The organism is Psychrobacillus lasiicapitis, from assembly GCF_006861795.1.
GTDB classification, from domain to species: domain Bacteria; phylum Bacillota; class Bacilli; order Bacillales_A; family Planococcaceae; genus Psychrobacillus; species Psychrobacillus lasiicapitis.
The window spans coordinates 1-57,671 of the sequence record NZ_VDGH01000013.1 but is presented as its reverse complement, the minus strand read 5'-3'; the positions used below and the strand labels follow the sequence as shown (position 1 = coordinate 57,671).

56 protein-coding genes and 5 pseudogenes (1 of these 61 running past the window's edge) are annotated in these 57,671 nt (G+C 35.5%); 19 read left to right on the top strand and 42 right to left on the bottom strand.

Annotated elements, in window-relative coordinates; all coding sequences use genetic code 11:
- The 3 genes in view from FG382_RS23305 to FG382_RS19310 are tightly spaced (at most 26 nt apart) and all read right to left on the bottom strand, a layout consistent with a single transcriptional unit that may run on beyond the window.
- Nucleotides 1-118 carry the 5' portion of a ferredoxin gene (locus FG382_RS23305; protein WP_142540513.1) on the bottom strand. 98 nt of this gene lie to the left of the window's left edge, so 118 of the gene's 216 nt are visible here — the first part of the coding sequence; the start codon lies at nt 116-118; its stop codon lies off the left edge, out of view.
- 22 nt (nt 119-140) lie between these two features.
- Nucleotides 141-1,160, bottom strand: a complete 1,020-nt coding sequence (locus tag FG382_RS19315; RefSeq protein ID WP_142540512.1) for an NAD(P)/FAD-dependent oxidoreductase — start codon at nt 1,158-1,160, stop codon at nt 141-143.
- Nucleotides 1,161-1,186: 26 nt separating this feature from the next.
- On the bottom strand, nt 1,187-2,491 hold the full coding sequence (locus tag FG382_RS19310) for a phenylacetate--CoA ligase family protein (protein WP_142540610.1): 1,305 nt from the start codon (nt 2,489-2,491) through the stop codon (nt 1,187-1,189).
- Nucleotides 2,492-2,900: 409 nt separating this feature from the next.
- On the opposite strand from FG382_RS19310, the gene FG382_RS19305 reads away from it, so the two are divergent.
- Complete coding sequence (locus FG382_RS19305; protein WP_142540511.1) at nt 2,901-3,218, top strand: DMT family transporter; 318 nt, start codon at nt 2,901-2,903, stop codon at nt 3,216-3,218.
- Between the two features lie 473 nt (nt 3,219-3,691).
- Here FG382_RS19305 and FG382_RS19300 read toward each other — a convergent pair whose 3' ends face one another.
- Nucleotides 3,692-4,186 (bottom strand): DinB family protein, encoded by a 495-nt coding sequence (locus FG382_RS19300; protein WP_142540510.1) that lies wholly within the window; start codon nt 4,184-4,186, stop codon nt 3,692-3,694.
- 275 nt (nt 4,187-4,461) lie between these two features.
- Nucleotides 4,462-4,808 (bottom strand): annotated as a pseudogene (locus tag FG382_RS19295) (cyanase); the annotation flags it as partial.
- Between FG382_RS19295 and FG382_RS19290 the strand changes: the two are divergent.
- Nucleotides 4,753-5,165: pseudogene (locus FG382_RS19290) on the top strand (Lrp/AsnC family transcriptional regulator). The pseudogenes FG382_RS19295 and FG382_RS19290 sit on opposite strands and share 56 nt — an antisense overlap.
- Before the next feature lie 345 nt (nt 5,166-5,510).
- Here the strand turns inward: FG382_RS19290 and FG382_RS19285 are convergent.
- Together FG382_RS19285 and FG382_RS19280 are read right to left on the bottom strand one after the other, a co-directional pair.
- Nucleotides 5,511-6,143, bottom strand: coding sequence for an alpha/beta fold hydrolase (locus tag FG382_RS19285; protein WP_229677344.1), 633 nt, complete (start codon nt 6,141-6,143; stop codon nt 5,511-5,513).
- Nucleotides 6,144-6,454: 311 nt separating this feature from the next.
- Nucleotides 6,455-6,985 (bottom strand): GNAT family N-acetyltransferase, encoded by a 531-nt coding sequence (locus tag FG382_RS19280; protein ID WP_373287595.1) that lies wholly within the window; start codon nt 6,983-6,985, stop codon nt 6,455-6,457.
- Nucleotides 6,986-7,644: 659 nt separating this feature from the next.
- Here FG382_RS19280 and FG382_RS19275 point away from each other — a divergent pair.
- Nucleotides 7,645-8,034 carry a spore coat protein gene (locus FG382_RS19275; protein WP_142540508.1) on the top strand — a complete coding sequence of 130 codons (390 nt, stop codon included), beginning with the start codon at nt 7,645-7,647 and terminating at the stop codon, nt 8,032-8,034.
- Between the two features lie 676 nt (nt 8,035-8,710).
- On the opposite strand, the gene FG382_RS22790 is transcribed toward FG382_RS19275, so the two are convergent.
- Both FG382_RS22790 and FG382_RS19270 read right to left on the bottom strand, forming a co-directional pair.
- Nucleotides 8,711-8,866: a hypothetical protein gene (locus FG382_RS22790; RefSeq protein ID WP_170206585.1), complete on the bottom strand. Its 156-nt coding sequence runs from the start codon at nt 8,864-8,866 to the stop codon at nt 8,711-8,713.
- 42 nt (nt 8,867-8,908) lie between these two features.
- A complete protein-coding gene (locus FG382_RS19270; RefSeq protein WP_142540507.1) occupies nt 8,909-9,094 on the bottom strand; it encodes a hypothetical protein in 186 nt (61 codons plus the stop codon).
- 539 nt (nt 9,095-9,633) lie between these two features.
- Here FG382_RS19270 and FG382_RS19265 point away from each other — a divergent pair.
- Both FG382_RS19265 and FG382_RS19260 read left to right on the top strand, forming a co-directional pair.
- Nucleotides 9,634-9,918, top strand: a complete 285-nt coding sequence (locus tag FG382_RS19265) for a hypothetical protein (RefSeq protein ID WP_142540506.1) — start codon at nt 9,634-9,636, stop codon at nt 9,916-9,918.
- A gap of 93 nt (nt 9,919-10,011) precedes the next feature.
- Nucleotides 10,012-10,386, top strand: a complete 375-nt coding sequence (locus FG382_RS19260; protein ID WP_142540505.1) for a hypothetical protein — start codon at nt 10,012-10,014, stop codon at nt 10,384-10,386.
- A 976-nt stretch (nt 10,387-11,362) separates the two neighbouring features.
- On the opposite strand, the gene FG382_RS19250 is transcribed toward FG382_RS19260, so the two are convergent.
- The 3 genes and pseudogenes from FG382_RS19250 to FG382_RS23300 all read right to left on the bottom strand — a co-directional run bounded on the left by FG382_RS19250 (nt 11,363) and on the right by FG382_RS23300 (nt 13,455).
- Nucleotides 11,363-11,977, bottom strand: coding sequence for a CPBP family intramembrane glutamic endopeptidase (locus tag FG382_RS19250; RefSeq protein WP_142540504.1), 615 nt, complete (start codon nt 11,975-11,977; stop codon nt 11,363-11,365).
- Nucleotides 11,978-12,550: 573 nt separating this feature from the next.
- Nucleotides 12,551-13,044, bottom strand: a pseudogene (locus FG382_RS23565) (cysteine hydrolase family protein).
- 210 nt (nt 13,045-13,254) lie between these two features.
- On the bottom strand, nt 13,255-13,455 hold the full coding sequence (locus tag FG382_RS23300) for a hypothetical protein (RefSeq protein ID WP_244950550.1): 201 nt from the start codon (nt 13,453-13,455) through the stop codon (nt 13,255-13,257).
- Nucleotides 13,456-14,067: 612 nt separating this feature from the next.
- Between FG382_RS23300 and FG382_RS19235 the strand changes: the two genes are divergently transcribed.
- The 4 genes and pseudogenes from FG382_RS19235 (at nt 14,068) to FG382_RS19220 (ending at nt 18,183) form a co-directional block, all read left to right on the top strand.
- A complete protein-coding gene (locus FG382_RS19235) occupies nt 14,068-14,466 on the top strand; it encodes a multidrug DMT transporter permease (RefSeq protein WP_142540503.1) in 399 nt (132 codons plus the stop codon).
- 567 nt (nt 14,467-15,033) lie between these two features.
- A pseudogene (locus FG382_RS19230) lies at nt 15,034-15,496 on the top strand (STAS/SEC14 domain-containing protein).
- Between the two features lie 876 nt (nt 15,497-16,372).
- Complete coding sequence (locus FG382_RS19225) at nt 16,373-16,840, top strand: MerR family transcriptional regulator (protein ID WP_342354607.1); 468 nt, start codon at nt 16,373-16,375, stop codon at nt 16,838-16,840.
- A gap of 35 nt (nt 16,841-16,875) precedes the next feature.
- Complete coding sequence (locus tag FG382_RS19220; RefSeq protein WP_142540500.1) at nt 16,876-18,183, top strand: hemolysin family protein; 1,308 nt, start codon at nt 16,876-16,878, stop codon at nt 18,181-18,183.
- A gap of 272 nt (nt 18,184-18,455) precedes the next feature.
- Here the strand turns inward: FG382_RS19220 and FG382_RS19215 are convergent, their stop codons facing one another.
- The 7 genes from FG382_RS19215 to FG382_RS19185 form a co-directional block, all read right to left on the bottom strand.
- Complete coding sequence (locus FG382_RS19215) at nt 18,456-19,331, bottom strand: GNAT family N-acetyltransferase (RefSeq protein ID WP_142540499.1); 876 nt, start codon at nt 19,329-19,331, stop codon at nt 18,456-18,458.
- 384 nt (nt 19,332-19,715) lie between these two features.
- The gene (locus FG382_RS19210; protein WP_142540498.1) at nt 19,716-21,050 is read right to left on the bottom strand and encodes an FtsW/RodA/SpoVE family cell cycle protein; all 1,335 of its coding nucleotides are present in this window, start codon (nt 21,048-21,050) and stop codon (nt 19,716-19,718) included.
- Nucleotides 21,047-21,466 (bottom strand): PadR family transcriptional regulator, encoded by a 420-nt coding sequence (locus FG382_RS19205; protein WP_142540497.1) that lies wholly within the window; start codon nt 21,464-21,466, stop codon nt 21,047-21,049. Before FG382_RS19205 ends, FG382_RS19210 begins: the two co-directional genes overlap by 4 nt.
- Before the next feature lie 3 nt (nt 21,467-21,469).
- Nucleotides 21,470-22,021, bottom strand: a complete 552-nt coding sequence (locus FG382_RS19200; RefSeq protein ID WP_142540496.1) for a sigma-70 family RNA polymerase sigma factor — start codon at nt 22,019-22,021, stop codon at nt 21,470-21,472.
- Between the two features lie 504 nt (nt 22,022-22,525).
- Entirely contained in the window at nt 22,526-23,104 is a 579-nt protein-coding gene (plsY, locus tag FG382_RS19195; protein ID WP_142540495.1) for a glycerol-3-phosphate 1-O-acyltransferase PlsY, read from the bottom strand.
- A 107-nt stretch (nt 23,105-23,211) separates the two neighbouring features.
- A complete protein-coding gene (locus FG382_RS19190) occupies nt 23,212-23,832 on the bottom strand; it encodes a class I SAM-dependent methyltransferase (protein ID WP_142540494.1) in 621 nt (206 codons plus the stop codon).
- Nucleotides 23,833-24,128: 296 nt separating this feature from the next.
- A complete protein-coding gene (locus FG382_RS19185; RefSeq protein ID WP_142540493.1) occupies nt 24,129-24,623 on the bottom strand; it encodes a GNAT family N-acetyltransferase in 495 nt (164 codons plus the stop codon).
- Nucleotides 24,624-25,019: 396 nt separating this feature from the next.
- Here FG382_RS19185 and FG382_RS19180 point away from each other — a divergent pair, with 396 nt between their 5' ends.
- On the top strand, nt 25,020-26,243 hold the full coding sequence (locus FG382_RS19180; RefSeq protein ID WP_142540492.1) for an IS110 family RNA-guided transposase: 1,224 nt from the start codon (nt 25,020-25,022) through the stop codon (nt 26,241-26,243).
- Between the two features lie 349 nt (nt 26,244-26,592).
- Here the strand turns inward: FG382_RS19180 and FG382_RS19175 are convergent, their stop codons facing one another.
- From FG382_RS19175 to FG382_RS19165, 3 genes are all read right to left on the bottom strand, one after another.
- The gene (locus FG382_RS19175; protein ID WP_142540491.1) at nt 26,593-27,417 is read right to left on the bottom strand and encodes an alpha/beta fold hydrolase; all 825 of its coding nucleotides are present in this window, start codon (nt 27,415-27,417) and stop codon (nt 26,593-26,595) included.
- Between the two features lie 202 nt (nt 27,418-27,619).
- Nucleotides 27,620-27,952, bottom strand: coding sequence for a putative quinol monooxygenase (locus tag FG382_RS19170; protein ID WP_142540490.1), 333 nt, complete (start codon nt 27,950-27,952; stop codon nt 27,620-27,622).
- 99 nt (nt 27,953-28,051) lie between these two features.
- Complete coding sequence (locus tag FG382_RS19165) at nt 28,052-28,798, bottom strand: SDR family NAD(P)-dependent oxidoreductase (protein WP_036198350.1); 747 nt, start codon at nt 28,796-28,798, stop codon at nt 28,052-28,054.
- 162 nt (nt 28,799-28,960) lie between these two features.
- Here FG382_RS19165 and FG382_RS19160 point away from each other — a divergent pair, with 162 nt between their 5' ends.
- Nucleotides 28,961-29,317: a winged helix-turn-helix transcriptional regulator gene (locus FG382_RS19160; RefSeq protein WP_142540489.1), complete on the top strand. Its 357-nt coding sequence runs from the start codon at nt 28,961-28,963 to the stop codon at nt 29,315-29,317.
- A 409-nt stretch (nt 29,318-29,726) separates the two neighbouring features.
- Here the strand turns inward: FG382_RS19160 and FG382_RS19155 are convergent, their stop codons facing one another.
- The 6 genes and pseudogenes from FG382_RS19155 to FG382_RS19130 all read right to left on the bottom strand — a co-directional run bounded on the left by FG382_RS19155 (nt 29,727) and on the right by FG382_RS19130 (nt 34,167).
- A complete protein-coding gene (locus FG382_RS19155; RefSeq protein ID WP_142540488.1) occupies nt 29,727-30,413 on the bottom strand; it encodes a YfjL-like protein in 687 nt (228 codons plus the stop codon).
- Nucleotides 30,414-30,415: 2 nt separating this feature from the next.
- Nucleotides 30,416-30,964, bottom strand: coding sequence for a zf-HC2 domain-containing protein (locus tag FG382_RS19150; protein ID WP_142540487.1), 549 nt, complete (start codon nt 30,962-30,964; stop codon nt 30,416-30,418).
- Entirely contained in the window at nt 30,961-31,455 is a 495-nt protein-coding gene (locus tag FG382_RS19145) for an RNA polymerase sigma factor (protein WP_142540486.1), read from the bottom strand. Before FG382_RS19145 ends, FG382_RS19150 begins: the two co-directional genes overlap by 4 nt.
- Nucleotides 31,456-31,764: 309 nt before the next feature.
- Nucleotides 31,765-32,334, bottom strand: a complete 570-nt coding sequence (locus FG382_RS19140; RefSeq protein ID WP_142540485.1) for a GNAT family N-acetyltransferase — start codon at nt 32,332-32,334, stop codon at nt 31,765-31,767.
- A 100-nt stretch (nt 32,335-32,434) separates the two neighbouring features.
- Nucleotides 32,435-33,177, bottom strand: a pseudogene (locus FG382_RS19135) (alpha/beta hydrolase family protein); the annotation flags it as partial.
- Between the two features lie 135 nt (nt 33,178-33,312).
- The gene (locus FG382_RS19130) at nt 33,313-34,167 is read right to left on the bottom strand and encodes an alpha/beta fold hydrolase (RefSeq protein WP_142540484.1); all 855 of its coding nucleotides are present in this window, start codon (nt 34,165-34,167) and stop codon (nt 33,313-33,315) included.
- A gap of 187 nt (nt 34,168-34,354) precedes the next feature.
- Here FG382_RS19130 and FG382_RS19125 point away from each other — a divergent pair, with 187 nt between their 5' ends.
- A complete protein-coding gene (locus FG382_RS19125) occupies nt 34,355-34,804 on the top strand; it encodes a MarR family winged helix-turn-helix transcriptional regulator (protein WP_142540483.1) in 450 nt (149 codons plus the stop codon).
- Between the two features lie 449 nt (nt 34,805-35,253).
- Here the strand turns inward: FG382_RS19125 and csaA are convergent, their stop codons facing one another.
- Entirely contained in the window at nt 35,254-35,583 is a 330-nt protein-coding gene (gene csaA / locus FG382_RS19120; protein ID WP_142540482.1) for a chaperone CsaA, read from the bottom strand.
- 432 nt (nt 35,584-36,015) lie between these two features.
- Here csaA and FG382_RS19115 point away from each other — a divergent pair, with 432 nt between their 5' ends.
- Nucleotides 36,016-36,591, top strand: coding sequence for an ArsR/SmtB family transcription factor (locus FG382_RS19115; protein WP_142540481.1), 576 nt, complete (start codon nt 36,016-36,018; stop codon nt 36,589-36,591).
- Nucleotides 36,588-37,814: an MFS transporter gene (locus FG382_RS19110; protein WP_142540480.1), complete on the top strand. Its 1,227-nt coding sequence runs from the start codon at nt 36,588-36,590 to the stop codon at nt 37,812-37,814. Before FG382_RS19115 ends, FG382_RS19110 begins: the two co-directional genes overlap by 4 nt.
- Nucleotides 37,815-38,852: 1,038 nt before the next feature.
- On the opposite strand, the gene FG382_RS19105 is transcribed toward FG382_RS19110, so the two are convergent.
- From FG382_RS19105 to FG382_RS19065, 10 genes are all read right to left on the bottom strand, one after another.
- Complete coding sequence (locus tag FG382_RS19105; RefSeq protein WP_142540479.1) at nt 38,853-39,191, bottom strand: hypothetical protein; 339 nt, start codon at nt 39,189-39,191, stop codon at nt 38,853-38,855.
- Nucleotides 39,192-39,400: 209 nt separating this feature from the next.
- A complete protein-coding gene (locus FG382_RS23060) occupies nt 39,401-39,634 on the bottom strand; it encodes a hypothetical protein (RefSeq protein ID WP_211356428.1) in 234 nt (77 codons plus the stop codon).
- Nucleotides 39,606-39,815: a hypothetical protein gene (locus tag FG382_RS19100; RefSeq protein ID WP_142540478.1), complete on the bottom strand. Its 210-nt coding sequence runs from the start codon at nt 39,813-39,815 to the stop codon at nt 39,606-39,608. Before FG382_RS19100 ends, FG382_RS23060 begins: the two co-directional genes overlap by 29 nt.
- 642 nt (nt 39,816-40,457) lie before the next feature.
- The gene (locus FG382_RS23055) at nt 40,458-41,759 is read right to left on the bottom strand and encodes a hypothetical protein (RefSeq protein WP_188713370.1); all 1,302 of its coding nucleotides are present in this window, start codon (nt 41,757-41,759) and stop codon (nt 40,458-40,460) included.
- The gene (locus FG382_RS19090) at nt 41,752-43,395 is read right to left on the bottom strand and encodes a sensor histidine kinase (RefSeq protein ID WP_229677476.1); all 1,644 of its coding nucleotides are present in this window, start codon (nt 43,393-43,395) and stop codon (nt 41,752-41,754) included. Before FG382_RS19090 ends, FG382_RS23055 begins: the two co-directional genes overlap by 8 nt.
- A 110-nt stretch (nt 43,396-43,505) precedes the next feature.
- Nucleotides 43,506-44,186 carry a response regulator transcription factor gene (locus tag FG382_RS19085; RefSeq protein ID WP_142540476.1) on the bottom strand — a complete coding sequence of 227 codons (681 nt, stop codon included), beginning with the start codon at nt 44,184-44,186 and terminating at the stop codon, nt 43,506-43,508.
- A 390-nt stretch (nt 44,187-44,576) separates the two neighbouring features.
- Nucleotides 44,577-45,080, bottom strand: a complete 504-nt coding sequence (locus tag FG382_RS19080) for an HAD hydrolase-like protein (RefSeq protein ID WP_244950549.1) — start codon at nt 45,078-45,080, stop codon at nt 44,577-44,579.
- Nucleotides 45,081-45,445: 365 nt separating this feature from the next.
- Nucleotides 45,446-45,817: a hypothetical protein gene (locus tag FG382_RS19075; protein ID WP_142540475.1), complete on the bottom strand. Its 372-nt coding sequence runs from the start codon at nt 45,815-45,817 to the stop codon at nt 45,446-45,448.
- A gap of 368 nt (nt 45,818-46,185) precedes the next feature.
- Complete coding sequence (locus FG382_RS19070; protein WP_142540474.1) at nt 46,186-46,917, bottom strand: SDR family oxidoreductase; 732 nt, start codon at nt 46,915-46,917, stop codon at nt 46,186-46,188.
- Complete coding sequence (locus tag FG382_RS19065; protein ID WP_142540473.1) at nt 46,917-47,192, bottom strand: Atu4866 domain-containing protein; 276 nt, start codon at nt 47,190-47,192, stop codon at nt 46,917-46,919. Before FG382_RS19065 ends, FG382_RS19070 begins: the two co-directional genes overlap by 1 nt.
- Nucleotides 47,193-47,457: 265 nt before the next feature.
- On the opposite strand from FG382_RS19065, the gene FG382_RS19060 reads away from it, so the two are divergent.
- Nucleotides 47,458-48,342, top strand: a complete 885-nt coding sequence (locus tag FG382_RS19060) for an AraC family transcriptional regulator (protein WP_142540472.1) — start codon at nt 47,458-47,460, stop codon at nt 48,340-48,342.
- A 1,489-nt stretch (nt 48,343-49,831) separates the two neighbouring features.
- Here the strand turns inward: FG382_RS19060 and nagZ are convergent.
- The 3 genes from nagZ to FG382_RS19045 form a co-directional block, all read right to left on the bottom strand.
- A complete protein-coding gene (nagZ, locus tag FG382_RS19055) occupies nt 49,832-51,643 on the bottom strand; it encodes a beta-N-acetylhexosaminidase (protein ID WP_142540471.1) in 1,812 nt (603 codons plus the stop codon).
- A gap of 227 nt (nt 51,644-51,870) precedes the next feature.
- Entirely contained in the window at nt 51,871-53,619 is a 1,749-nt protein-coding gene (locus FG382_RS19050; RefSeq protein WP_142540470.1) for a M56 family metallopeptidase, read from the bottom strand.
- A 17-nt stretch (nt 53,620-53,636) separates the two neighbouring features.
- The gene (locus FG382_RS19045; RefSeq protein WP_142540469.1) at nt 53,637-54,017 is read right to left on the bottom strand and encodes a BlaI/MecI/CopY family transcriptional regulator; all 381 of its coding nucleotides are present in this window, start codon (nt 54,015-54,017) and stop codon (nt 53,637-53,639) included.
- Nucleotides 54,018-54,302: 285 nt separating this feature from the next.
- Here FG382_RS19045 and FG382_RS19040 point away from each other — a divergent pair, with 285 nt between their 5' ends.
- The 4 genes from FG382_RS19040 to FG382_RS19030 all read left to right on the top strand — a co-directional run bounded on the left by FG382_RS19040 (nt 54,303) and on the right by FG382_RS19030 (nt 57,041).
- On the top strand, nt 54,303-54,557 hold the full coding sequence (locus FG382_RS19040; RefSeq protein ID WP_229677475.1) for a MarR family winged helix-turn-helix transcriptional regulator: 255 nt from the start codon (nt 54,303-54,305) through the stop codon (nt 54,555-54,557).
- Between the two features lie 83 nt (nt 54,558-54,640).
- Nucleotides 54,641-54,763, top strand: a complete 123-nt coding sequence (locus FG382_RS23395) for a hypothetical protein (RefSeq protein ID WP_280525896.1) — start codon at nt 54,641-54,643, stop codon at nt 54,761-54,763.
- Between the two features lie 479 nt (nt 54,764-55,242).
- The gene (locus tag FG382_RS19035; protein WP_142540468.1) at nt 55,243-55,818 is read left to right on the top strand and encodes an ArsR/SmtB family transcription factor; all 576 of its coding nucleotides are present in this window, start codon (nt 55,243-55,245) and stop codon (nt 55,816-55,818) included.
- Nucleotides 55,815-57,041: an MFS transporter gene (locus FG382_RS19030; protein ID WP_142540467.1), complete on the top strand. Its 1,227-nt coding sequence runs from the start codon at nt 55,815-55,817 to the stop codon at nt 57,039-57,041. Before FG382_RS19035 ends, FG382_RS19030 begins: the two co-directional genes overlap by 4 nt.
- Nucleotides 57,042-57,671 lie beyond the last annotated feature (630 nt).

The window sequence follows — 57,671 nt, the reverse complement described above, 5'->3', positions numbered from 1 at the left end:
CTACACATTCTATAAAAATCGCTACCAGCACATCATAATTGAAGAGGTCTGGTGCACTGGCTCCATAAGATCCACATGCAATACATGTTTCTTGATCAACAATTGTATACATTGGCATATTCTCTTCATTCTTATGTTTATCAGACTTTTTCAGCCTGTCTCTTGGGTTTATCCATAACACTTGTGCTGTGAAGAGGCTGAACTTTAGACGTTGGATCGATAAACACTTTTGCATTGCTAATTGCAGTCGGTGCTTCACCAAATCCACTTGCAATTAACTTCACTTTTCCCTCATATGTGCAAATATCACCAGTTGCATAAATTCCCGGAATATTTGTTTCCATTTTTGAATTTACGACAATGCTGTTTTTTTCCAAATTAAACCCCCAATTTTTAATAGGACCAAGAGATGAGACGAAACCATAATTGACAATGACATCATCAACATCGATTATCTTTGTTTCATTGCCTTTCACATCTATTAACTCGACTTGTTTAATTCGTTTTTCTCCTATAAATGCAGATGGAACAAATGGAGTTAATACATCTACAGTTGAATTCTTCAACATCTCCACAGAATGTTCATGTGCTCGGAACTTCTCACGACGATGAGCCAATGTAACCTTTTCTGCTATTGGTTCTAACATAAGAGCCCAGTCTACTGCAGAATCACCACCACCAAACAACTGCACTTTTTTCCCCTCAAATTTTTGCAAATCATGAATAAAATAATGGAGATTAGTCTCTTCAAATTTTGAAGAGTTTTCAAGATCCATTTTTTTCGGACGGAAAGCACCGTTTCCTGCAGTAATAATGATTGTTTTAGTAAAATGTATCCCTTTGTTAGTCGATAGTTTAAAAGAATTGTCGGGCTGTCTTTCTATCTCTTCCACTGCTTCATTCAAACAAACTGTTTGCTCAAATTGCTCCATTTGCTTCTTTAATCTATCGATGAGATCTTGCGCGGTTATTTTAGGGAAACCCGCAACATCGTAAATATACTTTTCAGGATATAAAGCAGATAATTGTCCACCTAGCTGCGGAAGACTTTCAATTATTTTACAAGACATATTTCGAAGACCAGCATAAAATGCAGTGAATAAGCCTACTGGTCCTCCCCCAATTATGGTTACATCAATAATTTCCTCGTTGTGAGACAAACATACTTCCTCCTTCTTAGTATGAATTACACACCTATTACATTTTTATCTCGAGAATCTATAACTCGAATCGCTTTTCCTTCAGATCTTGGTATCGTTTTAGGACTATTAAAAACAATATCCATAGACACTAAACAGCTCGATTTCAATGAACTTTGAATTTCTAATTTTAGTTGAGTTACTTGAGAATCGCTTAAATCTCCATTGATTTTTTCATAGAGATTATTATCTATTTCTACATGTAGTTCGGCGATGTCCATCGCGTCTTTTCTAATTAAATGAATTTGATAATGAGGTACAAGATTTTCCACTTGTAAAAGAACCCGTTCTACTTCCGTTGGAAAGACATTCACTCCACGTATTATCAACATATCATCAGTACGACCTTTCACCCTCGACATTCTCGTCAAAGTCCTGCCGCATGTACACTTCTCGCGTGTTATGGACGAAATGTCACCAGTGCGATATCGAATGATTGGAAGCGCTCTCTTCGTTAAACTTGTAAAAACTAACTCTCCTTCTTCCCCTTCAGCAACTGGTTCAAGTGTTTTAGGATTAATTACCTCGATGTAAAAATGATCTTCTTGTACATGTAGACCATTTTGAGCTTCATAACATTCAACGGAGACACCTGGTCCAATAATCTCGCTCAATCCGTAAATATCAACTGCTTTCAAATGGAAAGTTTGCTCTAGCCTTTTTCTCATTTCTTCCGACCATGGCTCCGCTCCGAAAATTCCATATTCCATCGATGATTGCCTCGGATCTATACCCTTCTCTTTCATTTTCTCCGCTATGTTCAACATGTATGAAGGCGTCCCGCAAATGCCTCTAGGTTTAAAATCTTCTATTAATGTAATCTGTCTTTCCGTGTTTCCGCCTGACATTGGCACAACGGTTGCTCCGAGAACTTCCGCACCATAATGGAGCCCTATTCCCCCTGTAAATAAACCATAGCCATATGCGTTATGGAAAATATCTTCCTTTTTACCACCTGCCGCCACAATAGAACGTGCTACAACTTCAGCCCACATTTCTATATCCTCTGCTGTGTATCCAACAATTGTTGGTTTCCCACTCGTTCCGGATGATCCATGAATCCGAACAACCTCTTCTTGTGATACTGCAAATAATCCAAAAGGATAATGATCTCGCAAATTTTTTTTTATTGTAAATGGCAGCTTCGTTAAATCTTCTAAACTTTTAATATCTTCCGACTTAATCCCAAGCTCCTCAAATTTCTTTCGATAAAATGGAACATTCTCATAAACGTTCTTAACTGTACTACGGAGTCGATCTAGCTGTAGGCTTTCCATTTCTTTACGCTGCATCGTTTCAATTAATGGATTATACAAATATCATTCCCCCTAGTTTTCTTTCTTTATGGAATGGAGTTATCAATATCTGTTTAATATAACAAATAAAAAACGGATATGTTATATACAGTAATATGATATTAGATTAATAGTTCGAACCGTATAAGTCAACACAAAATTCAGAATTTTTCAATATCGTATTACAAAAAAGCGAACTCTCGACTGTGGTTGAGACAACGTCTAGTGGAGGGGGAATGGCAGAAATACAATCGAGGAAAAAGAAAGGAACAGTTCAATGTCATAGGAAGAATCAAGAAAACGCTAATCCTAAGTGAAAAGGACAGCGTTTAAAATCGTTTGTATAAAATTATGTAAGTGAATAAATTGATATTGTTACAAAAAGTTATTCCTCTTTAAAAAACAAATTGTCCATTCCTCTATTTCTTCTGCCGTCCTATTGCTTTCAACCAGTATATTTGTATTAAATAATACCGCCTATGCCCTTTGGTCTGGAATAGGTAACGTTGCTACAACCATTATTTCCGTACTAATTTGGAAAGAGAAAATCAATGTTGCCAGTATTACAGGAATCGCATTAATTCTTAAAGATGTTGTAATCTTGAATCTATTTGGTCCAGAACATGGCGAAGCAAGTAAGAATGAAAAAGTAAGTGAATCCACAATCGTTGCAAGTAAATTTGTTCCGATGTTTCCTCATACTCTTCTATTACCGAAATCATAATTCACTTTCCGAAAGAACTCCCTTTTGAAGTTCTAAAACCGCATCTGCATCATTTAAATTTTCCTTTTCTTAGGAATACTTCGGTATTTCTATTCGTCATTTTTAATCCTTTTAACCTTTGCATATCTTGATAGCAATTCTACAAATTAAAGCAAACTACTTCTTCAACTAAACTGCCCAGTTAGTTGAAGTGTAATATTTCACAGTGGATTTTCTGTGACCTACTTAGTGTTTTGGATAAATAAATAGACCATCGAAATGATGATCTGTTTTACTAAAGCACCTCATTAGTTCAAGAAGAGACTTTAGTTTTGGTAGCAAGTCTCATATTCATCTTCCAATAACAAACTTTTACAAGCCAAACCATTATTGTGATAAATCTCTTTACCGATTTTTATTTTGATGCTTTTATTTGAATCTAGATAAATCATTTAGAATGTATAATGTATCTTCATCCATCCTCCAATTTTTATTTATTCATCTTTTCCTACATCTTTTTTCCAGCTATTTTGCAGCTTTCGGATATATATTATCTGACCAATGTGATATGCGTTATGAGTTGACACGTTTCCGAGAACTTCCCACCATTTCACATTTCCAGAAAAACCGTTAACTTCACTCTCAACTTTTTCTTCATATAATAACTCTTGCCAAAGTAAAAGCACCTCTAATAGTTGTTCTTTTAAGTCAGCAAATGTATGATTTTCAGGAATTATAAAGCTGTTATTATTATTTCCAATAGAAGGGACAGCATCCACGTGAGATTTTTGATACCTTGTTTGCCATGTTTTATTCCAATATAGTAGATGCTGCACAATCTCAGCTATGCTATTACTTTCCTTGTTTGGCTTCCAAAATGCTTGTTCCTCAGACAATCTTTTTACTGAATCTGAAAATGTTATGTACCAACTGGGATCATTCGCATTTGCCAACAACTGATCCGATAAAACATCTTTTGCATGAACCATAACCAACACTCCTAATATAAATATACTATTTCTCTAAACAATGACTTCTTATTGTATTCTACCTAATATATTGATTCTCCTGTTCTTATTGAAGTAACCTGCACCATTATTTGAAAAAGGACTCTTTGTGTCCTCTAAGCAATCACTCATAGTGGGAGTTCATATTATTCTCCCTTCTTGAAAAAAATCTCATAGAAAAAATCCATCCAGTTAGATTAAAGGATGGATTCTTTGGTTTTAAATTATATATGATTAGGTTATTATAATTTAATTAATTACCATGTATGGAATGGTAAGAATTTCCCATTAAGTGTAATAACGATTCGAGGGTCGCCACACTTAGAATCTTCTTGTGTGTCCACGCCTAGGTTGAAGTTAATTGCACTCATGACAACTTCGCCAGCTTTTTCTAGGATTATTTCTCGAATAGTTGGTGCGTATTGTAACATCATTTCATATAATCGATATAAGATTGGGTCTGTAGGAGGCATTTGCATTACTTGACCTCGAAGTGGAACTTCTGTTAATGCTTGAACTACTTCTCATCTAACTCTAATAGTTTACCGATTTTTTCTGCTTCTGGACGTGTCATTGTAGCCTGTCCTAATAACGCTGTTAGAATACAATGGAAAGAACTTGGTCAAAAAATCCACATGACGGGGCAAGCTGTAGGAAATCGAATTCGAAGGTTAGAAGATTTAGGGATTATTGAACAATACACAATTACAATAAACCGAATCAAATTAGGACAACTAGTGACTGCATTTGTTACTGTGTTCGAAAAACAGCTAATCATCAAGAGTTTAAAAATTTCTTTCAAGAAGAAGGAGCTATTTCTGAAGTACATCGTATAAGTGGTGAAGGATGTTATTTATTAAAAACACATTTTGCTTCCAATGAAGAATTGGATAACTTACTAGAACGACTTTTAAAATATGGGAATTATCGTGTTAACCTATCAATAGGGCAGATAAAATAACGATTCTTTTCTTTTGAGATTATAGTAACAATATTTGCTAATTCCTATTTGTGTAGATATAATCTAAAGTCGTTTAATTTCCATCATAAATAGTCAGAGCCTAACTACAATTTGTATGTAGTTAGGCTCTTTAATGTTGTTTAAATTGCTATTCAACTAACCAGCGGCGTTAGTTTAAGTGTAACATTTCACAATGCATATCTGAGATCAACACCATTCCAGTTTTATCTTCATTGTCTTAACTTAGACCTTAATTTCTTATTCAACTAACCTGTGCATTTCGTTCAATAAGAAAAAATGCTATACTCCTTGTTGAAGTAAAGCACCCGTTAGTTTAATAAAAAACTATTTTTTCTCAACTTTTTTTATAAAAACATCTAATATCTTTGTATATACTTCTGGCTGTTCAGAATGTACTAGATGCGAGGCAAAGGGAATGATAGACACGTGAACATCCTCCTTTAATAACGGGTACAAGATAGTCCCATTGGTTTCACCTTTATTTCCTTCACCAACCATATACAAAACAGGTGAATTAATACCATCCAGATCCTTTGTCATGTGAAATGGATACCAATGTTCATCTTTCCCCATATATATGAACTGTCTCCAATCGGACCCATGTAAGTTGTCAAAGTAATTTACAACATCTCCATTTTGTAATAATTGTGCTTGAAATACTACATCTTCATTATGCATTTTAATCCAGTTTTCTGGCATTTTAGATAAAACTCCAGAAATGGTTAAACTTTTGACTTTTTGAGGGAATTTCTTCGCAAAGCATAATCCAACTAAACCACCTAATGAACACCCTACTAGATGAGCAGATTTTACATCTAATTTATTTAGAGTTTCTTCTATATCCATTGCAGAATCCTCTAAGAAATTCGAAAAGTTATTTTCAATTGACTTACCATGTCCTCTTAAATCGGGAAGAATACTTAAAGTTATCTTTAAAATATTCTCTCTGATATTCAAAGTCAGTTAAACCAGTTTGTAAGCCCGTATGAAGAAATACAATTGGTTCCCCGTCCCCAAAAACTTCAGTATGTAAAAGCAAAACCATCCCTAATTTTCTACGTTATAGTTGTTTAATAATTCCTTTATATGCAAACTTCGCAAGCTTTTTAAAAATACCTTCTTCTTCAATTAAACTGCCCCGTTAGTAAAAAAGGCTCTACTCTTTATTGAAGTAAAGCACCCTTTAGCTTAAGTGCATTTCTTCACAAACAAAAATACCATACTATTTAGGAGCATTACACTTGATAAAGAAGTTGAAAAAAAAAGGGTTAAACTAGTTTATACATAAGTATATCATCTACATATAAGTCATCCCTGAACTTAACTTCTTTAATTTTACGTCCTTCTTCAATAAATCCCATACTTTTGTACAATCCGATAGCTCGTTGATTTGTTGATAAAACACCCAAACTTACTTTCTCTATTAAAGGGTTTTGTTCCGCCCAGTTTAAAAGTTCTTTAATTAGCAGTTTACCAATACCTTGATTACGGTAATCGTTTTTGACCATTGCCGTAAAAGAACCTGTGTGAGAAACTCTTTTAGCCCTATTTGAGCGAAAAACAATCAAGCCAACAATCTTTCCTTTACTTTCTGCCACAATTAGTTTTTCTCTCTCATTCTCTAATATTTTCTCAATCCAGTTTCTTATTTGCTCCGATGTTTCCTCATACTCTTCTATTACCGAAATCATAAATTCACTTTCCGAAAGAACTTCCTTTTGAAGTTCTAAAACCGCATCTGCATCATTTATATTTCCTTTTCTTAGGGATACTTCGGTATTTCTATTTGTCATTTCTATGCCTCCTTACATTTGCCTATCTTGATAATAATTCTACAATTTAAAGCAAACTCCTTCTTACAAAACTGCTTCGTTAGTTTAAGTGTAACATTTTCACAATGCATATCTTAGATCTACTTAATGTTGTGGCCATAAAAATAGACCATCGAAATGATGGCCATATTTTGCTAAAGCACCCGTTAGTTTAAGTACATTCCTTCACAATCTTTATAGTAATCGTAACATAAATTTCCAATATAAAATCTAGCTTTTTTACTAAACCACACTTTATTCAAGTTCAACTCGATCGAAAACAACCGATTTTCATTCGTTTTTGCGTTAATTCAAATTTAGTGTAATCACTCCTGTACCTTTTTTTACATCCATTCATCATACACCTGTTCCATCATAATAAAGTTGTTTAAAAAGGGTGAACCCTAAATTATAAGGGCTATATAGTCCAATTTTAAACAACTTTATTAATATCTATTTTGAGGATTATCTTCTTACGATCGAAACTAAACAACTTCCATGTATTCAACGTTTGCTTCTTTAGCAGTCATGCTGTAACAACTACTATGAATGTTTATTTTAATTCTTCTTCACTCTACCTTCCTTATTGTCCAAGCAATTGTATTCGATACGAATAACTTATATATAAGAAAGGAGGTGAAAATAAAATGGCATCATTTGAAATTGGGGCGAGAGGTATTTTCAATTTTCGAAACGAACGCTTTTTCCTATTAGTTGAAGATGAAATTACAATTCCAGAAAAAGGTGTGGAGATTGATCCAGTTAATATCTATGAGATTGACCAACAAACTTTCAATTTTATGAGAGATGAAGGAGATACACCTGTAGTTGTGCCACGTTTTAATCTTCCTACTGTACCACCTGGATTTGAATTAGAACGAAAATGTATTTTTACAGTCGATAATTCATACTTTGTAATCTATGAATTAGAAAATGGCACTGATAACTTTGTTCTTTTAAGAATCAGTGCAGCTTTATTTAACTCATTGAGAAATTCTGGTGTTCGTGAATGTATTCCTCAAAATTTCATTAACTAAATGTTATCGCCCTTTTTAATGTAAGGGTACAAAAAACAAGCGAACAATTTTATTGGGAGCTTGTTTTTTATTTTGAAGGTATTTATTCATGTTTAACACTTCAAAATTAAACGACTTTATTATTTCTTAACATAATATAGTTATTTGGGTTGTTTCCCCAGGTTTCAGACTTTTATCGTTCCTATTTCTTTAAAATCCATCTGATTGACGCATTATGAAAATATAAGATCAGCTAGACTTTGATTACTCAAATTATTTACCTCAACAGTAACTCCATTATCATATTTTTATACTCTTCTGGTGATACATCTAAAAAGACTAATAAATATATAGGTAATATTATGAACAAAATTGCAAGTAATAACCCAAAAGCAATAAAGGAATAGGAGATATATTAGTTTTCTTCATTATTTTACGCTACTCTCTTTATAGGGACTATATCAAAAAATCAAAATCAAACAACTAAAGTTAGTACTTTGCCTTCTTCAACTAAACTGCTGCGTTATTTTAAGTGCAACCTTTCACAATGCATTTCGGAGATCTAATTGATGTTTTAGATAAATAGCCCTCAAATGATGGTCTCGTTTTGCTAAAGCACCCGTTAGTTGAATAAGCACCTACTCATTTATTACATTTTATGAACGAAATGTGTTCATAGTTTACTTCATCGTTTACTTTATATTTTTTTATTTTTTCTAAGTAAAAATGTAATTATTATACCTACAATAAGAATCATAATAGCCACTTTTTCGCCAACTATATTTTGTCCGTACAGGAGAACTGGACTAGCCATTAAAAGTAAACCAATAAATCTAAAAATACTATTGATCATCTATTTTTCACTCCCATTTTCATCATCAACTAACATACGAGTTTAAGATGGCTTTTGTTTTCCAAAATCAGCAATTATTTTTAAAACAAAAATCCCACAAAAAAGCACTATTATTCCTAATATTTTAACCATTACGTTTTTATTAGGTTCATTCAAAATGGTGGTACTTAAAAACAATAAACCAACAAAAATTATTAGAAAACCAAGTAAAGTACTTATTAATTTCATTTTACAACTCCCATGAGATAACGAATTAGTTGAATATCCTTGTAATTTAATAATTCATTATTAGTTTTAAAATTCCTCTTATTCAACTAAACTGCATCTTTAGTTGAAGTGTAACATTTCACAACGCATATCTGAGATCAATTTAATGTTTTGAACATAAAAAATTGACCATCAAAATGATGGCCATATTTTGCTAAAGCACCCTTTAGTTAAAGAAGAATTTTCCAATTTATTTTCATCTAACGGGTCCTAAATACTTTATCAACTATTTCTATCTACATAGACTATAAGAGGTAATTTGGTTCTTATATCTATGTCTATCAGTCATACTCATATAACAGTATTACACTCTCCTTCTGAGCGGCACTCCCAAGTGCTTATCTTTTTGACTTAACATCAAATTGATTACATGAGTTTTTAAAAATAGAAAACAGAGATAGTAATAAGTGTTATAAACCAATCAAATTTTAGTTTCTAGTTATATGTCTATTTATTTATTTTCTTGTGAATAAACTAATAATAGAAGAGAGGTGATAAAAATGAGTAGTGTATGGAGAAAAAATAGATGTTGTTCAAATAGAAATAACCACTCAAAATCTCATTGTCGTTCTAATTCTAATAATGACATAGACAACGATAAAAAATTACGAAATAACAATGATACAGATGTAGACACTGACTTAAGAAATGAAGATAAGAATATAAACGTAGCAAAAGTTATTAATAGTGGAAATGCTAAAATATGGGTAGATATTAATGTAAATTCTGATTCCCGTTCAAAAGTTAGAGCAGAATCCGATGGTGATTATGACCAACAAAGCTAGGCGTAGACTAAAATCTTTGGATTGGTGGGATAGTAGACTTAATAGCTATCCCACTATCCCACTCATTGTTAAGAAGAGAGGAGTAACAAATTAATGGACTACTATCCAAGGAAAATATTATCTAGATCAAAATTATCTAAAACTAATTCCTTCATTTCTGATAGAGATACAAACAAATCTTCAATTGGTCAAAGTGGTAATTCTGACGTTGATGTAAATGTAAATGTGAATATTGACACAACATCAATAGCTTATGCATACTTATGTTCAATGCTAGCTACTAAAAAGATGACAAATGACGAGTTTGAAACTGCAATTCGAAAAATGGAAGAATTAACTAATCGAAATTCAAAAAGATTAGAAAAAAATAATGAATATAATGTAAAAATATTAGATGAATTTAAGCAATACAAGCAAAAGAAGCAAAACAAGCAAAATATTAGATATAATAATAACTGGGGAATTTAACTTTAGATTCCCCTATACATAATTATAACCTTTAACTAAGACCATTTGGAGAAAAATCATTCTTAATAAATCTCCATATAAGCCTTCCTCTTCAACTAACCTGCACCTTAAGTTCAATAAGTGAAGAAGAAATGGAAGAACACAATTATGAATATTTACAACTAATTCTATTTAGCACACACTCAAAAGAATAATTACTTGTGAGATTATTTTGGATTTCTAATATGATTTCTCCGCCGTTTCATAACAATCAGTGATGAGTAAATTTATTTCTTTAGTATTGAAATAACTATACGTAATCGTTAGAAAAGCGACTCCAAACAAAGCCATAACTAATATCAAAATACTTATTTTTCAATGCAGTAATACGTTTGGCACTTATATTAGTTTTAATTTTCAATAAATTGTCCATATAAAATTAACAATGATTCATTTCTGCTTATTGAACTAAACTGCTGCGTTAATTTAATAAGAAAAAAGGCTTTACTCCTTCTTGTTAGTACAAAAAAATATCAGATTTATTTTGATGATGTATAGATTGGTGATATTTGTTTTTCCCACGCAGATGGTCCCTCATTAGGTTCAATAAACTTCCGGCAATACTCTCCACTTTGCTTATATTATATAATGATATTAGTATTTGGTGAGATTAACTCATACCTAACTTGTTCTTCCTGCGTTTCAATAACTCTTCGGATTTTAAAGACTTTGAAATAAACCACTAACCTAAAAGAATGCATATTACTAATAAAATAATAGAAAAAGACATCAAATGTTTATTCATATACTGCCCCTTTAATTTAGGTGTAACATTTCACAATGGATTACTGAGTACTACTTGATGTTTCGGATAAAAAATAGACCATCGAAATGATAGTCTTTTTCTAACTAAAGCAACCGTTAGCTTAATAAGAAACTGTCTAACTTCTCTTTATAAAATGAAATCAAAATAGGTTTATACTTTATCTCAAAGTCACTATCCCAACAAAAATGATATTAAAATAATGCTAAATAAATTAGCAATAAAATGCGAAGTAGCACTTATCCACGCATTGTTTGTTTTATAAAATATCACTCCATATAAAACACTATTTATAAAGATAAAAAAAATATCATAAGCGACTACAATAAGACTCCCCTCCACAATGTGACCAAATGCAAATATTATGGATGTAACAATTAAGGTAGGTATTATTGGCAGTGCATTACTCAATTGCTTTTGAAAAAAAGCCCTCCACGCAATTTCTTCACCCAATGCTAAAATAGCAAGTTGAAGAAAGAGAAACATTATTTTATCTAACGAAACAACAAACTCTGTTCTTCCATAAAGATGTTCTATGTATTCGGGCAAAATTAATTTTGCCAACACAATACAAACAACATTCAAAATCAGTGGTAAAACAATCCAAAAATAAATTGTTTTGTTTTTCAGACTCGTTCCAATTGCTTTTGCATTTAGTCCATTATCAGCAGAGATATTTTTTTCCAATTTACTATTAATAAAAAAAAATGCAATACCAATAATAATAGTTATCCCAGCAATATTAAATCCTAAAAGATTTGTAAATGAAATAGCAGTCATACCTATCATTGCTAATAAACATACTTTTTTTATATTAGTCAGCTTTAACTCTCCTGTCCTATAAAATAATCTCTATATCGTAGAAAATTTTTTAACTCCCCCCTTTAGTTGAATAAAATATATAGAAACTACTTTTATATACTCTTTCAGAATTCAGGTTTGTATCTAATATCTAATTCTATATGGTTTCAGAAATATCCTTCTTAAACTAAACTGCCCCGTTAGCCATCCATGTAGCGCAAAATCAGCGCTACACCACAGAGAATGAAAATGTGAAAACCTGGGTATAGGATACTACGGCTGGGAGAGGAAGGTCGATGAACTATGGTGCCATAGAGCCCATCCNGCCTCCTAGTACAATCCATAATTTAATTCTCATTTAGGCGCTGCACTTTTTTAAAAAATTATTGAGCTGCGTCCGATTTCGTATTGCCTTTTTCTATAAATCGAAGATTTTAATTTTCATGGGAGTTCAACAAGAAAAAGGCTTACTCCTTCGAAAAGTAAAGCACCCGTTAGTTTAAGTACAACCCTTCACAATCAATTGAATTTAATCTCATTACTCGGATAAACATCTGCAAACTAATTTAAGGCACTATTATTATGATTTATAATTTGTTGTGCGGTTAATCCATGAGAATCACAGATACTGTGTGTATCTTCAACTAAAGTCACCTTATATCCCATACTAAATGCCCTTCTACATGTTGTATCTACACTAAGTTCCTTTTGAATCCCAGTAATGTATATATGTTCAATCCCCTATTTCTTCAATTCTTCATCAAAAGATGTATTAAAAAATGAATCTGGAGTTGCTTTTTGAATTACTATATCTTCATTTTCGCGAGCAATACAGAATGAATTTCCCACCCCTCTGTTCCCGATTCTAATGCTCTTCCAGCAGGTTCATTATGCTGGATATAAAAAACTGGTGTCTTCGTTAATCGAGCTTCTTTTAATAAATCATTTACTTTTTTTAATAATCTATCACCATTAAAGACAACATTTCCTTCTTGAAACGTTCCATTTTGAACATCAATAATAAGTAACGCTTTTTTGTTATATTCATCCCCCAAATGCAGAATATATGTTCTGTATATATTGTAAATATTCGAATATTCTTATTGAACTAAATTGCCCCTTTAGTTCAATAAGGAATTCAATAAAAAAGGTGCATTATCCTTCTGGATCAAAGCACTGTTCAATTTATTATTACTTTCCAAGATTTTTAGGATTATCAACATATAAGCCTAACACATATCCACAATTCGAGCAGTAATATGAGGTCATTGGTGATGATTGACTTCTGGATTGTTGTAGGGAAATATATGAACTACTGCATTCCCTGACCGAATAACCCCCTTTTCGATTTGACTATAATTACATTTTGGACACTCTTTTTCTTCCATTTTCATATCTCTCCAATCTAAAAATGTGCAACCAAAGTATTGAGTAGTTGTATTACTATAATATTTACGAATTACCAATAATTTAGTTTCCTTTTCTTTTTCTACTAAACTACCCCTTTAGTTCAATAAGCAAAAAGGCTTTACTCTTCTTGAAGTAAAGCACCCGCTAGTTGAAGAACAAATATTGTAGTTGGATAGTAATATATCTGATTTTGGGTTATTACTTATTGATTTTATAGGCTTAATAATTGGCCTAAAACATGAGAAAAATAAGTCATTCTTGCTGCCGAAATGCTCTAAATTAGGGAACATCAAAATTTGTTGAAGATAGCTCTTGCTTAAAGGTAATAAGTGGAGTTTCGTCGAATATAATAAATAACCTATCCAGATGTTACATAAAGGTTAATGTAACAATTGTTGTGTTTGGTTGTGAAATACTCTTATGGATAAAAGAAAGAACTGGAAATGAATATTAGATGTCACACCCCCCTCGTCCAAAAGTCTAAAACTTTCATCGATCTCCTAAAGGGAGGAAATTTTATGTTTCTAGGATGCCGTTTAACGAAAGCCTGTTAAATTTCTTAGGACTGTACTCGTGGTTTATTGCGGTTTGAAGCTAACATATGCCTTGTCTAGAATTCTCTGGTTGCTGTTTATAAAATTCCAAGATTAGATGAAAAGAGGGAAAAAATGAAAACTAAATGGCTTTTGAGTAGTAGTGCCGTGATGATGGGTTTGTTGGGGTTGGCAGGAACCTTTATTCCCGAAGAAATTTCAAAGATATTAGGGATTGACCCTTCACCTGTTATTCTGATTCTTCTGCAAATCATCGGAGGACTATATTTAGGGTTCGCGATGTTGAACTGGTTTACACGTTCTGCCCTGTTCGGCGGCATCTATAACAAACCTGTCGTATTGGGAAATCTAATACATTGCATCGTTGTCTTTTTTGCCCTATTCCGGCAGTTAGCGGAGCAGTTTCATTTCATATTCGTTATTTTAACAGTAGTTTATCTTGGGTTTGCCGTCTGGTTTACATTGGTTCTGCGCTCGAATCCTTTAAGCAATCAATCAAAAATGTCTGTCTAACGCATAGTAAACGGGAATTTATATTGGGGTCTCTCTTTTTAAGTTCACTATGCTGAATTAGTCTTTTGAGCAACCCTAAGTATATTAAAACGACAAAAATTCCTACTTCTATATTGAAAGAATTAATTTTTCTTTTATTCCATTAGGAGAATTTAAGTTAAAGATTGCACGGTATCTAACGGTATAATTTTTTAAAAATGATAAATCTTTTTAAGCTTTTCCCTTTGTTTTAAAGAGATGGGATCGAGGTTATCCAGAAATCATTTATTATCATAAAAAAATTTTTTCGCTATCTGTAAAGTTAAATACTCTACCTGAAGGTATAGTTATTTTCTTTCACTTAATTGTTCACATGTTCGTTAGCCTAGGTTGTACTTTTTACAAAAAAAGAAACAACAAAGATAAAATTTACTGTTGTTTTTTTGCTTTGTTTGTACATATACTTCTTGATTTTAGCTCTTGGTTTGCCTATTATGATTTCAAAATAGGACAACAATTATTTAAGTTATTGTCTTACATACATATCAATCTTTCGGTTAGGCTCTTTTCGTAAATAATGTTGCTTTATTGCGTGAAAATTTCATTCTAAATTGATTTTATAAATTTATAAATTTTATTAAGCATAATTGTAACGAAGGGAGATGATTCCAAGTTGAGTATAGAGAATATCAGCACAACAGTTTCAGGAGATTTAATTGTTACCCGTCTGATTGGTAAGATTAAAATAGATGATGTTAACGAATGGTTTAATGGCTTTGAGCAGGTTTGTCAGCAATTCATTTCCGAAGGTAGGCACTATAAATTGTTGGTGGATAGAAAAGGGTACACCCCAGATCACTTTACAGTTCAAAAAGCATGGAAAGATAAGTTTTTCAATAAAACCATTTTGAATCATAGTATGGCAATTGCGTTTCTCCTTGAGGAAGGAGAGATAATTAATTATTTACAGCAGTATAATACAAAGAAATCCGTAAATTTTTTCGATAATTATGAACAAGCATTAATTTGGTTGAATGAAAATCCAATATAAAGCCTTTATTGAACCAGTTGCTCTAAATCGACTGGTTTTTTATGTCGCAATGTTGCTGTTGTCCTAAAATTCACTCGCTTGCAAGCTTCCAACACCTTTGTTTTTCTCCGCAGTTTCTTGTCCAATTTCTTGTGCAATACTAAGAAAAAGGAATCAAGTACTTGAAATCGGCATTAATTGAAGTAGCTAGCTCTGTAAAAAAATCCAAAACCTATTTGGGAGCCCAGGCATACTGCATCAAGAAAGGTTTAAAACCGTGCAGGGCTATCAATCGCACATGCCATTTTAAGAATCACCTATTACCTCCTAACACGCAAGAAATGTATGTGAATTTTTTTATAAAAATTAGCCGAGTCTGATTTCGTATTGTCTTTTATTCTAAATTAAAGATTTTAATTTTCATGGGAGCTTAAGAAGCACCTTCTCTTTTAATACACATTATGTGTCGGTACCAGTAGCCATTCACGCAGCACCGAGAATGAAAATGGATAGAGGAATTGAGCTTTCAAATATTTTATTAAAAATCATCAGAGAAGGTGAAAAACTGTACTTTAGTTATGAGGCATTCAAAATAGGACCACTAGAAAGGATCCTTTTTCATTGGATAATATAAAAGAATGAATTATTCTATTATTGATTCACTGTAATGATATAAATATGTTTTCAATGTTTAAACTAAGCCTCTTGATTCCTTTATAATTTCTAATAGTAAGCATCTTTAATTTCAATTTAATTCCCTACCATTCTATTATTCTCTAAACGGGTACCTTTTTCGACACATTAAGTCTTAATCCTTTATTTATATCCTTCCGATTAAAGCAGCACCTTCGATTTATTACGGAATCAATACAGAAACATATGATATTTATATAAGTAATAGTTGCTTATAAATTTATTAACCTATATACTAAAAACCATAACGTTACGGTTAGGAGCGATTTAGTTGGGAAAGAGAAATTAAAAATTGGTGAGTTAGCTGAAATAACCGGCATTACAAAACGTACAATTGACTATTATACAAATCTTGGATTACTAAAAGCCGAACGTTCTACTTCAAATTATCGTTACTATCCTCAGGAAGCTATTGTCCGATTGCAAAAAATTGAAGAGAAAAAAGAACAAGGCATGTCTTTAGAAAAAATTAAACACGAGTTAGAAAAAGAAAATGTAGAAGAGATTGATATCCAAGAAATTCGATTACACATGCAATATTTGGAAAAAGAAGTATCTACCTTGCTTGAACAAATTAATAACAAAGAGGAAACTACCCAGCATACTATAAAGCAAAATATTTCTTCAGATAGTGTTGCCTTAATGCAATCATTACTATTACTCATCACTTAGGAGGTGAAGTCTTACTAATATAGTAAGACAACTTATTGACCGCATTGAACTTAACCATATTCGTCATTTTATTAGCATTAACAGCTTTCTTCGTAGCAACAGAATTTGCGATTGTAAAAGTACGACAATCAAGAATTGACCAAATTGTCGCGGAAGGTCGAAAGGGATCACTTGCCGCAAAACATGTAACCACACATTTAGATGAATATTTATCGGCTTGTCAGTTAGGGATTACGGTAACAGCTCTAGGTATCGGTATGGTAGGTGAATCAACATTCGAGTTTATTTTACATCCTTTATTTGAAACCATTGGTATTAGTACAGATTATATTCACTACTTTACAATTGGCGGAGCATTTGCAATTGCAACTTTTCTTCACGTAGTTGTCGGAGAATTGGCTCCTAAAACGGTGGCGATTCAAAAGGCCGAAGCAGTGACACTCGTATTTGCAAAGCCTATTATGATATTCTACAAAATTTTGTATCCATTTATTTGGTTCCTAAATGGATCCGCACGGGTATTAGTTGGTCTATTTGGTATGAAACCAGCTTCGGAACATGAGTTATCGCATACTGAGGAAGAGCTTCGTCTCTTGCTAGCAGACAGTTATAGAAGTGGCGAAATAAATCAGAACGAACTAAAATATGTTAACAATGTCTTTGAATTCGATGATCGTATAGCTCGTGAAATAATGGTGCCACGTACTAAAATCATTGGATTTGAAATAAAAGCCACTTTCAATGATGTTTTAACAACTATTTCAGAAGAACGTTATACACGTTATCCTGTTTATAAAGAGGATCGTGACAATATAGTTGGTTTTATAAATATTAAAGACTTTTTAACGCTAGGTATTAACAATCGAATTACTGCAGAATCCTTTGATATTGAAAAGTTTATGAATCCTGTAATTAACTCAATTGAGTCAACTCCGATTAATGAGTTATTATTGAAGATGCAAAAAGAACGCACACACATAGCTATTCTTTTAGATGAGTATGGTGGTACCTCAGGACTTGTCACAGTAGAGGATATTTTAGAAGAAATTGTTGGAGAAATTCGTGACGAATACGATTATGATGAGATCGCAGACATTCGTAAATTAAAGGAAGACCATTATCTTATCCATACAAATGTATTGCTTAACGATGTAGCAAAATTGTTAAGGATTGACCTAGAGAATTCTGATGTAGATACAATTGGCGGCTGGTATTACTCGCAAGATATTGAATTAGCAGTAGATAACTATATTGAAAAAGATGGCTATCTATTTTCGATTTATGAAAAAGAAGATAATCAATTAAGTTTTATTGAAGTGAAAAAAACTACTACTTTTGCATGAATTGATGTAAAGTAAACCTCCTAGGAGCCTTAAGTTAGGCTTTTTACAGTGAAATAATTATCATTTTAGTATTTTTCTTCACTATTCTCACCGGTGCAACACCATTCATTTGGGCGGTGTTGAAATTGGGATAAAAATAAACCTCGTATGTTGAACAAAGATTGTTCAACATATGAGGTTTTACCTGTTTGTTGCTATTATTAAAGACTAATTATTTCGGAAGTCGAAAATTCAACTAAAGCACCTCGTTAGTTGAAGAACAAAAGCGAAGTTTATATAGTATTTTTAAGACGATGGAATGATTTTGTTTGAGCGAATTTTTCAAAACCAATAGACTTGTAAAGCTCAAATGCTTCTGGGGAAGTACAAACAACAACTGCCGTTTTTGCCCCCTTTTCACTCAACGCATTAAGAGCAAGCTTACAGACTGAACTAGCTAACCCCATTCTCCTAAATCTCGCATCCGTTCCAACAGGTTCCAGTAACCCCACCTTGTTAACTTCATCAAACCAAATTAAACAAGATGCTACGAACTCACCGTTTGGGGATTCTATTATCCAATCAAGAGAAGAATCATAAGGATAGGTATTCATAACGTTCAAGTAACTTTCTTCTGTGACTCTGGATTTATGAAATGCAGCCTTATGTACTGCCACACGATTTGTTAAATCCTCAAAACCTTTGATATGTCGGCCTTTAAACTTATCTGGCAATTTAACAGGGAATGAACAACTATCCAATGAAATTTTTGTGAGGACTTCTGGATTTTCTGCTAATGGGTTGAATAAAAAATCTTCTAAGGCTGAAATAAGATGCGACTCCGTTTCTAGGATATTCACTTTTTGCTCATTGGTTTTAGTTATTTTATCAAACCAGTCAATGACATCCTTGGCCACCTCAGGAAAGTCAGGATTAACTTGACATATTAACTCACCAGGTTTTTGAATCCATCCCCAAGCAACAGGATTCCCATCCATTTCCCAAATTGCAGTATCCCAATCATCCTCGCGTCCAGCGTGTCGGTAGCGTTGCCAAGCTAGATCGCCTATATGGTAATTAGGTTCCAGTGACCATATAGCTTGTGTGAGTTTCTGCATCCGTTTTAAATCATTTGAATCTTTATAAGTTCGAATTACGGGTATACTCATTTAATTAATCTCCTCGATTCTTCCAGGTATTTTGTAACTTTCCTTTTTGATATTCTTCCCACCTCCCCTGAAAAAGATTATGTTTAATCATCATGAGCTAACCGCTATAACTGTCCCTAAAAAATTAAACTCTCCCTTTTATCAACAAACATTCAATTATCACCCTTCCTTATATTGAATCCTCCTATTCATATTCAATAATGATTTAATTATTCCTTCTTCAAGCAAACTGCCGCTTTAGTTAAATTAGAAATAGGATTTACTCCTTCTTGAAGTAAAGCACCCGCTAGTTGAATAATAAACTTCTCTTTTATTGCATATTCTGTATTTTTTAGCAGTTAAATATAATAAATCACTGATATTAAAACTATTAGATTTTTGACTTTAAATGTTTATATTATCTGCTATCGTGGGTTCTAAAATATCCTTTCTTCGATAAACACTTAAAATGAACCCTAAAACAGCAGCGTAAATGAGGATTGCACTTCCTCCATAACTAATAAACGGCAGGGAAACTTCCATGATGGGCACGATTCCAAAGACCATCAATATATTCCAAGTAGTAGGAACGGCAAATAATACAGCACCACCGATTACGATTAATCTCCCATAAAGATCTTTTGTTTTAAATGCATTTTTTGAGATTCTTAAAATAAAAATCAGCAGAACCAAACAAATACCGATTCCGAATGTCCAACCAAGAGAATAGACGAGGAAGGGGAAAGCAAAATCTGTATGTGATTCTGGCAACAATTGAGATTTCAAATCATTATTAAGTCCGTTACCGAACCATCCCGCTTCTGCAAGGACATTCCTAACGACCATATACATATATCCTGCTCCATTTGGATCGGCATTTGAGTTTATAAAAGTAGATAATCTAGTAAGAAAATAACTTTGGTGTGAGGTCGTAGTAATAATCATAATGATGAAGATGATACCAGCCACTAGATTTGATACGATTAGGTTGATAGCTAATTTCTTATGAACACGTGCCAATGTAAACATTCCTAGTAAACAGAAAAAGTAAATGACCCCAACCATAAAGTTTGGCACTATCATGTAGAGCAATATGGGAATCCAAAATAAAACAAGAAGAAATCCTTGTTTTTTCCAACTGCGAAACTCATTTATTTTGTTAAAAATACCGGCCCAAGCCAGGAAAAAGAAAAATAAACTCAATATAGTGCCATCGACCGTTAGGCCGGGAAGTAAGATCCATCTGTTTGCTTCGTTGACCGTATATCCAAATAAATATAGATATACGTGAATGAACAAGCCGATAGCATAAAAGTACATCCACCAGTTCTTTGATTTTTGATAATTAAAGAAAAGAAGCCCAATAATCACAAGAACAGCTAATGAGTACCAGATAGCTTGCCTTCCCATAATATGGGTGATTGATGATGAAATCTCAGGAATTCCACCAACTAGCGGGAGAAAACTGATACTAGCAAAAATAACAAATAAAACAATTAGAATCCAATCCATTTTTGGCTTATGAAGGTGATTTAAATTCTCTCCAATAATAAATGGATTTCCCATTTCTTGAATGGCCTTTTCATCTGAATATTCTTCAGAAAATCCTCTTTTTTTGTAAGATTGACTTAACTCTTGCAGATGATGAGTAAGCTCTTTTTTTATCCTGTTGTGGGCCTCCGTAGATTTGACTTTGGAAGTGACTTTGCTTAAAAATTCTTCAAATTTGGGAGAACTCATAAAGATGCCTCCGTTATGAAGGGATTTAGGGATAATCCTTGTTTAGTGGTATCTTGTTTATAAGTAGCTAAGTATTTTTTACCTTTGGAGTTTAAAGAATAATATTTCTTGTTATTTATCCAATTTGAAGTAAGCATTTCTTTATTTTCTAATAGATGTAGCAGTGTATAAAGCTGCCCTTCATTTTTTGAGAAAGCACGTACATTTTTTTGAAAAAGTTGGACGGAAATATTGTAGCCATCCTTTGATTCATGCTGCACAGATTCTAATATAGCTATAATGGTTTCTGTATGAAATTGTGACTGATTCGTACGAATGGCTTCACGCACGGCATTTTTTCTTTCATTAGAAAAAGAAAAATCCTTGAATATTGATTTTTCCATCGAATTCTTCATGTTCTTAAATGGATCATTCATCTCCTAAACCTCCTCTATCATCTTGTCTTTTAATAATTCCTTCGCACGCTTTAATCTCGTTTTTAACGTATTTATATTTACTGAAGTAATCTTGCTTATCTCTTTTAAAGACAGTTCTTCATAATAATGTAGAAATACGACTTCTCTGTACTTTAGAGGCAAATTCATGACGGCATTCGTTAAGCTATTTTCTTCACTATGCTTGATAACCTCCTCTTCCACCTGTTTTGACTTAGAAGGGATATGGTCAAATATTTTATTGTTAAGTGTTATTTTGCGATAATGCCAGCTTTTTAAATAGTCCTTGCAATGATTGCTCGCAATGCGATATAGCCAAGTTTTTATTGTTGACTGCTGATTAAATTGATTTAATTTTTTATAACACTTTATAAATATCTCTTGTGCTAAATCTTCTGCTATGGTTCGGTTTTTTACATATGTATATACAAGATGCAGGATATCATTGCTGTATTCACGCATTAATTGATCAATGATCTGCTCACGCTCATCCAGCATCATTTCATCTGTCACCGCCAATTGGTTTAGTTCATTCATCTAGTTGTCACCCCCTCATATATCTTAGACGAAGCTACCCTTCATTCGGTTTGAAAAAATATATTTTTTTTATGACCCTCTGTATTCTAGAGTATAAGTGGAAAAAGGAACAACCTCTTATCAGATTGTTCCAAAAATGTAGGTAGGTTAGGTCGCTTGTAAGACTACTTATTCGACTAATGATCCCTTATTTCTCAGAAGGAACTGTAATTACAACAGTTCTAACCAAAATTGCATATTGTTGTAAATCTGTATTTACCGTTGTCAAATAGTTAAGGTGTAAACCTCCACAATATCTACTTTGCATAATAATTGTTATTAAACAATATGACTCGATTGTTTAACACAAGTTAAACAACACTCTTCAACTAACCTGCCCCTTTAGTTTAAGTGTAACATTTCACAATACATATCTGCGATCAACTTATTGTTCTGGACATAAAAATAGACCATCGAATTGATGGCCAGATTTTGCTAAAGCACCCGTTAGCTTGACAAGTAACATTAAATTTTAACTATTTTGCTCTCTGTTCCATTTACAATTCTATTTATATTTTGTCGATGTAGAATGATTATGGATACACTTATTAGGAGAGAAAGTGCTACGATAACTTTATCTTCAAATATAAGACTGTATATGAATAATGCTATACTAGCCAACATTGAACTTAGTGATACATACTTTGTAAGCAGCAAAGTTAACACAAATACAACAAAACCAACACAAACACCTAAAGGAGTCAAAAACAAGAAAACTCCAGTTGCTGTCGCAACAGCCTTTCCACCTTTAAAACTAGCAAAAACAGAAAATATGTGCCCTAATATGGCTAATAAACCACTTACAATAGGGTTAACTGTAGAACCAAGAATTAGGGGAAGTAAACAAGCAAATGTACCTTTTAATATATCAGCAATTGCAACAATCACTCCTGCTTTTATGCCTAAAACTCTATAAGCATTAGTTGCACCAAGATTACCACTACCGTCATCACGAATATCTTTCTTATAAAATATTTTACCGATTACTAAAGCAAACGAGATTGAACCAATTAAATAACTTAGAATCAAAGTTAAAATGTTCAATGTATCTTCTCCCTACATAGTTTGTTAAGTAAGTATTTCTATTTATTGCATATGATTTCTTTCAATCCTTCTTAAAGTAACCTGCCCCTTTAGTTCAATAAGAAAAATTATTTAATTTTAGAAATCACTATTTTTCTATACATTCCATTCATCATAATTGGTATATCTTCTTCTATCTTTATACTTCTATTTTTTTTAGGAATTAATTCTTCAAAACTCCGACCAATATCAGTTCCTAATACTTCAATAATAGGTCTTAAAAGCATTTTTGGTAATGATAGCTTTTTATTTTTAGGAGCAAATTTATCAAAAATAATTACTTTTCCTTCGTCTTTTAAAACTCTTGTAATTTCTTGAAAACATTTATTAGCATCAGGTACAACCGAAAGAATTAGACTTGCTACTACATAATCAAAGGATTCGTTATCAAAATCCATATTTTGAGCATCCATTTCCAAAAACTTTATAGTAGAATCCCCGAACTTTGTTTTTGCCTTTTCAAGCATGTCAGGTGAATAATCAATAGCCGTTATATCTAAGCCCGAGTAATTTACTAACTCTAAATCAGCACCAGTTCCTACACCAACAAACAAAATTTTTTGTTTGTTATCAAATGTTATTGATTGGAATATTTGTTTTCGAGCATTTAAAAAGATACCCGAATTAAAAAACTTATCATAAATTGGAGAACCAATTTTATATATAAATTTATTCCAAGAATTATTCAAAACAGCTTCACTCCCAATTCAAGCTTAATTCTAATCCATTTCAAGCACTATTTATCTCCAAATAATAACTTTCCTTCTTCAAGTAAACTACACTTTAGTATAAGTGTAGCATTTCATAATGGATTTCTGAGAAGAACTTATCTTTTGGGGTCTAAAAATAGACCATTAATGATGGTCATATTTTGCTAAAACACCCATTCGTTGAAGAAAAGTACTTAATAAATTTGATAATAAATCCTGGAATTTTGTCGTCAATACTGTTATCAACGATATCCCACACAAGTATGTGATGTCCCTTAAAAGTAGTTTGGGATATCAAATGATATAGAGTCGATACCATTTTCTTTTGAGTAGTACATACAAATACTGTCTTTATATTTTTGACTTTCATTAGGCAGAACAATAAAGCCTAATCTTTTATAAAAGTCTGTCCCAATATCACTATACAGGAAAAAGTTGTTACAGTTTTCTTCCTGTTCTAACTTATTTATTGTTTCTTTGACTAATAAAAAAGCATATCCATTTTTCCTTGAATTTGCAGGTGTAGCGATTGAACCTATCCCTTTTACGATTAAGTCTTCTGAAGGGTTAAGTTTATATACGATGAGAGAACTTAATAATTCCTTTGTATCTGTTGCTTCAAGAACGTACCATTTCCCCTTTTTATACTTAATTGTATCCTGACACATAGTTATATATTTTTCGACTGGCATATCATCTCCCCAAACATCAAAGCCCATCATATAAATATTTATCATATCTTCTTTTGTTGCTTCTCTTATTTTTTTCAAATTACCTCTCCTTGAGTTTTATTTGGTTATATATTCTTTTAGATTATTAAGACCTCTACTCTTATTGAGCTAACCTGCTTCATTAGTTCAAGAAAAAAAGCTCCCCTTACAGGCAGTCAATTGTTCACTAAAGCACCCGTTAGCCATCCATGTAGCGCAAAATCAGCGCTACACCACAGAGAATGAAAATGTGAAAACCTGGGTATAGGATACTACGGCTGGGAGAGGAAGGTCGATGAACTATGGTGCCATAGAGCCCATCCGTTAGTCTGACTCCAACGACCACGGTGCATCACAGACTGTCGCTCCCTTACGGGAAGCACTCATGGGAGATTAATCCTACTCTGGTTATTGCACCAGCCTCCAATACTATTTGCCGTAGAAAGGATGATTACAATGGAAGTAATCATTGAACGTGCTTGTGGAATGGATGTCCATAAGGATTCCATTACTGCTTGTATTATTACCCCAAAAGGAAAGGAGATTCAAACGTTTTCCACTAAAACTGTATTTCTATTACAGTTAATTGACTGGATTAAGGAGCATGATTGTACTCACGTAGCAATGGAAAGTACAGGTGTATTTTGGAAGCCTATTGTTAACTTGCTAGAAGCCGAGAGCATTGAGTTTTTAGTAGTGAACGCTCAACATATGAAAGCAGTACCAGGTCGTAAGACCGATGTAAAAGATGCAGAATGGATTGCCAAACTTCTTCGTCACGGTCTACTTAAAGCAAGTTTTATTCCAGACCGAAATCAGCGGGAATTAAGAGAGTTAGTTCGATACCGTCGAAGTATTATTGAAGAGCGTGCGAGACAACATAATCGGATTCAAAAGGTTTTAGAAGGAGCGAATATCAAACTCGGTTCCGTTGTCTCCGACATCATGGGTGTTTCGTCTCTTGATATGCTCCGTGCTATCGCCGATGGCGAAAATGATCCTGAGAAATTAGCTAGCTTTGCCCGCCGATCAATGAAGAAGAAAAAGAGTGAACTGGAGCTAGCTCTTCGAGGGTATATCAATCCACATCAACGTCTCATGTTAAAAACCATTCTGGTCCATATAGAATTTCTAACTGAGCAGATTGAGCTATTAAACGAAGAGGTTGCTACTAGGTTATCCTCCCATCAAGAAGATATAGAACGATTGGATTCCATTCCTGGCATCGCCACTCGAATGGCCGAACAAATCTTAGCCGAAGTCGGTACAGATGTGGAGAAGCAATTTCCCAGTTCGGCGCACTTATGTTCCTGGGCAGGATTAGTACCTGGGCATAATGAAAGTGCGGGCAAGAGGAAATCAACCAACATGAAAAAAGGAAACAAGTACTTGAAATCGGCATTAATTGAAGCAGCTCATTCTGTTAGAGGATCCAAAACCTACTTGGGAGCCCTGTATAGGCGTACTGCATCAAGAAAGGGTAAAAAGCGTGCAGGGATATCAGTCGCTCATGCTATTTTAAGAATCAGCTATTATCTCCTAACACGCAAAGAAATGTACCTAGACTTAGGGGAAGATTACTTTGACAAACAAAAAGAACAATCGATTGTACGATATTCTGTTCGAAGACTTGAAAACTTAGGTTACAACGTTACAATCACTGACCCAAATGCCTCCTAGTACAATCCATAATTTAATTCTCATTTAGGCGCTGCACTTTTTTAAAAAATTATTGAGCTGCGTCCGATTTCGTATTGCCTTTTTCTATAAATCGAAGATTTTAATTTTCATGGGAGTTGAACAAGACTTTTTGTTTACCCTTACATCTATGCTATTTAGTAAACACCCTTGAAAAGGTCCAAACGGAATTTGGCATACTGGCAATGGCCCATAACTTGCTGAAAGTGGTGGGCCTATTGTGCAGAAACCACCTTATAAAACGAAAAATCAAAAAAGAAGGTGGAGAAAAACGATTTATTTTTCTCCACCTTCTTCATTTTAGGGATTTTTTAGACAGCCCCTTCATTATTTATGAATTCACCATAGAACTTGCAAGTTCTTCAATTACTTTTGCTGTTTTTACTACATCTTCCGCAACTAATAAGTGCGTGCAGTTTTCAAACGGAATCACTTCAGAATTCGGAATCTGTTCCTTCATGTATTCCGCTGTTTCTTTTGAGTAAAGTGTACTCTTTTCTCCATACACAATTTGTGTTGGTACAGTGATTTGTGGTAACACGTCACGATAATCGCCAACTGCCATCGCATGCCACATTGCCGCTAATACATGAGGGGTATTGCCGTTGACTACTAAATTGAGCTGCTCTTCCATCATTTCACCAGTCAAGTATGGGACGGTTACTTTAAAGAAAGGCTTTGCGAATTCCTTCAAGCTATCATTGATCACTGTCAAATCATTCAATGAGTCTTCCCGCGTATATTTACCGTGATAAAGACCTAAATTCCAATCCTCTTCATTGACTAATTTTGGTGTCATGTCGAACAACGATACGGCCTTCAATCTGGATACACCGAAGTTTTTTACATACTCGAATGTCGTAGAAACCCCCATCGAGTGTCCAACCAATGTGACATTCATCAAGTTAAGATGCTCCATTAGTTCTTCCAAATCGGAAGCGAATCTCTTCAATGTCAAACCATGCTCCGGGCGATCAGAAGCGCCATGTCCCCTCAAATCAAAAGACACTACATTGAACTTTTTGCTCAATTCTTCAAATGGTTGATCGAATGTTTTATGATCCGATGACCAGCCATGGACGAGCACAATCGGTTGTCCTTCTCCTTTTTGCTGATAATACAATTTGACGCCGTCACTTGTCTCGAAAAATGCCATGATGCTTTCCTCCTTCTATTAGGTCTCAACATAAAGTTGTTGTTAAATTGTTTATAAAAACACTTTATTGCATAATTTTTTCTACCATAAATAAGGTTACTCCTGCATTATCTGAATAATGTTGCCGCATGTATCGTCGAAGACAGCTATTGTGACTTCGCCCATTTGTACAGCTGTAGATGCTATTTCTCATTTATAAAAATTAATATGCATTCGTTATATGACTTCCCCATTCACGGTTAGGTTGCAACCAGCTGACGCTTCTATCCACAATTAAATCGCCCAGTGTTCCTTCGTAATTCTTGCGGTATGGTTTAATAAATTCTTCCGCAAGCCAGCTATCTCTCGTGCCTTGCCATGTTTCATAAATAATCAAGTCATCTGGCTGATCCAGATCGTCCGATACAATGGCGCTAATGAATGCCTTCTCGGATGACATCTCCTCAATAAGGGAAGATAGCTCCTTGCGGAATTCTTCTTTCTTCCCTGGTTTAGCCTTAAAACGAATATTGAGTTGAACTTGTTGATTGGTCATATTGACTCCTCCTATAAATTATATATTTTGCGGCGATTCGGTTACACCATTCCCCATTAACCTTTTTTCCGGACTATTTGTAATCTCTGCGCAGTGAAATTATACCTGTGCTAGCCCGCCATCTACGAACAATTCTACACCCGTCAAGTAACTGCTTTCGTCTGAAGCAAGGAAAGATACAGCGTTTGCTACTTCTTCAGGTGTCCCAACTTTTCCAGCTGGAACAGTATTTCTGCTATTTTCCAGTACCTCTTCAAGTGCATCACCAAAAAGCTCATCATATGCAGGTGTAAGAATACCTCCTGGACTAACCACATTTACACGGATTTCAGTACCTTTTAGGTCAAGAATCCAGTTGCGAACTAGTGCTCTTAATGCTGCTTTAGATGCTCCATATACACTAAACGCTGGGTTGCCAATTGACCCAGCAGTAGAGCCCGTTACAATAATAGAACCTACTTTATCCGGGAATAGTGATAACGCTTTTTGAACAGTAAAGATGGTTCCTTTAACGTTAATGTCAAACGTTCTATCAACCTGCTCTTCTGTAATTTCACCTAATGGAAGGAAGTTGCCGGTGCCTGCATTAGCAAAAAGAATGTCCAACTTACCTTTTTCCTGCTTTATAATGTCATAAAGTTTGTCTAAGTCTTCAAGCTTAGAAATATCACCTTGAACACCGGTTACGTTCTTGCCAATTTGGTTAACAGCTTTATCAAGTTCGTTTTGTCTACGTCCCGTGATATAAACATATGCACCTTCGTTTACAAATTTTTGTGCTGTAGCAAGACCAATCCCACTTGTTCCACCCGTTACAAGCGCTATTTTACCTTCAAATTTACCCATATTTAACACTCCTTTAAAATTAATTTATGTCTAGTACCTTTAAGTACTTGAAGAACAACTCACAAGATATAGTATCCTTCAGTAAGCACATTAACGGAAGTGCCCACTTTTTAGTGATATAGTAACTAAAAAGTAATAAATGTGGAATGGAGAGGTTTAGACTTGAAAAAATTTAGTTGTGGTTTTGAAGTGACAAAGGAAGTTATTGGCGGAAAATGGAAAGGTCTTGTATTACACTTTTTAATGAATGGACCAAAGAGAACGAGTGAATTAAAGCGCATTATCCCAAATATAACTCAGAAAATGCTGATTCAAACACTTAGAGAGCTTGAAGACAGTGGACTTGTGAGCAGAAAGATGTATAATCAAGTACCACCGAAGGTTGAATATTCATCCACTGAACTTGGAGAATCTCTTAAACCAATCTTGCAGGAGCTCTGTGAATGGGGAAGCCATTATGCGGAGCAAGAGTATGCAGAAGGTGAATTTGAAATCGCACAACCAGAAGAGGCTTCTTAATGAGGAAACCACCTTATAACACCTTATATGTAAGGTATTTTATTGGTGTACTAAGATTTGGCCATTTTAATTCGAAGTAGATGGCCTCGACTGTAATACAATCAATAATGAAATAAGAATAATCCACTTATTATCATTAAAAAATGAGCTCATCTATTAACAAAAATACCTCACAAACCGGTATTTTATGATAAATAAGAAGAACCTATTTTGAAAAAAGGATTAATCAAAATGGGCTCTTTCTTTGTGAAGTATTGTTCAATTTTTATAAAAAAGTTTGATCATTTCCTATCTAAATTGTTCCACAATCGCGCCCGATTGTGGAATATATGCTTTTTTAGCAATTAAATTAGATTTCAAAAGTATTAAACTATGTCCAATTCAATACACAATCTATTTTGATAAAGTATTAATTAACCTCTTTTATCGTTAATTCTTGTTCCGGTGTAAATCTAATGTAGTAATCATAAATTTCTTCACCATTCATGACGCTTTTATACTCTATTTCTGCTAAAACATAATTGATGGATTCACTATTCAATTGCTTCTGTATTTCCTGGCTCTGTTGCAACATTTGTTCTTTCGTTAAATTGCCTTTTTCAATTTCCAGCATAATGTGAATCGGCCTTGGTGTTTTCAACTGCGGCGTCCATTCCTCGTCAATTTGGTTGTATACTTCCACATTTGTATCAACTGAATCGACTTGCGGCACTTTTTTCTGAAGGAGCGTAAGAATATACTGCTCTGCCTCCGCGTTTAGCTTTTCGGATGCCGCTTTGTCTATCTTGGATTCATGGATTGTATCACTAAAAACTTCATACGGTTCGAAAGCGGAGACATGGAAGGTATAAGTGTTTTCAACTGCAGTCGTGTCCTTTTTTACCACTTTAAACTCATAAGTGCCATCGGACCATCCATATCCTACAGACCGCTTGATCTCGTAGTCCATGTCCGGATAAGTTTGTTCTAAAAAATTTTCAAGGCTCTCCTTTGCTTTGTGCTTGTCGATTGTATTTCCGCTCATTTGCATGTAAGCGAATACTACGGCTGCAATTAATAAAATTACAATCACACTGTATATTATTTTCTTTATCATATTTAATTTTCCTCTCTTGCTTTAAGTATACAAAAGCCAATAATGATTCCAATAAAAGTAAACAGCAGGTGGATAACTAAGGACGTCAGTGCTATTAGAAGAGCTTCCGAAAAACTTTCAGCATAGAATTCGCCGAACCAATCTGTCATATATGACAGGCAATTCCATATGAAATTGGGTATTCCTGCAAGCAGGATGGCAACGAGCGCCGATCGGTAAAATAGATACGTAACCGCACCCAAAAGGGCATAGGTCAGGATAAAGCCGCTATTGTCTTTCATAATGGTCGTGCCGATAGCCAATATCAAAGCAATGGATACAAAGAAAATCTGTATGGTCGCCAATTTCAACGTTATATTTCGAATCATTTTGTTAGAAACACCGCTTACGTTTACTTCCGTGGGAAGAGGAATTTGTGATTGTTCTGCGATTTGGCGGCAGTTTTGGCAACTTTTCAAGTGTTCCTCGATAAATTGTTTTGTCTCTAGCTGCAACAAGTCTTCTTCGTATAAAGGCAAAAGGTCTTGCACAACCGCACATTCTTTTTTCATAAAGTCTCCTCCATTAATTTTTGAATCTTTAATTTCAACCGATGAAATGTCACGCGCGTATAATTCTCTGATTTGCCAATCAAAATGCCGATTTCTGCAAAACTCAGTTCTCCGTATATGCGTAGCAATATGATTTCCCTAGAGGCATCATCCAGTTTCGAAATATGATGTAAGAGTATTTTTGTTTCTTCATTAATTTCCGCCATCTCTTCCAGTGAATGGGTTTCATTATCTGGAAGAGATGCAAGTTTTTGCATTAAGCTTTGCTGATACTTATTTTTTCGGTAATACTTTTTTAATAAATTATTCGCAATCGAGAACACCCAAGTCGACAAGGTGGAATGTCCATTAAATGATGCGATGTTTTTACATGCCTCATAAAAGGTATCGTGGCAAAGGTCTTGAGCTGTTGCCTGATTCCCTGTCTTAGCATAAAAAAACGTATAGATTTTCGGATGAATTTTTTCGTATTCTTCTTCAAGCTTCTTCATAACGCCCTCTCTCTCTTGCTGTTCTTAATATTAATACCTTGGTTATCTGTTTCGTTACATTTTTTTGAAAAATATTTATCTATTACTTATGTCAAAATTGTTCTAATATTTCGCTGTATATTCAAGTATGACTAGTTGCCAGCCTATACTATTTAAAATATCGTTAATAAAAATATTTAAATGGATTGTCTTATCCAATAAATAAGGAAGGTGCCCAAATGGACACCTTCCTTATTGAAATTACAATTCATCTGACAAGTAGATTTCTAAAAATGCAATAGTAAATGGAATTGCCAAAACAAATAGCGATTATTGTTCTTTTTTCCCAGCATTCAAATATTCTTCTTTTAAAATCGAATAGTACGCGCTATCTGCTAATACACCTTTGATCATTTCGCTTTTACGAAGGGTCCCTTCACGTTGCATACCTAAGCGAAGCAATACTTTACCAGAAGCACCATTAATAACATCATGTGCTGCATGTACACGCTCTAACCCTAATTCTTTGAAGGCTAATTCTAGTATCAGTTTTCCAGCTTCAGTCATATAGCCATTGCCCCAATACTTTCTATTTAATGTAAAACCAAGATCCCCGCTTTTATTCCAGTCATCCACTCTAAACTCAATAGCACCTATCATTTTATTGCTATCTTTTAAGACAATTGCATATTTACCGATAGGCTCTTTGACAAAATAATTTGCAATCATACTTTGAGTTTGTTCCAAATCTTTATGTGGACTGTATAAAAAACGCGTTGTTTCTTCATCAGATGTATATTCAAACATATCTTCAGCATCATTAAACGAAACTGGTCGTAATAAAATACGTTCCCCTTCTATTTGACTGTTCTTAACTAATAAAAGATTAAAATTACTCATGACTCTCTCCAATTCATATAACAATCTATTTCGATTCACTAAATTATCATAGTATAATTAAATTATTCTGAACAATTTCACAATTCTAAAACTTGTAAGTAATTTGATCAGATTCTGCTTTTACCATACGTGGATCATTGACTCCTTGGATGACGAGCATTGGTTTTGTCATGGTTTCAAGGTACGTAATTGGTGAATATTCAATCAGATTTTCTTTATGTCTGTCAGGATTTCCTACCCATTGGTCCATCATCGCTTCCATTCTTCAGGAACTGAGTTGATAAATGATAACAAATCAGATGGGCCAAAAATATCGACTACAGCTTTGATATAATCCGCATGGGAACCGCGAAGTAATAAGGCCATGTAGCCACCATAGCTTCCCCCATTAATAAAATATTACCTTTTTCAGCATATCTGTTATTAATGAGCCATTCAAGACCTGACACATTGTCAAGGCGTGGGCCGTATCCCCAATCGCCCTCTACCATTTTTCCGAAAGCTAAACCATATCCTGTTGAACCTCGGAAGTTTGGAGAAAAGATGCTATAGCCATTATTTAAAAAGAATTGGAATGGAGATCTCAAAAATTTACGTTCCGCAGCTTGTGGACCACCATGTGGCGAAAATGATATGTCCATTATCGTTTTCCTTTTTTGCTTTGAAAAATAACGATTCAATTTCAAGTCCATCAAAAGAAGTATAGGTAATAACTTCTGGCTCTACTAACTCACTTTGGTCCACTCCTGGTATTGTGTAATTTGTTAGAGAAGTCCAACCATTATCAGTAAGTTGATAAATATTACGTAACTTTGTAGTACCTAGACCTAATAAATACAAGTTAATTCAAATACTCGTCTTTTAATATCGAATAACAGGTGCTATCTGTAAGATTACCTTTTATCTCGCTTTTACAAAGAATCCCTTCATGAGCGGAGTCACGCACTTTGGTGCCTGCATTGTTTACAAAAGAATACGTTATATAGAAACTGATTCAGTAGACTTCAAAAATTGAATCAATTCTGTGTTGAATTCCTCAGCATGTGTCACATTAAATCCATGTGGTCCACCTTTAATGACCACAAGCTGACTGTTAGGAATACGTTCATGTGCTTTTTGCCCACTGACTTCCAATGGCACGATGACATCTGAATCACCATGAATAATTAGTGTTGGGACATTGAACTTATCTAAATCAGCACGGAAATCGGTTTTACTAAATGCTGCGATACAGTCAAGTGTTCCTTTTGGTGAAGCAAATGCTGCAATGTCACGATTATATAGTCGGAATGCTTCACTCACTAAATCCATTCTGTCCCCAGAAGCAAAGAAGTTCGTTGTGAAGTCATCTAAGAAGGCAATTCTATCTACCTTTACTCCATCTTGTAAACCTTTAATTGTTGCATCATCAAATCCACCTTTTGGATTATCCGCCGTTTCGTAAAGGTACGGAGGTACAGCCCCTGCCAATACAGCTCTTGATACACGTTCTATTCCGTAAGTACCAATGTAACGAGCAACTTCACCGCCACCCATTGAAAATCCAACTAATGTGACATCACGAAGGTCTAGATGCTCCAAAATTTTGTGTAAGTCTGCCGCAAATGTATCGTATTCATATCCATTCCATGGCTGTGAAGATTGCCCGAATCCACGACGATCATACGTAATGACGCGGTATCCAGCCTCTACCAATACAGGTACTTGTTTTTCCCAAGATCTTCCGCTAAGTGGCCAACCATGAATTAACACGACCGGTTTTCCAGTTCCTACATCCTCAATGTGAAGCTCGATTGGTGTACCATTTTCAAATCCTACAGTAAGTTTACTCATTATAAATTCCTCCAATTATTATATTTAAGTTTCGCTAAACTTTATTGCGCAAAACTTATTTTATGAATTCATCTTACTTTCTTATAAATATGTTGTCAACAATTAAATTGCACAAAATTCTTTTTTATTTTTTGGTGGTATGTTAAATTAATAATGAGAGAAATACTAACCAATAGAGGTGTAACAAATGGATACGAATTCACAAAATTTAAAATTAGAAGATCATTTCTGCTTCTCCTTGTACGCTTGTTCGAGGGCTATCTTACGCCTTTATCGCCCTTATCTAGATGAACTTCAGCTTACTTATCCTCAGTATTTAGTTTTAGTTACGTTATGGGAAAAGCCACAAAGAACAATTAAAGAACTGGGGGAAATACTTAATCTTGATACAGGTACACTTACTCCATTACTCAAACGTATGGAAGCTGCTGGTCTCATCGAGCGTCGACGTGACACTGTCGATGAACGCGTCATGAATATTCATATTACGCAAGCTGGCCAACTACTACAGGAAAAGGCATCTTGTGTTCCTCAATCTCTATTCGATGCTACTGGCATGAGTAAAAAGGAACTGGATGAAATAAACGAAACAATCATGCGCTTATTACATCAGCTGAATGGAGAAGGTAAGAAATAGATGCATATAGAAAAATCCACTTTATACCTAAGAGTGGATTTTTTCGTATACATCTTATTAACAACTATTCAGATTTTCGTCGAATTGAAGTACAAAATTTTCCTAAATCCCATGTAGAAAAAGTGAATCGAACAGTCTTCTTTATGTAGCTTAGAAAAAAAGCACGAAGCAAAACACCACATAAATCATTTATTACGATTAATAAGAAAAATTCATTTTAAAAAAAGTTTGATCAAAATGGATTCTTCTTTAGAGTTTTTAAGGTTGGTTTTTATAAAAAAGTTTGATTATTTTCTACTTTCGTTACTCCATAAACGCGCCTTATTACCGAAAAAGCACAATTCCCTTTCAAGAATTGCGCCCGATTGTCGAATACCAACATTCTCCACTAAAGACTCCTTTAACGAAACAATAACTGTTCCTAAGATTAAGTTTGCTTTTAGAATTTTTTATGCTATTGGTGTTCCATTTTTAACAGATTCATCTGGCTTTAAAAGTACCACGTCACCTTCCTCTGGTACACCTCCAATTATTAATACCTCCGATTTAAAACCTGCTATACGTCTTGGAGGGAAATTTACTACTGCAACGACCTGATGTCCAATAAGTTGTTCTGGTGTATATCTTTGTGTAATTTGTGCCGAAGAATGTTTAATACCAATTTCTCCAAAATCAATTTCTAATTTTATTGCAGGTTTTCGTGCTTCTGGAAAGGGTTCAGCGTTAATAACAGTACCAATACGGATGTCCAATTTTAAAAAGTCCTCAATTGTTACCACAAATTTAGCCTCCATTCATTTACAATTAGTACCATCTTATCAAATTGAATCATTAATTTAAATCATCAAATAAATTTATAGCTATTTTAACATAGGTTCCCCTAAAAAAATCACCTCTCAGTTAAACTAGAGAGGTGATTTTGACGTTCTTTTATAAATATCAGTAACCTACTTTTATGTTAAGTTACATTATAGTTGGTAACCCAATTATGGTTTTAACTTTAAAATACGCTGTAATAATATTAATTATTTCGTATAGCGAATCTTTGACTAAGCACCCGTTAGTGGAACTGTTTCAAAGCTAGATAGAAATAATCTGAAACTTTAGTTTTACAGGTTGCAATTTAAATAAAGATGAAATATAATTATTTTAATAAATTATAATTTATCGATAAAAATATTTTAATTGCTAGTTGAAAAGGAGACGATAAAATGAATTATGAAATGATTATTGAAACTACGGAGCAGCTTCATGCCCTATCCCATCCACTAAGACAGCGTATTTTAACCGTTCTTTCGTTTGATGAAATGACAAATAAAGAAATTTCAATAGCCCTCAAAGAGTCTGCACCTAAAGTGCACTTTCACGTAAAGGAACTCCTGAACGCTGGAATTATCCGACTTACAAGAGAAGAAGTAAAAGGATCCATCATCGAAAAATATTATACGGCTTCAGCCCGTTCATTCCGACTTTCTCCTTCTCTTGAATTGGCCAAATCCGATGAACATATGCTCTATGAATCTACTTTTCATGAAACTTACCGGAATCTCATCGAAAGTGTCGATTATCATGAAGGTTTCCTTCCAAACTCATTCATCACTCAGGAACACGCGTGGTTAACAGACGAAGAAATAGCTTCTATTAAGGAACATTTATCTGCTATCGATCAAATTATGAATAATTCTTCCATGAAACGAACACCTACAGATAATCGGAAATTCTATACGATCAGCAGTTTTTTTCATCCAGTTTCTCCAAAATCTAAGAGAAGAGAAACAAAACAATGAGAAGACTATTTAAATACAACCTCTTCTCCAATAAGAATTTCGCTTATTTTTTCTTTGGTCAGTCCTTCTCGACAATAGGAGATGGATTCCAGCAGATCGCCCTGATTTACTTGATTTTTGAGATGGGTGGAAGCGGCAGTCAAATGGCTCTTTCCCTATTCTTCTCGGTCTTTCCTCGTATTCTTCTATTGCTGGTGGGAGGCGTTGCAGTTGATCGGTTAAGTGCGAAACAGGTTATTTGGATTTCAGACTTCGCTCGGTTTGTGATTTTGACCGTTTTGATTTCATTTTTATTCTTTGATGCCTTGTCATTTCCACTGCTTTACCTCTTAATTTCTTTATCTGGTGTGGCAAGCGGATTTTTCTATCCGGCATTTAATACCATTGTTCCTTCTATCGTAGAAACAAGGGATTTAGAAAATGCAAATGCATGGGTTCAATCAATCTCTCAAACCGCCATCTTCATTGGTCCTCCTCTTGCTGGATTAGTGGTGGGGCTCTACGGAATTGAGGCTGGTTTTCTCATAAATGCCCTGTCTTATTTGATTGGCGCTATCACCGGGATTATGGTCAGCGTTAACAAGGAAAGCTCACCTAAAGTGAAAGACTCGCGTATTATGAAAGATTTCGTGGAAGGGTTTCAGCAAGTGTGGACAACCAAGTGGCTCCGTATCGTACTGTTGGTAGATTTAGTGGGGGGACTGGTAGTAGTCGGTCCAATGCAGATCGCATTACCGCTATATTCAAAGGAAAGCTTCGATCTGGCACCTTCACAGATGGGATTCGTCTTGGCTGCCTTTGGAGCTGGTTCGGTCATAGGCATGATGTTTGTCACCAAATTACACCCAAAATATAAAACACTTCGTTCGTTTTACTGGCTTGAACTTATACAGGGACTGCTCTTGTTTTTAGTAGCTATTCCTTCCATATGGGTCGTGTTGCTATCTTTAGCGGCCATAGGGATTTTGAATGGTATATCAAGTGTCATCATCATTTCAAAGATTCAGGCCCATGTTCCAAGGGCAAGGCTCGGCAGAACGATGAGTATCGTTTCGCTAGCAGCTTTCGGGGCAGTTCCAATTTCTCAGTTGTTGACAGGCTGGCTATCGGAAACCATTCCCTATGCTTTTATTTTTGTTTTGGCTTCCACTTTGCTATTCCTCAGTGGCGTAATGGGATTAATATTTTATAACAGACAAAGCAGTGAAGAAGCGGTTGTTTAAGGGGATTGTTTGAAATGACTATGATTTTGTAATATGTACCTATGTCAGAAACAAGCGTGAAATTCACGACTTTTATGTTTATTGGAATTAACATGAAAGTTTCTGACACAGGGACACTATAAAATTTTGTTTTCAGGGAAGTATTTTCTAACTAGTACGTATTTAATGTTAGTAATTTAAGAAGAATATAATAAACAAAGCTTAAACAATCAGGAGGAAAAGCTTCATGGATATTATCAAAACCTTTTTAGATACTGTTTTCAAAGCTTTTCTAGATAATTATCATCAATGTTCATTCGACTAATTAATATTACTTGCATCTCTCCAATAAAAAAAAGGCTTTTCCCCATCTTGAAGTAGTCGAGTAGAAGGGAACCTCTCTACCTTACGGTAGATTGTGTTCCACCCCCCTCACAGAACCGTGCTTGCGCTATTTACGCACACGGCTCCTCCAAATCATCCTTCACAAAATGGTGATTCTGCTATCCTCAATAGTTTAGTTTACATTTATTATTTCTACCGCTGTGTGTAGTAAATGTGTCCCTAGTGAGAGTGATCATTTGGTAGCAGCCTTTCCTCCATCGGCATTACCCAACTTCATTGGTACTACGCTGCTATCCGACTCCCTACAACGGCATTTGGTTTCCTCGCTTATTATCGCTTGTACACCATACTCTTCTGTAATAAGAAAAGACCGGTAGGGCCTCCCGAGTTGCCGTATCATATCCATGTGTGACGTGCCAAGGTCTCTGACTCCAGAGAGGTTTTATCCTTCTTGCCTTTAACGATGGATAAAATATAGCTTTCTGCCGTGCTTAAAGCATCAGCCCTCTCGATTTACTAACATTATGGAGCTCAATCCCTTCAACCATTTGGCTTTCGGCCCGCCACCTAACTGTCTACGCTTAAAGGCGAATGTTACCATTAGCCCTCCAAGACTCGCTACGAGTGAATGGCTAGTTCTTTCTCGACGGGAATCCCACCCGCTATATGATACGACCTAGGCTCGGCCGCACAAGCACCCGTTAGTACAGTTTCTTATTTTCTATTTCCATGTCTTTTTGCGAATGTAGAAGGCTTAAATGAAACTTTATATTTTCCTTCAAGTTCCTTTTTTACTTTTTCTTTTAGCTTTAATCCTTGTTTATGTACCTCTTCAAGTTCAATCCCATTAGGAACTATTCCATCATTAGCCCAATCAATCCACTCACCATATTTCGATATCCATTCTGCTAATTCTGACCTTAACTTACTTGAAATCGGAACATATGTAATTTCAAAGTTACAAAGACATTTATTGCACCATATAGCATCAGCACCGATGTCTGCTTCTACCCTTAAATCATATGTTACATCACATTTACATAACTCTATCATATTATTTTTCGTCTCCCTTTATTAAAGTAAAGCACCCGTTAGTTGCAGAAGAAAAATGTCCATTTTTTCAAGACTGGTAACTAAAGAATTAAAAATAAGACCAATCTCTTTAATATTTCCAGAATTCGTTATTTGCGTTTTAAAATAAGTTCTTCCTCATTACCATCCCAACTTATCTTTACGGTAATACTTGCATCCTCTAGACTTAATTATTCTTCGTTATAGTCTGGTTTTGTTGATTGAATTAACCCATCTTCATTTAAGGAATAGTTTTTTACTTCTAATTTTCTACCTCTGTAATTATGGGATATAGTATAGTCAATTGTTTCAGGAACTTTCTCTTTACCGATATAAAAGATAGTATAAGATAAATTAGAGTCAGTTATTTCATAACTAGCCCGCCAATTTTCCCCTTCACCCTGAAAGGTGAAACACTTTGGCACGCACAGCAAAGACAGCACCCTTTTTATGTACGCGATCTTGCTTTTCTGCCGTAACACGAGTCGGTAAACTCGCCTTAGACTGTTTTGTTTTAAAAGTCGTGATTCCCTCATGAAGCAACGCATTATATATTTGAGCCAGCTCTGTCTCTGACTTTTTCTCTGAAAATGCACAAATAGCCATGGACTTATACTCCCCCTCTGTCGGTGAGCGTCCATAGCTATCTCGTTAAAAGGCGCACTAAAAAAGCACTTATACAGAATTTCAATGCAAGTGTATTGAAATTAAGGTCTGTCATTGCTATAATCAACATAACCTTAAAATAGCTAATGGCGTGTTACCAGCACACCATTAAGTGATTATAGCCATGTTTTAACGACGATAAGTCAGTTACCAGCTAACTCATGGACGCTCACTTATTTAGTTGTTAAAAAACAATCTGAGTCATTCCTTATCCCGCAAAAGACAATTGGGAATGGCTTTTTTATTTTGTCTACTCACTTATTGTTATTAATAGTGAATTTCCAATTCTTTTCCTCCATTCTTAAAATAATAATAATCAGTCTTCTTAAACTAACCTGCCGCTTTAATTCAATAAGAAAAATGAGCCAACTAAGCAGCTCGACGCACTTCAAGTAAAGCACCCATAGTTCAATAAGATGAAAAATCCCTTGGGCTGATTGGTCACATAGCAAAATAAACATAACAATGCTATGAATCTTAAACAGCCCAAAGGCTTTGATTATTCGTCACCGTATAATCAACCCACTGTAAAGAAGTGCCCTATTCAGGGTTCATTTCTACTTCTTCTTGATGTATCACAACTTAAGCTTGGTAGGGGGGAAGTTCCATCACTTTCAGTTTGCCATTCACCATTTTAACTGTGTACGTAAAAGTATTGGTGATCGTGTCGAACTCCCTTACCCCGAACCGCGTGCCATCTTCATTTTTAAACGCAACTACAAACGTATACACGTCTTTGCTCACTTCAGTCCGACTCAGAATCTCTTTCAGTGAAACTTTAGGTCCTAGCTCCAAATACTGTTTAACTAGTGCATGCTTATCATTAAGGTCAGTTTCAGAAAATAAGTTTCTGAGCCCTTGATAGCTCCCTCCGTATAACTCGACAAGTGCTTCAGCATCTTGACTAGCGATAGCCTGCATATAGGCCTCAAGCGTCTCTTGTGGGTTCACAGTGACAACTTTCTTTTTACTCTCTTTCTGAGAAGTTGCTGAAGAATTCAATGTTACACTCTTCTTCCACGTTATCACTTTTCCTTTGCTATCGGTAAATAGAAAAACAACCTCCCCTTGATCACCTTTCATCGTATCCGGGTAGATGAAACCTGAAAACTGCCCGTCTCCACTAATGTAAAAGCCGTCTTCCCCATTCGCCCCATGTTCCCTCGCTGCTTGGACTGTGTTGACGATCTGGTGTTTCTTGGAATTCCACTTCATTTCGGCTAGCGTAAATCCTTCGGGTACCTGTTTCACGACGAAGTCGAAACTGTTGCCCTCAATCGGTTTTGGTGTCTGATCAATAATGACGAGAATTTCCTTCATAGGCTCCTCTTTCACGACCTCTTTATCGTCAGCAATAACACCATCAGCTGCATTATCCTCTTTTTCTAGAAGCATCAACGTCAAGTTCTTTTTCCACGTTAATTCTTCACCTTTCGAATTGGTGAATCGGAAGACAACTTCTCCTTCATCCCCTCTCAACGTGTCTGGATAGATAAATCCAGAAAATTGTCCGTTTCCGCTAATGTAAAATCCGTCTTCCCCATTAGCACCATGTGCTTTGGCTTCTAGAACCGTATTGACGATCCGGTGTTTCTTGGAATTCCACTCCATTTCAGCTAGCGTGAATCCTTCCGGCACCTGCTTCACGACGAAATCGAAACTATTGCCCTCAGTCGGTTTCCGCGTCTGATCAATAATGATGAGTACTTCCTTCTGAGGATTTGCATTAGCATCTTCTTCTTTCGTAGCACTGCCTTGATTGGTTTCAGATGGCTTCGCATGGATGATATGCGATGCCTCAGGTTCTTTTTCCGAGGCACAACCACTCGTCATAAGAAGCACGAATAGTACTGAAACGATATAGCCATATTTTTTGTTATTCATGTAGTTCTCCTCTGCTTTCATATAAAGTAAAAGAAAATGCAACTCCGTTATTCGTATTCATCACACCAAACTCACTATGATGGAGCTCTAGGATGTGTTTGACTATAGATAGTCCAAGACCCGTTCCTCCAGATTTCCGATCTCGAGAGCGCTCAATTCGGTAGAATTGGTCCCATACTCTGCTTAAATCGTTCTCAGCAATTGGCATTCCCATGTTCTCGATGACCGTAAGTATCTTACCGGAAGAATCCCGGTCGATGGTAATCGTAATAACGCTGTTTTCTACTGCATGGCGTATGGCATTGCTCATTAAATTCAGAATGACCTGTTCAATTCTTCTAGAATCTGCCTTCACGTAATGCTCTTGTTGATGATTCAACTTGTACTGAATGCTCCTATTTCCCATTTGTTGAGAGAACGAATCCGCCAAATCTTGAACAAGTCTTGTCATAGAGAAGTGTGAACATGTTAATTGAATCGCCTTGGCCTCGAATTTGGAAAGCTCTAGCATATCCATGATTAATGCATTCATCCGATCTGTCTCATTTACAATGTGATCCAGATACCGTTCTTTTTTATCTCTCGCTACTCCATCCTGCAATCCTTCCGCGAATCCTCTCACAATACCTAATGGGGTTTTTAATTCATGTGATATATTGGCAATCAGTTCTTTCCGAAGTTGTTCCGACCGTTGTTTTTCTTCCATTTCCGCTTGCAACTTATCATTCGTATCGGTCAGTTCCTGTAAGGTCGTATCCAGGTTCTTAGACATCACATCCAGATTACGGGACAGTTCTCCGAATTCATCCTTTGTGTTAAGTCCGGGACCTCCCGTGAAATCCAAGTTAGCCATACGTGCAGCAGCATGGTTGAGTGTAACTAAAGGACGGGATACAATTCTGGAGAAAATCATTGACAGAATTGTAACGAGCACTAGAATCATAGGAGCAAAATAGACAAAGTATTTCTTAAGTATATCGACTGCTTCCCCAACTGGTTGTAGAGAAGTCATGACAAATAAATAACGAGCAGTAGGTTCATCCGTTGCTAGCGGTTGAATCACAATCGCAAATGGAACACCACTCCAATTATCTACCCATTCCAACTTAACAGGCAATCCATCCTGCAAGACCGATTGATAGTGCTCCAACTCCAACTTGGGCATCCATTCCTGGAGCGCTTCGTCGATTAGTGTATCCTGATAGAGAGGGTTATACGAGCGATGCTCAGGCACCATCAGATCAATAATCTTCCCTTGTACCCGTGCTAACCCCATTGTGAGTTCCGTTTGATTCTTCTGAATAGTAATAGGTTGCATGATAGTATCATCTTCGTCCATAAAAATACCGTCTATTACCAATTGATCGCCGATTTGAATCCCCTTTGGAAGCGAGTCATATTCCATCCCATCCGTAGGCAGAGGAACAATGACGGTCTTATGGTTTGTTTGCAGCTCTAAAAAGTAAGGATTAAAAATTATCTGTTCAAAACTTTGATTTAAAAGTGAAGTACTCGTATCATTCTCATTCATAAATGCACCGAGCAACCGTGAGATTTTCTGACTATCGGGTACAACTTGTTCATATTGTTCCTCGAAGTGACTCATATTCTGTTCTAGAGTATGGATCTTAGACATTCGGTAAAACCGCTCGAAAAAAAGTCCTTCTGCAATCATTACAAATGAAAAAACAATCAAGATCAAACTAGTCGTAACAACAAAAAGTTTAAGGACGACTCCCTGCCTCCTCATCCTTCCAACTCGAACTTGTACCCTGCACGGATGACAGTTCCGATGCATCTGCCCTCTGCACCGAGTTTCGCCCTCAATTTTTTAACGTGGGTGTCTACTGTCCGCAAATCACCTATATAATCGTAGCCCCATACAGCATTCAGAATAAAATCTCGAGACAACACTTTCCCATAATGCTTCGTAAGAAAGAGAAGCAACTCGTATTCTTTCGGTGATAAGGAAATCGATTTTCCCTCTACGGAAACAGTATGGGACATTCTATTTACCGTCAGCCCGCCAAAGGTGAGTAAATTTCCTTCTCGACCAATCGTACCTTCCGTCCGTTTCAACAGTGCAATAGCACGGGCCACTAATACTCTTGGACTAAAAGGCTTTGTGACATATTCATCCGCACCAAGCTCGAACCCTCTCAATTGATCATCATCTTCCACCCTAGCTGTGATCATAATAATCGGAACATCTGAATTCCTGCGAATCTGCCTGCACACTGAAAACCCATCCAGTTCTGGCATCATAATGTCCAGCACGATTAGGTCAATGGCTTGTCGTTCAAAAATCTCGAGTGCGAGATTACCGTTCTCCGCTTCGTACACGTCCCATTGTTCCTTTTTGAAATAATCCGTTATAAACTCACGCATCAGCAAGTCATCTTCGACTAATAATAAATTTCTTTTCATGTCTTTCCTCTCCACATCTATCCACGTCGCCCTATCACTATGGGACATGAATACTAGTATGATTTCATTCTTCATACACCTCCAGCAGGACTATCTAAACCGAGTATAGAAGATTCCTGTGTACGTCGTGTGAACATCTTGTATGAATTTCTTTAAGAATAGCACGGACTAGTTTGTGATAGTAGAGTAACTGTGTTTATCTCCAGCAATAAAATGATATTTTCGAGTACCCCGTCATACTAGCCCATAAAGGGGTATCGCCAACATTTCGGAAATTTTGTACGCTAAGCAAATTCAAACATAAAAAAGTCGAATTCCCTGTACGTTAAGGAACCGACTTTTTTGACTTCTTCAAGTAAAGCACCCGTTAGTTGAGCAACTACATATCAATTATTTGACTTGACTTCCAATCAAAATGTCTTTTAACTGGTCAACACTTTGGACAATATAAGTAGGGTTAGAATGAGTTAGTTCTTCATAAGAACCATATCCATAAGTTACTCCAATAGAGTCAATACCGTTGTTATTTGCCCCAATGATATCGTGCTTCTTGTCACCAATCATAATAAAGTCATCTAGTTTATGCCCATTGTGCATATCGAGTATGTATTGTATAACCTCAGTTTTTGCTGTTCTTGTTCCATCAAGATTACTTCCAACAACAAGGTCAAAATATTGGTCAATATTAAAATGAATCAGTACTTTTTCAGAAAATACAGTAGGCTTTGATGTTGCAACAACTAAAGTGAAATTTAATTCTTTCAATGATTTCAATAGTAACGGTATATGTGAATATAACTCATTTTCAAACATACCCACCTCTTTAAATCTCTCCCTATAAAAATCAATGGCTTTTTTGCGTATTTTCCTCATCCAAATTGTAGTATTCAGCAAATGAAACTTGAAGTGGCGGACCAATGAAACATTCAAGTTTATCAATATCAGGCTCAATAATGTGCATTTCCTGCAATGCATATTGAACAGATTTTGTTATACCTATTTTAGGGTCTGAAAGCGTTCCGTCTATAAAACTATTTTGTATTTGTCCATATTAAACTCCCCTTTGTATCACATTCTAACTTAATATATCATAAGAATCTTGCAGTTATTGAACTAACCTGCAAGTTACTTTAAGTGCATTTTTCACAATCTCTTATCTATCTTAATATAAATATCCAATTAATTTCTAAAAATGAGCACCAAAAACGGTTGTTAATGGAACCCCGAAATAATCTTATCAAAAACATTCGATTTAGAATTCAGTACTTTTCTGCGTAATAAACCATATTTAAAAAGACCGTAGATATATATAATACGGCAAATATTGTGAGTGTGTGGAAGGAAATTAGATCAATATTTGAAGTTGGGTTAAAAATCAGCATTAAAATAATCACATAACTAACACACCAAAAATAGCTAATATAAATGGCACGTTCTCGAATCATTTGAGCACATTCGTCTTTTTCCGTAAAGTGAGGCGCTAAATAAGCTAAACCAAAAGACATAATCGTTAAAGCAATAGTCATTAACCTATCTGGAAATCTCCCGTTAATGATAGATGTGCCATTAACTATCACAGCATTAAATAGCATAACGCCAATAATTAAGAAGGCTACTCTTTTGTTGTTCAACGATTTTCCTCCTCATAAATAAAAATAAGTAATGATAATTAATTGAATAATGAAATGATTAAAAGTAAAAAAATTAAAGTATCGGCATAGCGTCATTAAGTGATTCCGAAAGAATACTATGACGCCCTACATATCGGTGAGGAAGTAATGATTGAATTACATGAGGGCAAACTCGTGATTAAGCCAATTTTCAAAGTAGACGAGGATTTTGCGGAGAATTGCACAGTGTTTCACAAAGAATTAACCCGTTTTGAACAAAGTTTGTTCAAAACGGGCTCTTTTAATTTTACTTAAAATATGGGTCTGTGTGTCGTTTTTGTTCAAACTTTATTCTAAAGCTACAATATACTAATGTCTTTTTGTTTAATCTATATTACGGGTTTAATGACTAGTTCACTTACATCGACATACTCAGGCTGTTCTAGCGCATAGACTATAGCACGAGCAATAGCCGTCGCTGGGAGAGTGGTACGCCGGTATTCCTTCATGATTTCCTTTGCCTCGTTGTCGGTAATGCTCTCGGCTAGTTCTGATTCCGTTACCCCCGGCGATATAAGGGTCACACGGATGCCTTGCCCTGCAGTCTCTTGCCGCAGTCCATCCGTTATGGCACGTACAGCATATTTGGTCGCGCAGTAGACAGCTGCTGTCGGGCTCACTTCGTAGGCGCCGATGGAAGCGATATTGATGAAATGTCCGAAACCTTGTTTTTTCATGACCGGAAGACCTGAGGCAATGCCATGGAGAACACCGCGAATATTGACATCAATCATTCGGTTCCATTCCTTAATTTTGAGTGCTTCCAGTGAAGAAAGCGGCATCACCCCTGCATTATTGATTACAGCGTCCACTCGTCCAAAACGGCTTTGGGCTACTTCAATGATCGCCTGCATCTGTTCCATTTCTGTCACGTCGAGCTGTTGAATGACTACAGAACCGCCATCCTTTTTAATGTCAGATGCCAATACCTCTAGTCTTTCTACACGCCTTGCCCCGATGACAACATGAGCGCCTAGACTTGCGAGCAGTCGGGCTGTTGTTTCACCAATTCCGCTGCTTGCTCCCGTAATCACCACTACTTTTCCATTAATTACAGTCATCATTCCTTGCTCCCTTCACTAGGTTTCTCTAAATATAGCACCATACCTGCATGGTAAAGCACTCCATCTATAAAATCACCATCAGCAGTAAAGCCTGTATCATCGACATATTCGATATGATTGCCTTTGATGGTATAGCTACCTTGATAGGCGCTTTTTTTGTTGCCACGTGCTTCGTCATACCGTCCGTTCGGCAGTAACTCGTGCCGAATATGACCGTCCGCAGTTACCCATATGCCTACATAGGGATATAAATTAGCATGTTCTTTTTTCATTTCATTATCTCCTTCCACATGTAAACGATAGGCAGCACTAAAACCTAGATAGAATTAAAGTGAAAAAATTTACCGAAGAGCAGAACAGAAACGTGCTCTATTCCGTACTATCTCATTGAAATACCTGCCCATAAACATATTATGAATCTTTGTGCTAAAGGGAAGGTAGCCGATATTTACGAAATAATTGCCTAATCCTCCAATAAAATATAGTATAGTGACTAAGGAATCCATAAGTGTTGATGGAAAAGATGGAGGAACTGCCATGGAGCGAATTAAGGAATTAGCAGAGTTGATTGAGAGAAACGTAACGGTGGATGGGACGTCTGAGACCTGTATACCAGGCTTGCGATTTGTTCGGGCCTCCCACGTTTCTGAACCTGTTTACTCTGTTTATGAACCTTCCCTGTGCATTGTGGCTCAGGGAACAAAATTAGTCATGCTCGGTGAAGAAACCTATCAGTACGATTCGGCCAGTTATTTGACTGCGTCTGTTCATTTGCCGATTACAGGCCAGGTCGTGGTGGCTTCACCTGAAGAACCTTATTTATGTATAAATTTACAGCTTGATATGAATCAGATTTTCGAAGTCATTCAATCATCGAATCAAGGAATTTCCAGTGATTCCACAGGACGTGGTCTGGAAATCACCCTTATAAACGAATCACTCCTGGAAGCGGTATTGCGGCTTATCAGGCTGCTGGAAACTCCAAAGGATATACCAGTCCTTGCCGCAAGTATTAAGCGTGAGATCATTTACCGGATTCTACAGAATGATGAGAATAATTCCTTGAAGCACTTTGCACTTGTAGGCAGTCAGGCCCAGCGCATTGCAAAGGTGATTGGGGTATTGAACCGTGAATTCGCTCAACCTTTAAAGGTGGAGGACTTAGCGAAAGAGGCCAGAATGAGCGCCTCATCCTTCTATCAACATTTCAAGGAAATCACAGGCATGAGCCCGATCCAGTATCAGAAACAGCTTCGGCTGCAGGAGGCACGCCGAATGCTTTTAACGGAAAGACTGGAAGCGGCTGAAGCAGCGTTCCAGGTAGGTTATGAAAGTCCATCGCATTTCAGCCGAGAATACAGCCGCATGTTTGGCCTGCCCCCAATGAAAGACATACAACATTTGTGGGAAAGGTTTGAATAAAAAGAAAATACGTTTTTCTAATGTGGAGGAGATTCTAAGCTATTTTGATAGCCTTTTTATAACGCTATCTTACTTACTAATTCTATAAGGTTTATTCATTCTTTAAAATCATGATTATTACAAAGCAGGAAATACGTTAGAAGTATTAATAATAAGGAAGGTGTCCTTAGACACCTTCCTTATTTAATGTATAGATAATTCATTAAAACATTTACTTCCAATTGATTTTTCGCTTTTTAAATATACCTTAATAGCAATCAAGTTGTTTGAAAAATTAAAAGTAATTATACATACATCAAATTATAGTAAATAAAAAGTCATTTAGTCTACTCATCCATAAGGCTGGCGACTATTTACTGCTTAACTATGTCGTAACAACAAAAGAGGCTTTACTCCTTATTGAAGTAAAGCACCCATAGTCTATGGTGTAATATTTTACAATTATTATTTTATAAAAGAAAATTCATTTTCATTCTTATCCATTAACTCTATTATTTTATCTTCTAGGGGCTTACTCACCGTCCTTATCAGCATCGTGCATATACGGGGGTACAACCAATGTTATATTTAGGTTAGGCGTCAATAGGATTGATAATAAAAGGAGCCCACATTTTAGATATGTCTAATTGCACTGACCTAAGTAAATGAGACAATTATAGAATGAACTTAGGTGCTTCCTGTAAGCCTGTTAGCATTCATACGCCTGTAACATATCATGGATTTTCATATTAGCTAGTCTTACTCATCCACCTCTAACCTCACAATTTGGTGACATACACATTTCTATGTATCGCAGTTCTAGACCCGTACGTTCAGAAGTTCGTCAGCTTAACCTTTTCTTGTAGGTTTATTCGCATTCTCACCATATTCATTCAACTCAAGCATCATGAACTACACCACTCCATCGAGTAGGCTTTCGTCAGCCGAACTGGTACGGTAGTTTCTCACGCCTTTTCACCGAGCTTATAACACGGTCATTCTTACTAAATCCAGTGCTACTCGACTAAGAGAGAACCCTTCAGAGCGTTACCTCTTCATTTGATTCTTCGATATAATCCTTCAATTCCATAAGGAATTGCCTAGCCTTTACCAGAGAGATGTAACCATCCTCCATTTAACTAGGAACATTTCGCACAACTAAACTGCCGCTTTAGTTCAATAAGAAAAAAGGCTTTACTCCTTATTGAACTAAAGCACCCATAGTCTAAGTGTAATATTTTACAATTATTATTTTATAAAAGAAAATTCATTTTCATTCTTATCAATTAACTCTATTATTTTATCTTCTAGGGCTTACTCACCTACCATACCGTCCTTATCAGCATCGTGCATATATGGGTACAACCAATGTTATATTTAGGTTAGGCGTCAATAGGGTTGATAATAAAAGGACCACACATTTTAGATAAGTCTAATATGTATGGTCCTTTATTTAATTATTCAACTACACACCCGTTCGAGTTATAAGGTTAACCACCAATATTAATAATTAATGTAAATAATTATTCAGAAGACTATTGATGGAGTTATTTATTTCATTTATGTTAGGATTTTCTACTTTCGTATCGTTAATGCTATATTTCCTTTTTAGTTGAATAATTCTCTCTAAACTTTCATTTAATCTTTGTTCGGAAATTTCCCCATTTTGAACAGCAGCTTTTAAAGAGGAGATAATCTGTACAACATTATTATAGTCATGCCCTACTAAAATAATATCGCTTCCTGCCTTAACTGATTCTACCGATGCTTTACCAATATCAAAATGTTCTGTTATGGCTCCCATTGTCATATCGTCCGTCATGATTACACCTGTAAAGCCTAGTTGTTTTCTAAGAAGATTCGTCATTACAGCTTTTGACATGGTCCCTGGATTCGTTTTATCTAATTGAGGCAATAAAATATGAGCCACTATCACAACATCTGCTCCTTGATTAATCGCACGTTCAAACGGGATTAACTCTAGTTCTTTAAGTTGATTTAGGCTTTTATTTACAATTGGAAGGTCCAGATGAGAATCAACTGATGTATCTCCGTGACCAGGAAAATGCTTAATTGTCGTGATGACGTTTTGAGACTGTATCCCTTTCATCGTTTGAATTCCAAGTTTACTTACGATTTCTGGATTGTTCCCAAATGATCGATCTCCGATTACTGGGTTATTTGGATTGCTGTTAATATCAAGAACAGGTGCAAAATCGAGATTTAAACCAAATTCTTTTAATTCACGGCCTAAGAGTGTACCGACTTTATAAGAAAAATCAGGATTGTTTACTTGTCCAATCTGTTTATTTGGTGGAAAGTTTACAAGTCCACCTGGCAATCTTGTCACACGTCCACCCTCTTGATCAACACTTAGTATAAGCGGAAGACTCGAACTATTTTTAGCTTTCAGCTGATTAACAAGTTGAACTGTTTGTGAAGGGGTGTCAAAATTATATTTGTAGAAAATAATTCCCCCGACATGAAATTGGCCTATTAATTTTTTTGCATTTGCGTCCATTGTAGTCCCGGAAACCCCAGCAAGAATCATCTGGCCAATTTTATCTTCTAAGCTCATTTTAGATATTACTTCTGAAATGGTTTTTTCTTGGTGATTCGAGTGTTTCCCTACTTCTGCTTGTTGATTTGGGCTCTTTTCATCTTGGGCTTGCTGATTTGGTGTTTTTTCAACCTGTGTATAGAGTGAGATATGGTCAACTTTAGGATTTGGCTCCAACTCTGTTTTTACTGGTAAAACCCACAATAAGTCAGTAGAGGCCGTTGCATGATAGACAAGGATCATTTGGTCAACAGTTGAATCTTTATAGTATCGAATGGCATCGGGTTCTCCACCAATTTTCGTAATTTCATTTAAAGAAATATTTTGTAGTTCAGAATCATAAGAACGTATATCATTTACGGTCTGATCGGTATAGCCGATTGTAGAATGATGACTTTTGTATTCCTCATACCTGCCTTTAGCAGTTTCCGAAATATGGTCTGATTTTCCCCACTCTTTGTTTACTTCCTTCCAGTCTGTTTTACCGGAAGCAAAGGGAATATTCGGAACCTTGCCTTCCTTCGATAAGGAAAAAGTTTCTTCTACCAATTTCTCAAGATTTGAATTCAGATCATTCTTTGAATCCACTATATTTTTACCGGTAGGTTGAGTAATAATTGGACTTTCTTTATCTTGCGTCGTCTGTTCGCTACTATTTTCTTTGATTGCATAATAATAAACGCCAATAATTAAGGCTAAAATTAAAAGTGGAATCGTAAAAATACGTTGTTTATTTCGTGATTTTCTTTGTTGTCTTTTCATATCCAATTTTCCTTTCTAACTTTTCGCCTTTAACTATTATAATCTTTTTTACATTTTTCGAATTCAGTTTCTGATCTTTATTTCTATTGCGTTAAATCGGCTCAATAAAGCCTGTAATTTACAGAGGATGAAATCATCCATTCATCCTCTATTTTAGTTGTTAATTATAATGTTTACGCTGTAAAAGAAGCTCGTTACGTGTGGTTACTTTTTCGCTTCACATTTTATTACCATTGTCTTCCCGGATCATTCGACATATTATTAACTGTCCCCTTAGGGTAAAACACGGAGTAGTGGTCCATTACCGGGTCTGGATTACTGTTTGAAGACTTAGGAAATACTAACAAAATCTTGAAATCAGAGCTTGCAACATACCCTATAATTTCCTCACCATTACTTTTTACATCATAATCTGGAGTTCCAAATTCTTTCTTCACCATAGAAAGTGATAATTCATTTAATTTCTTATCAAACGATCTCGCCTCAAAAACCCGTGATCCTTTGTTGAAACCAAATACCACATTGTATTTTGAAAATACAGCATAATTTCCTTTCGCATTAGGTACCCAATCAACCTTTTCCGCTTTTCCTAGTTTTTTCTCTACGTCTTCTATAACGGTTGTTTTAACAGGAAACTCTGAGTTGATGATTTTACCCTGCTTTGCCAATTGCATGATACTTGAAAGAAGTTTCCGCTGAGTATCCCCATTAGACGATAAAGCAGAGGTATTGTTTTTCGATGCTTCACCTTGGTTTGTATTGTTATTTTGTTTTGCACTGTTTTGTGACGCTTGGCTTGTATTGTCTTGGGATGTATCGTTTTGAGTTGCTTGATTTGCATTATCTTGAGTTGCATTGCCTTGTGGTGCTTCATCTTGTAAGGTTATTTCTTCTGATGGAGTAGAACTATTTGTGCCACTATCTTCATTTGGGATATCCTCTGAGGTGCCTGGTTTAATGGTGCTTGAGCAGCCTACCATAATTGTAAGAGATACAGCTAAAACTGCACATATTGCCGAACTTTTTTTAAATTGTGTAATCATGACTATTCTCCTTTTACTGTATTTATTTGCATATCCTAATGTACCGGTAGTATTCCTTTTTTCTGAGAATAATCTAAGCATATTGATTATTGTCTCGCCGTATTTTTTGACTTCTTCTGTCTTTAAAGTACTGATGACAGACGCATCACAAGCCACTTCACAGTCTTGTTTTACCTGATTAAGTGAATACCAGATTAAGGGGTTGAACCAATAGATTGCTTTAACAATCATAAGTAAGGTGTTTACCACTAAATCCTTGTTTTTAATATGAGTTAATTCATGGCTTAATACAAACCTAAACTCTTCCGAAGTTAATTTGTTTATAAGCTCGTCTGGAATAATAATTTTAGGACGGATCAACCCATAAACTGCTGGCGATTTCGAATAATTACTATAAATAATTTTTATCTTCGAATTAATTTTAAGCTTTGATTTTTCTGCTTCTAAAATTTTAATTAAGTCTTCTCTTTCACAGACTGAACATTTTTTTAATTTAGCCATCATCAAGATATTTACGCTTAAAATATAGAGTAAAAGTGATGAAACCCCTATTATCCACAGCACCGCTGCAGTATCAAAACTAAAAATAGCGCCTATAATACCCGGATCAGCTAATGCGTTACTATCTTCTATAGAAGGTGGATTTTCGGTTGTGATAGTATTGTTTGGTATTATGTTAGGAACATAATGTTCTGCTATAAAGTGAGGATCAAGTTCCTTTTGTTCAATTGGAATAAAATTCATAAAGCTTAAATGACTTTGAATGTCTATTGGCAGTATTAGCCTAAGTACAAGCAGAATCCAAATATAATAATGAAGCTTTGCACTAAGTCTTTGTCTAAAAATAGCCTTAATACCTAATATCCCTAATGCTAAAATACTGCCCATAAGTGAAAGTAATAATACTTCTTTAAATATTGCAGATAAAACCATACATCATTACCTGCCTTTTACTTGTTATTTTTTTTATTAAGCAATCGTTCCAGTTCTTCTATTTCCTTCTCAGAAATTTTCTCTTCCTTTATAAAATTGGCGAGCATAAGGTGGATCGAACCATCGTATACCTTTTGAATAAACGATCTTGTTTCATCTAACATACAGTCTCTTTTATCTACTAAAGGATAATACTCATAAAGAGACTTCTCCTTATTCACACCTAAAGCACCTTTTTTTACCAGTCTACTTATTAATGAATGAATTGTTTTCGGACTCCAATTCTTATTAGAACTTACTGCCTCTACTATCATCGCAGAAGTTAATGGAGCTTCTTCCCATAACACCTTCATTACTATCCATTCTGCATCAGATATTTTGCACTCTGCTTTCTTCATCTTGTTCCTCCATCCTACAAGTGTAATCTTGTTATAGACTACACTTGTAGGATGGAGGTGTCAACGTCCTTTTTTTCCCAAATTAAATAGCCAACAATGTTTGAGCTACAAAATTAAAAATGAAAATCTAATGCAATTTATTCGTTTAATGATGGAAGGAAAAATGATTAATAAAGTACATTTTCAAAGATAAACTTCAGCTCACTTATCCTCAGTATCTAGTCTTAGTTACCCTGTGGGAGAAGCCACAAAGAACAATTAAAGAGCTGGGTGAAGTGCTTAATCTTGATAACTGGTACACTTTCTTCACTACTCAGACGTATGGAAACTGCGGGTCTCATCGAGCGTCGCCGTGACACAGTGGACGAACGCGTCATGAACATTTATATTACGCAAGCTGGCAAAGTACTACAGGAGAAGGCATCGTGTGTTCCGCAATCCTTATTCTACGCAACTGGCATGAATAAAAAGGAATTGGATGAAATAAAAGAAAGAATCATGTACCTTTTACATCAACTGAATGGAGTAGCCGAGAAATAGATGCAATAGAAAAAACTATTCAAATACCTAAGAGTGGGTTTTTTCTATGTACGATGTAATAACTTCTGATACGATCCTTGAAAATGGCAATTTTTTATAATCTTGTTACAGTTTCTTTTCAAGATTTTTTATATATTGTTCGACTTGTAAAACACTTGTATTTGGATGATGAACAGCCAATCCGTGCTAACAAATCTGTATACTAATATTTCTATAAATGGAGGTTATTTAATGGGTATTTATAATTATTTAGTGCAGAAGCCTAATGGAGATATTCTTCTCAATGCAAACTTATAAAGATAAAGTAATGCTAATTTGCAACACCGCAAGTCAATGTCAGCTACTTAATATCGAAAATATAACCGTTTATAAAAGTAAACTCATACAGATAAAAAGAGGGAATGGCCTTGCTGATCAGCATTGCTTTTCCCTTTTGATATTCCCTCATTAGAAAACGTGACTCTGCTATCATTTTTAAATGATTCTTTCTTAAATATCAAAAGGCTCGATTCTTTTTAGAATAAAATTTATGAGAAACAGTCCTTAGTTTATCCCAGCTTCTAACCTAAAACTTTAGATGTGTATATTGCAATTTTAAAAAAGGTGATTTATAATTTCTTTAATAAATTATAATTTATCGATAAATATAATTTTATTATATGAGAAACTCAAAGGAGACTAAAACATGAAATATGAAATGATCATCGAAACGACTGAACAGCTGCACGCATTATCTCATCCGTTAAGACAACGTATTTTAACCGTTCTTTCGTTTGATGAAATGACAAATAAAGAAATTTCAAACGCCCTCAAAGAGTCTGCACCTAAAGTGCACTTTCACGTAAAGGAACTCCTGAACGCTGGCATTATCCGACTTACAAGAGAAGAAGTAAAAGGATCCATCATCGAAAAATATTATACGGCTTCAGCCCGTTCATTCCGACTTTCTCCTTCTCTTGAATTGGCCAAATCCGATGAACATATGCTCTACGAATCTACTTTTCATGAAACTTACCGGAATCTCATCGAAAGTGTCGATTATCACGAAGGTTTCCTTCCAAACTCATTCATCACTCAGGAACACGCGTGGTTAACAGACGAAGAAATAGCTTCTATTAAGAAGCATTTATCTGCTATCGATCAAATTATGAATAATTCTTCCATGAAACGAGCACCTACAGATAATCGGAAATTCTACACGCTCAGCAGTTTTTTTCATCCAGTTTCTCCAAAATCTAAGAGAAGAGAAACAGAACAATGAGAAGACTATTTAAAAACAGCCTCTTCTCCAATAAGAATTTCACTTATTTTTTCTTTGGTCAGTCCTTCTCGACAATAGGAGATGGATTCCAGCAGATCACCCTGATTTACTTGATTTTTGAGATGGGTGGAAGCAGCAGCCAAATGGCTCTTTCCCTATTCTTCTCGGTCTTTCCCCGCATTCTTCTATTGCTGGTGGGAGGCGTTGCAGTTGATCGGTTAAGTGCGAAACAGGTTATTTGGATTTCAGACTTCGCTCGGTTTGTGATTTTGACCGTTTTGATTTCATTTTTATTCTTTGATGCCTTGTCATTTCCACTGCTTTACCTCTTACTTTCTTTATCTGGTGTGGCAAGCGGCTTTTTCTATCCGGCATTTAATACCATTGTTCCTTCCATCGTAGAAACAAGGGATTTAGAAAATGCCAATGCATGGGTTCAATCAATCTCTCAAACCGCCATCTTCATTGGTCCTCCTCTTGCTGGATTAGTGGTGGGGCTCTACGGAATAGAGGCTGGTTTTCTCATAAATGCCATGTCTTATTTGATTGGCGCTATCACCGGGATTATGGTCAGCGTTAACAAGGAAAACTCACCTAAAGTGAAAGACTCGCGTATTGTGAAAGATTTCGTGGAAGGGTTTCAGCAAGTGTGGACAACCAAGTGGCTCCGTACCGTACTGTTGGTAAATTTAGTGGGGGGACTGGTAGTAGTCGGTCCAATGCAGATCGCATTACCGCTATATTCAAAGGAAAGCTTCGATCTGGCACCTTCACAGATGGGATTTGTCTTGGCTGCCTTTGGAGCTGGTTCGGTCATAGGCATGATGTTTGTCACCAAATTACACCCAAAATATAAAACACTTCGTTCGTTTTACTGGCTTGAACTTATACAGGGACTGCTCTTGTTTTTGGTAGCTATTCCTTCCATATGGGTCGTGTTGCTATCTTTAGCGGCCATAGGGATTTTGAATGGTATATCAAGTGTCATCATCATTTCAAAGATTCAGGCCCATGTTCCAAGGGCAAGGCTCGGCAGAACGATGAGTATCGTTTCGCTAGCGGCTTTCGGGGCAGTTCCCATCTCTCAGTTGTTGACAGGCTGGCTGTCGGAAACCATTCCCTATGCGTTTGTTTTTGTTTTAGCTTCCACTTTGCTATTCCTCAGCGGCGTAATGGGATTAATAGTTTATAACAGACAAAGCAGTGAAGAAGCGGTTGTTTAAGGGGATTGTTTGAAATGACTATGGTTTTGTAATATGTACCTATGTCAGAAAAAAGCGTGAAATTCACGACTTTCATGTTTATTTGAATTAACATGAAAGTTTCTGACACAGGGACACTATAAAATTTTGTTTTCCGGGAAGTTACTTCCAACTAGTACGTATTTAATGTTAGTAATTTAAGAAGAATATAATAAACAAAGCTTAAACAATCAGGAGGAAAAGCTTCATTTATCAAAACCTATTTAGATACTGTTTTTAAAGATTTTCTAGATAATTATAATCTCATTTGTTTCCCTCTGTCATCCATGCTCATTCGACTAATTAATATTACTTGCATCTCTCCAATAAAAAAACCCCGCTAAATGCTAGGTTTTTTTGAATCATTGTTCTACAGAAAAAAAGTATATTATTTTGTTACTCTTAAAATCCCTCATCTAACCTGCCACTTTTGTTAATAAGAAAAAAGATTTGCCTAAGAACCCTATGAACTTTACTAAAGCATACCGTTAGCCATCCATGTAGCGCAAAATCAGCGCTACACCACAGAGAATGAAAATGTGAAAACCTGGGTATAGGATACTACGGCTGGGAGAGGAAGGTCGATGAACTATGGTGCCATAGAGCCCATCC

Bases quoted from the DNA above. Each gene is read 5' to 3' on its own strand.
- FG382_RS19310 (WP_142540610.1), bottom strand. From the start codon at position 2,491: ATGCAGCGTAAAGAAATGGAAAGCCTACAGCTAGATCGACTCCGTAGT.
- FG382_RS19300 (WP_142540510.1), bottom strand. From the start codon at position 4,186: ATGGTTCATGCAAAAGATGTTTTATCGGATCAGTTGTTGGCAAATGCG.
- FG382_RS19275 (WP_142540508.1), top strand. From the start codon at position 7,645: ATGGCATCATTTGAAATTGGGGCGAGAGGTATTTTCAATTTTCGAAAC.
- FG382_RS22790 (WP_170206585.1), bottom strand. From the start codon at position 8,866: ATGATCAATAGTATTTTTAGATTTATTGGTTTACTTTTAATGGCTAGT.
- FG382_RS19270 (WP_142540507.1), bottom strand. From the start codon at position 9,094: ATGAAATTAATAAGTACTTTACTTGGTTTTCTAATAATTTTTGTTGGT.
- FG382_RS19265 (WP_142540506.1), top strand. From the start codon at position 9,634: ATGAGTAGTGTATGGAGAAAAAATAGATGTTGTTCAAATAGAAATAAC.
- FG382_RS19260 (WP_142540505.1), top strand. From the start codon at position 10,012: ATGGACTACTATCCAAGGAAAATATTATCTAGATCAAAATTATCTAAA.
- FG382_RS19250 (WP_142540504.1), bottom strand. From the start codon at position 11,977: ATGATAGGTATGACTGCTATTTCATTTACAAATCTTTTAGGATTTAAT.
- FG382_RS19235 (WP_142540503.1), top strand. From the start codon at position 14,068: ATGAAAACTAAATGGCTTTTGAGTAGTAGTGCCGTGATGATGGGTTTG.
- FG382_RS19215 (WP_142540499.1), bottom strand. From the start codon at position 19,331: ATGAGTATACCCGTAATTCGAACTTATAAAGATTCAAATGATTTAAAA.
- FG382_RS19210 (WP_142540498.1), bottom strand. From the start codon at position 21,050: ATGAGTTCTCCCAAATTTGAAGAATTTTTAAGCAAAGTCACTTCCAAA.
- FG382_RS19205 (WP_142540497.1), bottom strand. From the start codon at position 21,466: ATGAATGATCCATTTAAGAACATGAAGAATTCGATGGAAAAATCAATA.
- FG382_RS19200 (WP_142540496.1), bottom strand. From the start codon at position 22,021: ATGAATGAACTAAACCAATTGGCGGTGACAGATGAAATGATGCTGGAT.
- FG382_RS19180 (WP_142540492.1), top strand. From the start codon at position 25,020: ATGGAAGTAATCATTGAACGTGCTTGTGGAATGGATGTCCATAAGGAT.
- FG382_RS19175 (WP_142540491.1), bottom strand. From the start codon at position 27,417: ATGGCATTTTTCGAGACAAGTGACGGCGTCAAATTGTATTATCAGCAA.
- FG382_RS19170 (WP_142540490.1), bottom strand. From the start codon at position 27,952: ATGACCAATCAACAAGTTCAACTCAATATTCGTTTTAAGGCTAAACCA.
- FG382_RS19165 (WP_036198350.1), bottom strand. From the start codon at position 28,798: ATGGGTAAATTTGAAGGTAAAATAGCGCTTGTAACGGGTGGAACAAGT.
- FG382_RS19155 (WP_142540488.1), bottom strand. From the start codon at position 30,413: ATGATAAAGAAAATAATATACAGTGTGATTGTAATTTTATTAATTGCA.
- FG382_RS19150 (WP_142540487.1), bottom strand. From the start codon at position 30,964: ATGAAAAAAGAATGTGCGGTTGTGCAAGACCTTTTGCCTTTATACGAA.
- FG382_RS19145 (WP_142540486.1), bottom strand. From the start codon at position 31,455: ATGAAGAAGCTTGAAGAAGAATACGAAAAAATTCATCCGAAAATCTAT.
- FG382_RS19140 (WP_142540485.1), bottom strand. From the start codon at position 32,334: ATGAGTAATTTTAATCTTTTATTAGTTAAGAACAGTCAAATAGAAGGG.
- FG382_RS19130 (WP_142540484.1), bottom strand. From the start codon at position 34,167: ATGAGTAAACTTACTGTAGGATTTGAAAATGGTACACCAATCGAGCTT.
- FG382_RS19125 (WP_142540483.1), top strand. From the start codon at position 34,355: ATGGATACGAATTCACAAAATTTAAAATTAGAAGATCATTTCTGCTTC.
- FG382_RS19115 (WP_142540481.1), top strand. From the start codon at position 36,016: ATGAATTATGAAATGATTATTGAAACTACGGAGCAGCTTCATGCCCTA.
- FG382_RS19110 (WP_142540480.1), top strand. From the start codon at position 36,588: ATGAGAAGACTATTTAAATACAACCTCTTCTCCAATAAGAATTTCGCT.
- FG382_RS19105 (WP_142540479.1), bottom strand. From the start codon at position 39,191: ATGATAGAGTTATGTAAATGTGATGTAACATATGATTTAAGGGTAGAA.
- FG382_RS19100 (WP_142540478.1), bottom strand. From the start codon at position 39,815: ATGGCTATTTGTGCATTTTCAGAGAAAAAGTCAGAGACAGAGCTGGCT.
- FG382_RS23055 (WP_188713370.1), bottom strand. From the start codon at position 41,759: ATGAATAACAAAAAATATGGCTATATCGTTTCAGTACTATTCGTGCTT.
- FG382_RS19090 (WP_229677476.1), bottom strand. From the start codon at position 43,395: ATGTCTAAGATCCATACTCTAGAACAGAATATGAGTCACTTCGAGGAA.
- FG382_RS19085 (WP_142540476.1), bottom strand. From the start codon at position 44,186: ATGAAAAGAAATTTATTATTAGTCGAAGATGACTTGCTGATGCGTGAG.
- FG382_RS19070 (WP_142540474.1), bottom strand. From the start codon at position 46,917: ATGACTGTAATTAATGGAAAAGTAGTGGTGATTACGGGAGCAAGCAGC.
- FG382_RS19065 (WP_142540473.1), bottom strand. From the start codon at position 47,192: ATGAAAAAAGAACATGCTAATTTATATCCCTATGTAGGCATATGGGTA.
- FG382_RS19060 (WP_142540472.1), top strand. From the start codon at position 47,458: ATGGAGCGAATTAAGGAATTAGCAGAGTTGATTGAGAGAAACGTAACG.
- nagZ (WP_142540471.1), bottom strand. From the start codon at position 51,643: ATGAAAAGACAACAAAGAAAATCACGAAATAAACAACGTATTTTTACG.
- FG382_RS19050 (WP_142540470.1), bottom strand. From the start codon at position 53,619: ATGGTTTTATCTGCAATATTTAAAGAAGTATTATTACTTTCACTTATG.
- FG382_RS19045 (WP_142540469.1), bottom strand. From the start codon at position 54,017: ATGAAGAAAGCAGAGTGCAAAATATCTGATGCAGAATGGATAGTAATG.
- FG382_RS23395 (WP_280525896.1), top strand. From the start codon at position 54,641: ATGGCAATTTTTTATAATCTTGTTACAGTTTCTTTTCAAGATTTTTTA.
- FG382_RS19035 (WP_142540468.1), top strand. From the start codon at position 55,243: ATGAAATATGAAATGATCATCGAAACGACTGAACAGCTGCACGCATTA.
- FG382_RS19030 (WP_142540467.1), top strand. From the start codon at position 55,815: ATGAGAAGACTATTTAAAAACAGCCTCTTCTCCAATAAGAATTTCACT.